43 protein-coding genes and 1 pseudogene (1 of these 44 running past the window's edge) are annotated in these 49765 nt (G+C 70.4%); 24 read left to right on the top strand and 20 right to left on the bottom strand.

Going from position 1 to position 49765, the window contains the following annotated elements; genetic code table 11:
- Both ACIPWY_RS08570 and glnA read right to left on the bottom strand, forming a co-directional pair.
- Window positions 1-233, bottom strand: a pseudogene (locus ACIPWY_RS08570) (hypothetical protein); the annotation flags it as partial.
- A gap of 540 nt (window positions 234-773) precedes the next feature.
- The gene (gene glnA / locus ACIPWY_RS08565; protein ID WP_100592577.1) at window positions 774-2135 is read right to left on the bottom strand and encodes a type I glutamate--ammonia ligase; all 1362 of its coding nucleotides are present in this window, start codon (window positions 2133-2135) and stop codon (window positions 774-776) included.
- 320 nt (window positions 2136-2455) lie between these two features.
- Here glnA and ACIPWY_RS08560 point away from each other — a divergent pair, with 320 nt between their 5' ends.
- From ACIPWY_RS08560 to ACIPWY_RS08550, 3 genes are all read left to right on the top strand, one after another.
- The gene (locus tag ACIPWY_RS08560) at window positions 2456-3118 is read left to right on the top strand and encodes a DUF3105 domain-containing protein (RefSeq protein WP_362899799.1); all 663 of its coding nucleotides are present in this window, start codon (window positions 2456-2458) and stop codon (window positions 3116-3118) included.
- Complete coding sequence (locus ACIPWY_RS08555; protein WP_383888976.1) at window positions 3115-3732, top strand: DUF305 domain-containing protein; 618 nt, start codon at window positions 3115-3117, stop codon at window positions 3730-3732. The genes ACIPWY_RS08560 and ACIPWY_RS08555 overlap by 4 nt, the downstream gene beginning before the upstream one ends.
- A gap of 193 nt (window positions 3733-3925) precedes the next feature.
- Window positions 3926-5872, top strand: a complete 1947-nt coding sequence (locus ACIPWY_RS08550; protein WP_362899795.1) for a S53 family peptidase — start codon at window positions 3926-3928, stop codon at window positions 5870-5872.
- A gap of 69 nt (window positions 5873-5941) precedes the next feature.
- On the opposite strand, the gene ACIPWY_RS08545 is transcribed toward ACIPWY_RS08550, so the two are convergent.
- Both ACIPWY_RS08545 and ACIPWY_RS08540 read right to left on the bottom strand, forming a co-directional pair.
- Window positions 5942-7939: a carbohydrate binding domain-containing protein gene (locus ACIPWY_RS08545; protein ID WP_401532502.1), complete on the bottom strand. Its 1998-nt coding sequence runs from the start codon at window positions 7937-7939 to the stop codon at window positions 5942-5944.
- Window positions 7940-8046: 107 nt separating this feature from the next.
- The gene (locus ACIPWY_RS08540; RefSeq protein WP_362900090.1) at window positions 8047-9021 is read right to left on the bottom strand and encodes a hydroxyacid dehydrogenase; all 975 of its coding nucleotides are present in this window, start codon (window positions 9019-9021) and stop codon (window positions 8047-8049) included.
- Window positions 9022-9366: 345 nt separating this feature from the next.
- On the opposite strand from ACIPWY_RS08540, the gene ACIPWY_RS08535 reads away from it, so the two are divergent.
- The 5 genes from ACIPWY_RS08535 (at window position 9367) to ACIPWY_RS08515 (ending at window position 16012) form a co-directional block, all read left to right on the top strand.
- Window positions 9367-10221, top strand: a complete 855-nt coding sequence (locus ACIPWY_RS08535) for an ABC transporter permease subunit (protein WP_362899791.1) — start codon at window positions 9367-9369, stop codon at window positions 10219-10221.
- Window positions 10218-11120 (top strand): carbohydrate ABC transporter permease, encoded by a 903-nt coding sequence (locus tag ACIPWY_RS08530; protein ID WP_362899789.1) that lies wholly within the window; start codon window positions 10218-10220, stop codon window positions 11118-11120. Before ACIPWY_RS08535 ends, ACIPWY_RS08530 begins: the two co-directional genes overlap by 4 nt.
- A gap of 48 nt (window positions 11121-11168) precedes the next feature.
- Window positions 11169-12806, top strand: coding sequence for a sugar ABC transporter substrate-binding protein (locus ACIPWY_RS08525; protein ID WP_362899787.1), 1638 nt, complete (start codon window positions 11169-11171; stop codon window positions 12804-12806).
- Window positions 12807-12879: 73 nt separating this feature from the next.
- Complete coding sequence (locus ACIPWY_RS08520) at window positions 12880-13926, top strand: LacI family DNA-binding transcriptional regulator (protein WP_362899786.1); 1047 nt, start codon at window positions 12880-12882, stop codon at window positions 13924-13926.
- 328 nt (window positions 13927-14254) lie between these two features.
- Entirely contained in the window at window positions 14255-16012 is a 1758-nt protein-coding gene (locus tag ACIPWY_RS08515) for an NAD+ synthase (RefSeq protein WP_393698322.1), read from the top strand.
- Between the two features lie 50 nt (window positions 16013-16062).
- Here the strand turns inward: ACIPWY_RS08515 and ACIPWY_RS08510 are convergent, their stop codons facing one another.
- The 4 genes from ACIPWY_RS08510 to ACIPWY_RS08495 form a co-directional block, all read right to left on the bottom strand.
- Window positions 16063-17340 carry an MFS transporter gene (locus tag ACIPWY_RS08510; RefSeq protein ID WP_362899782.1) on the bottom strand — a complete coding sequence of 426 codons (1278 nt, stop codon included), beginning with the start codon at window positions 17338-17340 and terminating at the stop codon, window positions 16063-16065.
- Between the two features lie 239 nt (window positions 17341-17579).
- Window positions 17580-18611 carry an endonuclease/exonuclease/phosphatase family protein gene (locus ACIPWY_RS08505; RefSeq protein WP_362899780.1) on the bottom strand — a complete coding sequence of 344 codons (1032 nt, stop codon included), beginning with the start codon at window positions 18609-18611 and terminating at the stop codon, window positions 17580-17582.
- A gap of 198 nt (window positions 18612-18809) precedes the next feature.
- A complete protein-coding gene (locus ACIPWY_RS08500) occupies window positions 18810-19418 on the bottom strand; it encodes a TetR/AcrR family transcriptional regulator (RefSeq protein ID WP_362899779.1) in 609 nt (202 codons plus the stop codon).
- An 87-nt stretch (window positions 19419-19505) separates the two neighbouring features.
- Window positions 19506-21098, bottom strand: coding sequence for an MFS transporter (locus ACIPWY_RS08495; protein WP_401532501.1), 1593 nt, complete (start codon window positions 21096-21098; stop codon window positions 19506-19508).
- Between the two features lie 206 nt (window positions 21099-21304).
- On the opposite strand from ACIPWY_RS08495, the gene panB reads away from it, so the two are divergent.
- The 3 genes from panB to ACIPWY_RS08480 all read left to right on the top strand — a co-directional run bounded on the left by panB (window position 21305) and on the right by ACIPWY_RS08480 (window position 24249).
- Complete coding sequence (panB, locus tag ACIPWY_RS08490; protein ID WP_362899776.1) at window positions 21305-22180, top strand: 3-methyl-2-oxobutanoate hydroxymethyltransferase; 876 nt, start codon at window positions 21305-21307, stop codon at window positions 22178-22180.
- Window positions 22181-22387: 207 nt separating this feature from the next.
- Window positions 22388-23428 carry an ATP-binding cassette domain-containing protein gene (locus ACIPWY_RS08485; RefSeq protein ID WP_362899774.1) on the top strand — a complete coding sequence of 347 codons (1041 nt, stop codon included), beginning with the start codon at window positions 22388-22390 and terminating at the stop codon, window positions 23426-23428.
- On the top strand, window positions 23425-24249 hold the full coding sequence (locus ACIPWY_RS08480; protein WP_362899772.1) for an ABC transporter permease: 825 nt from the start codon (window positions 23425-23427) through the stop codon (window positions 24247-24249). Before ACIPWY_RS08485 ends, ACIPWY_RS08480 begins: the two co-directional genes overlap by 4 nt.
- Before the next feature lie 20 nt (window positions 24250-24269).
- Here the strand turns inward: ACIPWY_RS08480 and ACIPWY_RS08475 are convergent, their stop codons facing one another.
- On the bottom strand, window positions 24270-27653 hold the full coding sequence (locus ACIPWY_RS08475; RefSeq protein WP_401532499.1) for a BTAD domain-containing putative transcriptional regulator: 3384 nt from the start codon (window positions 27651-27653) through the stop codon (window positions 24270-24272).
- A 262-nt stretch (window positions 27654-27915) separates the two neighbouring features.
- Here ACIPWY_RS08475 and ACIPWY_RS08470 point away from each other — a divergent pair, with 262 nt between their 5' ends.
- Complete coding sequence (locus tag ACIPWY_RS08470; RefSeq protein WP_401532498.1) at window positions 27916-28725, top strand: site-2 protease family protein; 810 nt, start codon at window positions 27916-27918, stop codon at window positions 28723-28725.
- Here the strand turns inward: ACIPWY_RS08470 and ACIPWY_RS08465 are convergent.
- From ACIPWY_RS08465 to ACIPWY_RS08455, 3 genes are all read right to left on the bottom strand, one after another.
- The gene (locus tag ACIPWY_RS08465; protein WP_362899766.1) at window positions 28715-28918 is read right to left on the bottom strand and encodes a hypothetical protein; all 204 of its coding nucleotides are present in this window, start codon (window positions 28916-28918) and stop codon (window positions 28715-28717) included. The two genes, ACIPWY_RS08470 and ACIPWY_RS08465, sit on opposite strands and share 11 nt — an antisense overlap.
- Window positions 28919-29081: 163 nt before the next feature.
- A complete protein-coding gene (gene npdG, locus ACIPWY_RS08460) occupies window positions 29082-29798 on the bottom strand; it encodes an NADPH-dependent F420 reductase (protein WP_362899764.1) in 717 nt (238 codons plus the stop codon).
- Window positions 29799-29807: 9 nt separating this feature from the next.
- Complete coding sequence (locus ACIPWY_RS08455; protein ID WP_401532673.1) at window positions 29808-30890, bottom strand: exo-alpha-sialidase; 1083 nt, start codon at window positions 30888-30890, stop codon at window positions 29808-29810.
- Between the two features lie 82 nt (window positions 30891-30972).
- Here ACIPWY_RS08455 and ACIPWY_RS08450 point away from each other — a divergent pair, with 82 nt between their 5' ends.
- Window positions 30973-31575: a hypothetical protein gene (locus ACIPWY_RS08450; RefSeq protein WP_383889016.1), complete on the top strand. Its 603-nt coding sequence runs from the start codon at window positions 30973-30975 to the stop codon at window positions 31573-31575.
- 146 nt (window positions 31576-31721) lie between these two features.
- On the opposite strand, the gene ACIPWY_RS08445 is transcribed toward ACIPWY_RS08450, so the two are convergent.
- Window positions 31722-31949, bottom strand: a complete 228-nt coding sequence (locus tag ACIPWY_RS08445) for a hypothetical protein (RefSeq protein ID WP_401532495.1) — start codon at window positions 31947-31949, stop codon at window positions 31722-31724.
- A gap of 58 nt (window positions 31950-32007) precedes the next feature.
- Between ACIPWY_RS08445 and map the strand changes: the two genes are divergently transcribed.
- Both map and ACIPWY_RS08435 read left to right on the top strand, forming a co-directional pair.
- A complete protein-coding gene (gene map / locus ACIPWY_RS08440) occupies window positions 32008-32865 on the top strand; it encodes a type I methionyl aminopeptidase (protein ID WP_362899758.1) in 858 nt (285 codons plus the stop codon).
- Window positions 32866-33008: 143 nt separating this feature from the next.
- A complete protein-coding gene (locus ACIPWY_RS08435) occupies window positions 33009-33659 on the top strand; it encodes a heme oxygenase (biliverdin-producing) (protein ID WP_393698311.1) in 651 nt (216 codons plus the stop codon).
- Here the strand turns inward: ACIPWY_RS08435 and ACIPWY_RS08430 are convergent, their stop codons facing one another.
- Window positions 33660-34301, bottom strand: coding sequence for a PhzF family phenazine biosynthesis protein (locus ACIPWY_RS08430; protein ID WP_393698309.1), 642 nt, complete (start codon window positions 34299-34301; stop codon window positions 33660-33662).
- 206 nt (window positions 34302-34507) lie between these two features.
- Between ACIPWY_RS08430 and efeO the strand changes: the two genes are divergently transcribed.
- From efeO to ACIPWY_RS08410, 4 genes are all read left to right on the top strand, one after another.
- Window positions 34508-35665 (top strand): iron uptake system protein EfeO, encoded by a 1158-nt coding sequence (gene efeO / locus ACIPWY_RS08425; protein ID WP_383889028.1) that lies wholly within the window; start codon window positions 34508-34510, stop codon window positions 35663-35665.
- A 30-nt stretch (window positions 35666-35695) separates the two neighbouring features.
- Complete coding sequence (gene efeB / locus ACIPWY_RS08420) at window positions 35696-36979, top strand: iron uptake transporter deferrochelatase/peroxidase subunit (RefSeq protein WP_362899750.1); 1284 nt, start codon at window positions 35696-35698, stop codon at window positions 36977-36979.
- Window positions 36980-36986: 7 nt separating this feature from the next.
- Complete coding sequence (efeU, locus tag ACIPWY_RS08415) at window positions 36987-37844, top strand: iron uptake transporter permease EfeU (RefSeq protein WP_393698306.1); 858 nt, start codon at window positions 36987-36989, stop codon at window positions 37842-37844.
- 69 nt (window positions 37845-37913) lie between these two features.
- Window positions 37914-38900 (top strand): hypothetical protein, encoded by a 987-nt coding sequence (locus ACIPWY_RS08410; protein WP_362899746.1) that lies wholly within the window; start codon window positions 37914-37916, stop codon window positions 38898-38900.
- Between the two features lie 87 nt (window positions 38901-38987).
- Here the strand turns inward: ACIPWY_RS08410 and ACIPWY_RS08405 are convergent, their stop codons facing one another.
- A complete protein-coding gene (locus ACIPWY_RS08405) occupies window positions 38988-39713 on the bottom strand; it encodes a bifunctional DNA primase/polymerase (protein WP_362900088.1) in 726 nt (241 codons plus the stop codon).
- A 180-nt stretch (window positions 39714-39893) separates the two neighbouring features.
- On the opposite strand from ACIPWY_RS08405, the gene ACIPWY_RS08400 reads away from it, so the two are divergent.
- Window positions 39894-40748 carry a glycerophosphodiester phosphodiesterase gene (locus ACIPWY_RS08400; RefSeq protein ID WP_393698303.1) on the top strand — a complete coding sequence of 285 codons (855 nt, stop codon included), beginning with the start codon at window positions 39894-39896 and terminating at the stop codon, window positions 40746-40748.
- Here the strand turns inward: ACIPWY_RS08400 and ACIPWY_RS08395 are convergent.
- The gene (locus ACIPWY_RS08395) at window positions 40727-41353 is read right to left on the bottom strand and encodes a TetR/AcrR family transcriptional regulator (protein ID WP_401532493.1); all 627 of its coding nucleotides are present in this window, start codon (window positions 41351-41353) and stop codon (window positions 40727-40729) included. The genes ACIPWY_RS08400 and ACIPWY_RS08395 overlap by 22 nt on opposite strands.
- A 165-nt stretch (window positions 41354-41518) precedes the next feature.
- Between ACIPWY_RS08395 and ACIPWY_RS08390 the strand changes: the two genes are divergently transcribed.
- Together ACIPWY_RS08390 and ddaH are read left to right on the top strand one after the other, a co-directional pair.
- The gene (locus tag ACIPWY_RS08390; RefSeq protein WP_362899741.1) at window positions 41519-41701 is read left to right on the top strand and encodes a DUF6243 family protein; all 183 of its coding nucleotides are present in this window, start codon (window positions 41519-41521) and stop codon (window positions 41699-41701) included.
- Between the two features lie 108 nt (window positions 41702-41809).
- Window positions 41810-42643 carry a dimethylargininase gene (gene ddaH, locus ACIPWY_RS08385; RefSeq protein WP_393698301.1) on the top strand — a complete coding sequence of 278 codons (834 nt, stop codon included), beginning with the start codon at window positions 41810-41812 and terminating at the stop codon, window positions 42641-42643.
- Between the two features lie 124 nt (window positions 42644-42767).
- On the opposite strand, the gene ACIPWY_RS08380 is transcribed toward ddaH, so the two are convergent.
- Genes ACIPWY_RS08380 through ACIPWY_RS08370 form a run of 3 tightly spaced genes read right to left on the bottom strand, consistent with a single transcriptional unit; the run spans window position 42768 to window position 46250 of the window.
- Entirely contained in the window at window positions 42768-43784 is a 1017-nt protein-coding gene (locus ACIPWY_RS08380; RefSeq protein ID WP_362899737.1) for a small ribosomal subunit Rsm22 family protein, read from the bottom strand.
- Window positions 43785-43815: 31 nt separating this feature from the next.
- The gene (locus tag ACIPWY_RS08375; protein WP_393698299.1) at window positions 43816-45003 is read right to left on the bottom strand and encodes a serine hydrolase domain-containing protein; all 1188 of its coding nucleotides are present in this window, start codon (window positions 45001-45003) and stop codon (window positions 43816-43818) included.
- Window positions 44937-46250 (bottom strand): multidrug effflux MFS transporter, encoded by a 1314-nt coding sequence (locus ACIPWY_RS08370; protein ID WP_393698986.1) that lies wholly within the window; start codon window positions 46248-46250, stop codon window positions 44937-44939. The genes ACIPWY_RS08375 and ACIPWY_RS08370 overlap by 67 nt, the downstream gene beginning before the upstream one ends.
- A 126-nt stretch (window positions 46251-46376) precedes the next feature.
- Here ACIPWY_RS08370 and ACIPWY_RS08365 point away from each other — a divergent pair, with 126 nt between their 5' ends.
- Entirely contained in the window at window positions 46377-47375 is a 999-nt protein-coding gene (locus ACIPWY_RS08365) for a Gfo/Idh/MocA family oxidoreductase (RefSeq protein ID WP_362899731.1), read from the top strand.
- Between the two features lie 116 nt (window positions 47376-47491).
- Here ACIPWY_RS08365 and ACIPWY_RS08360 read toward each other — a convergent pair whose 3' ends face one another.
- Window positions 47492-49141, bottom strand: a complete 1650-nt coding sequence (locus ACIPWY_RS08360; protein WP_401532492.1) for an alkaline phosphatase D family protein — start codon at window positions 49139-49141, stop codon at window positions 47492-47494.
- Window positions 49142-49275: 134 nt separating this feature from the next.
- Here ACIPWY_RS08360 and ACIPWY_RS08355 point away from each other — a divergent pair, with 134 nt between their 5' ends.
- Window positions 49276-49765, top strand: the 5' portion of a protein-coding gene (locus tag ACIPWY_RS08355) for an SDR family oxidoreductase (RefSeq protein ID WP_393698295.1). Its footprint extends 290 nt past the window's final position; 490 of the gene's 780 nt are visible here — the first part of the coding sequence; the start codon lies at window positions 49276-49278; its stop codon lies beyond the right edge, outside the window.

The raw sequence follows: 49765 nt of genomic DNA, 5'->3' as shown, positions 1-49765 counted from the left end.
ACGTAGGCGCGACCACGGACGCTGTCCACAGCCACCCCGGCAGGGCCTTTACCGACATGGATCGGGGGGCCGACGAACGCGTTGGTCCTGGTGTCGATCACCGATACGGTGCCCGAGCCGGAGTTGACGACATAGAGGCGATCACTGCGCAGGTCTTTGTGCATCGCGGCAAAGGCGTGAGGAGCCGAGGCGGACAGGAGGGCGATGGAGAATGCCGCCAGGATGACGCTCAACCGGTCGAGCCGCCGACGCCGTGCGCTACGGCGTGAGAATGCGGGCACGTCGCCTGGCAGAAGCTCAGGGAGAGTTCGGGACATTCTTCCTCCAGGCCGGTCGACTCGTGGGGGCCGTCGTGATGGGTGCGACGGCTGAGCAGCAAAGAGCGTCCACGACCGTCACAGCACATCCTTGGGTCCGCTGCGGCGCTCTGCCAGCCGGACTGCGCTGAACGTGACCGCTTGCCGAGACTTCCCCCCATGAGTTCAGGAACCGAGGCCGCGACCGAAGGCAGCGGGCCGATCCCAGCCGAGCCCCTCGAAAGCCACTCCGACACCTCCCGATGGGCGTCCCCGGCCAAGCCGCGGAGCACGCAGCTGAGGCCCTGGTCCGGTTACCCCTGTGCCCTCAAGTGATCCAGGAGGCCTGTCCGGTGGGCCGGTCCGACGGCCCACGGCCCACAGACGGCCCAGCCCCCGACGCACGCGAAGGGGCCGCCGGTCACAGACCGACGGCCCCAGAGGCTCGACGCGGCTCGAAACCGCTCTGACCTGCCCTTACAGCACCGGCAGGTTCTTCCGCAGTTCGAAGGCCGTCACCTCGGAGCGGTACTCCTCCCACTCCTGCTTCTTGTTGCGGAGGAAGAAGTCGTAGACGTGCTCGCCCAGCGTCTCGGCGACGAGTTCGCTGCGCTCCATGAGGGCGATGGCCTCGCCGAGGTTCTGCGGGAGCGGCTCGATGCCCATGGCGCGGCGCTCGGCGTCGGACAGGGCCCACACGTCGTCGTCGGCGCCCGGCGGGAGCTCGTAGCCCTCCTCGATGCCCTTGAGTCCGGCGGCGAGCAGTACGGCGTACGTCAGGTACGGGTTCGCGCCCGAGTCGATGGAGCGGACCTCGACGCGTGCGGAGCCGGTCTTGCCGGGCTTGTACATCGGGACGCGGATCAGGGCCGAGCGGTTGTTGTGGCCCCAGCAGATGTACGAGGGGGCCTCGCCGCCGGCGCCCGCGGTGCGGCCGCCGCCGCCCCAGATGCGCTTGTAGGAGTTGACCCACTGGTTGGTGACGGCGGAGATCTCGGCGGCGTGCTTGAGCAGGCCCGCGATGAAGGAGCGCCCGACCTTGGACAGCTGGTACTCGGAGCCGGACTCGTAGAACGCGTTGCGGTCGCCCTCGAAGAGGGACAGGTGCGTGTGCATGCCGGAGCCGGGGTGGTCCGAGAACGGCTTCGGCATGAAGGTCGCCTGCACGCCCTGCTCCAGCGCCACCTGCTTCATGACGAGGCGGAACGTCATGATGTTGTCGGCCGTGGACAGCGCGTCCGCGTACCGCAGGTCGATCTCCTGCTGGCCGGGGGCGCCCTCGTGGTGGCTGAACTCGACGGAGATGCCCATGGATTCGAGCATGGTGATCGCCTGGCGGCGGAAGTCCATGCCGACGTTCTGCGGGGTGTGGTCGAAGTAGCCGGAGTTGTCGGCCGGGGTGGGGCGGGAGCCGTCGAGCGGCTTGTTCTTGAGGAGGAAGAACTCGATCTCCGGGTGCGTGTAGAAGGTGAAGCCCAGGTCCGAGGTCTTCGCGAGGGCCCGCTTCAGCACGTAGCGCGGGTCCGCGAACGACGGGGAGCCGTCGGGCATCAGGATGTCGCAGAACATCCGCGCGGTGCCGGGGGCCTCGGCGCGCCAGGGCAGCACCTGGAAGGTCGACGGATCAGGCTTGGCGATCATGTCCGACTCGTAGACGCGGGCGAAGCCCTCGATCGCGGAGCCGTCGAAGCCGATGCCTTCGTCGAAGGCCTGCTCCAGCTCCGCCGGGGCCACGGCCACCGACTTCAGGAAGCCGAGGACATCCGTGAACCACAGGCGGACGAACCGGATATCCCGCTCCTCGAGCGTCCGGAGCACGAATTCCTGCTGCTTGTCCATCTTCCGATTCCACCCATCCTTGCTGGTCAGGCCGCCTGCGTCCGCGCCCTGCGGGACACCGTCGGCAGGCTCCTGAGCATCCCACCACATCACCGTTTCGTGCGCGTTGCCGACCTTGATCGACCGGCCGGCCCGGGCCCGAACATCGTGCGAACAGCAGATGTATACGACTCCGTGCCCATAGTGCCTGCCGAGGCCCCTGGTCCCATAGTCCCTGCCGCCCGGAGCGCCTGCTACACGGCATGGCAACGGCCCCGTTCTCCCCACTACGATCAGCGGACCCGTAGCTCCGTCCCGTCCCTTTCCCAGAAGGACTCACCATGGGTTCCGCCAAGAACACCGGCTCCGCGACGCGCAAGGCCCGGATAGAGGAGATGCGCCGCGCCGAGCGCTCCCGCGAGCGCCTGCGCCGCGTCCTCGTCGTCGTAGTCAGCGCCGTCGTCGTCGTGTGCCTCGCCGGTTTCGGGGCGTGGGCCCTCATGAAGGGCGACGACGCGAAGGACACGGCGGACGCGAAGTCGTCGGCCGGGTCGTTCAAGACCGGCTCGGACGGTGTGAAGACCTGGACCGGGAAGCTGGACCGCAACCACGTCGCGAAGAAGGTGACGTACCCGATGACGCCGCCGGTGGGCGGGGACCACAACCAGGTCTGGATGAACTGCAACGGCGACGTCTACAAGAAGCCGATCCCGAACGAGAACGCGGTGCACGCCCTGGAGCACGGCGCGGTCTGGGTGACGTACACGGACAAGGCCGACCCGGGCGACGTGCAGAAGCTCGCGGCGAAGGTCCGCCAGACGCCGTACTCGCTGATGAGCCCGGACCAGGACCAGAAGGACCCGATCATGCTGAGCGCCTGGGGTCACCAGCGGACCGTGAAGAGCGCCACCGACCCGGACGTGGCCTCGTTCTTCTCGACGTTCGTCCAGGGCAAGCAGACGCCCGAGCCGGGTGCCGCCTGCACCAACGGTCTGTCCCAGTGAGGCGCGCGGCCTGGATCGCGCCGGCCGTGGCGGCGGTGCTCGTCGCGGCCGGGGCGGTCACGTACGCGGTCGCCGACGGGGACGACGGCGGTTCGTCGGCCGTGCGGGTGCCGGGCACCGAGTCCGCCGACGCGGGGTTCGCGCGGGACATGGCGGTCCACCATCAGCAGGCCGTCGAGATGTCGTACATCGTGCGCGACCGCACCGATGACGAGGAGGTGCGCCGCCTCGCCTACGACATCGCGCAGACCCAGGCCAACCAGCGCGGCATGCTGCTCGGCTGGCTCGACCTGTGGGGGCTGCCGAAGGTGTCCGCGAAGCCGCCGATGTCCTGGATGGGCATGGGTGACATGCCGCCGGGACAGGACGGCGCGCTGATGCCGGGCATGGCCACGAACTCGCAGCTCGACGAGCTCCGCAAGGCGAAAGGCAAGCGGGCCGAGGTGCTGTACCTCCAGCTGATGACCGCGCACCACAAGGGCGGCGTCCACATGGCCGAGGGGTGCGTGGAGCGCTGCGGGGTCGGGGTGGAGAAGCGGCTCGCGGCGGGCATGGTCGCCTCGCAGAAGTCGGAACTCGACCTGATGGCGGGAATGTTGAAGGACCGGTCATAGGACCGGGAAGCCTCACCCCGATCACGTACCGCCCCAAATCGCCCTCGTATGGCGTTCCTTGGGCTCTTCTTGGCGCTTCCATTCCCCTTGCATGAACGGTTCGGCGCAACAGTGATCAGTTGCGTGCGCAGGTCGATCCAGTGCACGCGCGTCACCGTCGCCACACGCGACGAACCACATCGCAGGGGGTTGTATGAGATCCACCCGTGCCGCGGCCCGCGCCGGGCTCAGCCTGGCAGCGACACTGCCACTGCTCGCCGGCGCGCTCGCCATCGCAGCACCCGTCGCCCAGGCCGACCCGAACCCGGGCGCCCGCGACGCACTGACCGGTACCAAGCCGCTGTGGGCCACGGCCAAGGCCGACCAGGGTGCCGCGTCGAACAGCTCCACCGTGCACGCCCGCGTCTACCTCGCGGGGCGCGACGCGGCGGGCCTCGCGGCGTACGCGAAGGCCGTGTCCGACCCGCAGTCGGCGTCGTACGGCAAGTACCTCAGCGCCAAGCAGGCGCAGGCCCGCTTCGGCGCGACCGAGGCCCAGATAGCCGAGGTCACGAAGTGGCTCGAGTCCTCGGGCCTCACCGTGACCGACGTCAGCAAGCACTACATCTCCGTGTCGGGCGAAGTCGCCGCCGCCGAGAAGGCGTTCGGCGCCCAGCTGCACAACTACGCCAAGGGCAAGCACACCTACCGCGCGCCCACGGCCGCCGCCACGGTGCCCGCGTCCCTGAACGGCGCGGTCCTCACCGTGACCGGCCTGGACAGCGCGCCGCACAAGGCGAACCACGACGAGACGCTGCCGCCGCCGGACGCCGTGTTCCACAACGCCGGCCCCTTCTCGTCGTACTACGGCTCGAAGACGGCGAGCACCCTGCCGTCCGCGTACGGCCAGAAGGCCCCGTACGCCGTGAAGGGCTACACCGGCAAGCAGCTGCGTGCCGCCTACGGCGCCGGCAAGAAGACCGGCAAGGGAGTCCGCGTCGCCATCACCGACGCGTACGCCTCGCCGACCATCGCGAAGGACGCGGCCACCTACGCCAAGCGCAACGGTGACGCGCCCTACCGCAGTGGCCAGCTGAAGCAGGTCCTGCCCGCGGACTACACCAAGACCGAGGAGTGCGGAGCGTCCGGCTGGTACGGCGAGGAGACCCTCGACGTCGAGGCCGTGCACGCCGTGGCTCCCGCGGCCGACATCACCTACGTCGGCGCCGCGTCCTGCTACGACGACGCGCTGCTCGACTCGCTCGGCAAGATCGTCGACGGCCACCTCGCCGACATCGTGTCGAACTCGTGGGGCGACATCGAGGCCAACCAGACCCCCGACCTCGCCGCCGCGTACGACCAGATCTTCCAGTACGGCGCGATCGAGGGCATCGGCTTCTACTTCTCGTCCGGCGACAACGGCGACGAGGTGGCGCACACCGGCACGAAGCAGGTCGACGTGCCCGCCAACTCGGCGTGGGTGACGTCGGTCGGCGGCACGTCGCTGGCCGTCGGCAAGGGCGACAAGTACCAGTTCGAGACCGGCTGGGGCACGCTCAAGGCCAACCTGTCGGCCAACGGCAAGAGCTGGGACGCCTTCCCCGGGGCGTACACCTCGGGCGCGGGCGGCGGCACCAGCAAGACGGTGAAGCAGCCGTTCTACCAGAGCGGTGTCGTCCCGAACTCGTTGGCGCGCGCCAACGGCGGCTCGCAGAAGATGCGTACCGTTCCGGACATCTCCGCGGTGGCCGACCCGAACACCGGCTTCCTCGTCGGCCAGTCACAGACGTTCCCCGACGGCTCGCTCAAGTACGACGAGTACCGCATCGGCGGCACGTCGCTCGCGGCGCCCGTCATCGCGGGTGTGCAGGCGCTGGTCCAGGAGGCCCGCGGCGGGCACGCGCTCGGCTTCGCCAACCCGGCGATCTACGACCGCTCCGGTTCGAAGATCTACCACGACGTGACGGACAAGCCGAACGGCCATGACCTCGCGGTCGTCCGTGTCGACTACGCGAACGGGTTCGACGCGGCCGACGGCCTGCTGACCTCCCTGCGCAGCCTCGGCAAGGACAGCTCGCTCAAGGCCGTCCGCGGCTACGACGACGTGACGGGTGTCGGCTCGCCGGCGCCGGGCTACGTGACGTCCTTCGGCCGTCGCTGACCCACGATGAGCGGCGCCCGCCCCCGGGGATGACCGGGGGCGGGCGCCGCTTCAACTCCCCACCGCCTACTACTGCTTGACGACCCTCAGGTCGTCGCACCAGCCGCTGCCCTTGCCGGTGCGGGTGTAGCAGTAGAGGGTCGCCGAGGTGTTGGTGGCGCCCGTGGTGAAGGTGATGCTGCCCGTACGCCACCCGAAGGCGCTGAAGGCGGGAATCCGGGTCTCGGTCCCGCCGAAGTTCTTCACTCCCACGGCGAGTTGGGTGTCGTACGCGTCGACGCGCCCCCAGCCGGAGAGCATGTACGTCGTGTTCGGCGCGACGGTGATCTTCTGCTCGGCCGTGCTCGGGGTCCCAGAGACGCGCAGGCTGGAGCCGCCTCCGTGCGGATTCGCGGTGTCGGCCGCGACGGCCCCCGAGGGCGCCCAGGGCGAGACGCCCGTCTCGAATCCGGGGTTGGCGACCAGATTGGTCCCGCCCGAACAGGCGGCGTCATCGAACGCGGAGACCTGCTGGGCGCCGATGTCGGGACGACAGGCGACGGGCGCGGGCGAGCCGAAGTAGTCCTTGCCGCCGGAGCCGGTGGTGACCTGCCCGGCACCGCGCGCGGGCGAACCGGCCTTGAGCTTGTATCCCGCGGGATCGGCGGAGCCCGGGTCGGCGAGGAGCGGGTCGGCGGTCACCTTGCCGGGGTCGGCGGGCTCGGACGCCGGATGGTTGCCGTACATGACGTTGTTGCGCCAGGTGTGCTCTGCGGGCTTGCCGCCGTAACCGCCGGTGCCGAGGTTGTAGAAGATGTTGTTGCTCCACAGCGTGGTGGACGCACCACCACTGCTCTCCACGACGGACGTGGTGGAACCGGCCCCCATGTAGAAGGTGTTGTCGAGGATCTGGGCGGCCGCGTCGCCGACGGCGTACAGGATGCGCGAGCCGTCGTTGACGGAGAGGTTGTAGCGCGCGACGGTCCCGGCCGTGTCGGCGCCGCTGCCGCAGGCCCCGCACAGCAGCAGGAAGCCGCCCTCGTTGTCGTGGCTGTAGTTGTACTGGAAGACGGCGCCGCGGGTGCCGAAGTCGGCGTCGAAGGCCATGCCGTCGTTCATGCCCGCCTTACGGCGCACATGGTGGACCTCGTTGTACTGGAAGACGGTCCCGTCGCTGTTGATGGTCCACAGCCCCGCGTTGTTGCCCGCCGAACGCATCCAGATGTCGTACGCCTCGTTGTGCTCGGCCAGGGCGTCGCGGGTCACGCGGACGACCATGCCGTCGCCGCCGATGTCGTGGATCTTGTTGCCGCGGAACACGACGCGCGTGCTCGCCGTCCACGCGGGACCACTGGTACAGCCGTAGACGGCTCGGCAGGCCCAGGTGGACTGGGTGGTCAGGCCCTCGCGGTCGACCTTGTAGATCTCGCTGTTCTGGACGAGTACGTCGTCGAAGCGGGTCGGTGTCACAGTCCCGGACACGCGGAACTGGATGCCGTTGCTGTTCTTGGTGTCGCCGCCGTTGACGTCGTGGACGTAGACGTCGTCGAGGACGTAGTGGGTACCGGTGCCGTGGTCGGCGAGTTCGACGAGGATGCCGTTGCGCTCGGCGTCCGTGGCGCCCTTGTTGGTGACCTCAAGACCCTGGATCTCCCACTGCTCGACATTGAGCAGATGGACGGCGGCGTAGACGGTGCCGCCTCCCTCGATCACGGGGCGCGCGCCGCCGGAGCCGTAGGGGGCGACCCTGACGGGTGCGGCGGCGGAGCCCGATCCGGTGGGCTTGAGCTGGCCGCGGCAGGTGGCTCCGCGCTTGAAGTAGAGCCGGTCGCCGGGCCCGTAGGTGACGGCGTTGGCGGCGGCGAGGCTGTTGTAGGGCGCGGCGAGGCTGCCGTCACCGTTCGCGGCGGCGGAACAGTCCACGTAGTAGGGGGTGCTCGCGGACTGCGAGGGGTGGGACGGACGGCCGGGGTGCGCGGGGCCGGCGGCCTGGGCGCCGGGCGGGGACACAAGGGCGGAGGCGGTGAGGGCGAGACCGGCCGCGAGCGGGGTGCAGGCTCTTCGGAGCGCGGATGTAACCGGTGCCATTCTTACTCCTGAAGGTAGGAGAGGCGGTCGGCAAGTACCGTGTCCAGCACGGAGGTTGACGTCAAGAGCCCGCCGGGAAACGGTTACATCAACCGACCCTCACTCTCTCAGGCGAGCCGCCCGAGCTCCTCCCTGACGAGCCGCCCGAGAAGCTCCTCACCCCGCGCGTACCGCTCGGCCTCCTCCACCGCGTACAGCCCCAGCCGACGCACCTCTCCGCCCTGCGCGCCCGCCACGTGCGGGGTGACGAGGACGTTGGGCAGGGCGAGCAGCGGGTGTTCCGGGGGCAGCGGTTCGGGGTCGGTGACATCGAGGAACGCGTCGAGCCGCCCGGCGACACACTCGCGAGTCAGCGCCTCGGTATCGACGAGCGAACCCCGGGCGGTGTTCACGACAACACCCCCGTCCGGCATGAGCTTCAGCATCGCCTCCCCCAACAGCCCACGGGTCTCCGGAAGTTGAGGAGCGTGCACGCTGACGACGGAACTGCGCCGGCACAGCTCGGGCAGCTCGACGAGTTCGGCGCCGAGCCCGGCGGCATCGGCCTCGGTGACGTACGGATCGGTGAGCAGGATCCGGTACCCCGCGTCCGAGGCGCGCAGCCCGGCGATGACGCGCCGGCCGATGCGGGAGGCGCCGATGATCCCGACGACGCGGCCGTCGGCGCCCTCGCGTTCGGTGAAGCCGGGCCAGCCGCCGGAGTAGCGGGCGGCGACGGGCAGCACCTTCTTGGCCGCGAAGGTGATCGCGGCGAGCGTGAAGGCGACGACGGGGCCCGCGTTGGCGTCGGCTGCGGAGGAGACGGTGATGCCGGGCCGGTCCCACAGGGCGTCCGAGACGACGGGCTTGACCGATCCGGCGGCGTGCACGACGGCGCGGAGCCGGGGCGCCTGGGCCAGGACGTCCTCGGTGAGCCGCGGGCAGCCCCAGCCGGTGATCAGCACCTCGACGCCGGAGAGGACCGTGCGGGCCTCGGGCGTGCCGAGCGGTCCGGTCAGCGCAACGGGCGCGAGGTCGGCGCACCGGCCCAACCGTTGCCGCAGGTCGGTCGGGATGACCCGGTCGAGCACCTCGGCATCCATGGCCAGTGCCGCGATCGGTCGGTGTGCTGCCACGCGCTACCACCCTCCAGCTGCAGATCTTTAGTAACCGGTTACCTCAAGATGTCAGGAGGCTAGGCCCAACCCTGAAGGATGGTCAATAGATCGCTGGGACAAGGGGGTTGACCTGGCGTAGTAACCGTTTTAGATTCCCGCTCACCTTGTTCCAACGACGGAGGGGTTTCCGTGCCCACGGTGGCGAAGGACAGGCCCGAGACCGAGGCGGTGAAGCCCCCCGGCACTGAGAGCAGCGGGTCAAACACGCACAAACCCAGGCAGGACAGCTTCCGGAAACGGTTTCGGAGCAGCCGCACGTTCCTGCTGCTCATGGTCCCGGGCCTGGCCTACTTCCTGGTGTTCCACTACGGCGCCTTCGTCGGCAACGTCGTGGCGTTCAAGGAGTACGTCCCGTTCGACGGCCTCTGGGCGAGCCCCTGGGTGGGCTTCGAGAACTTCACGAGGATGTTCGGCGACGCGGACTTCTGGCACGCGACGTGGAACACCTTCTACATAGCCGTGCTGCAGCTGACCTTCTTCTTCCCCGTCCCCCTGTCGATCGCCCTGCTCCTCCACAGCCTGACGTCGGACCTCCTGCGCCGCTTCGTGCAGTCGGTGGTCTACCTGCCGCACTTCCTGTCCTGGGTGATCGTGGTCGCACTGTTCCAGCAAGTCCTGTCCGACACAGGACTGTTGAACTCGTTCCTGGGCGACTCGGGGATCCATACGGTCGACATCATCGGCAACCCGGACGCGTACCGCCCCCTCGTCGTCGCCGAGGTGGTCTGGAAGGACGCCGGCTGGGGCACGATCATCTTCCTCGCGGCGCTGATGCAGGTCGACGAGCAGCAGTACGAGGCGGCGGCGATCGACGGTGCGGGCCCCTGGCGCCGCTTCTGGCACGTCACGCTGCCGTCCATCCGCCCGATCATCGTGCTCCTCCTGATCATGCGGCTCGGCGACATCCTGTCCGTCGGCTTCGAACAGATGCTGCTCCAGCGCCAGTCCGTGGGCCCGGAGGTGGGCGAGGTCCTGGACACGTTCGTGTTCTGGCAGGGAATTGTCGGCGGGGACACCGGATACGCGGCAGCGGCAGGGCTGTTCAAGGGCCTGGTGGGCGCGGTCCTCGTCTTCACGGCCAACCGGGTGGCGCACAAGCTGGGCGAACAGGGGATCTACAAGTGACCACGACGACGAGAAACCCCACACGCCCGGCGTGGAAGGAGAGGCCAGGGCCCGCCACCCAGGCAGCCAAGGCGGTCGCGATAGCCGTCGTCCTGGCCCTGGTCCTGATCCCGTTCCTGGTGATCATCTCCACGTCACTCGCCTCGAACAAAGAGGTGGTGGACAACGGCGGCTGGGTCCTGTGGCCCACGGACCCGACCCTGAGGGCGTACCGGAACATTCTCAGCGGCGGCATCGTCACCAAGGCCTTGGGCGTAAGCATCGGCGTAACCCTCACAGGCACCCTGGCATCCCTGGCCTGCACATCGTTCCTCGCCTACGCCCTGAGCCGCCCAGGGGTACTCGGCGGCAAACCGATCCTCCTCGTCATCCTCTTCACCTTCCTCTTCCCCCCGGGCATGATCCCGGCGTTCCTCCTGGTCAAGGGCCTCGGCCTGCAGAACATGTACGCGGCCCTGATAGCCCCCGTGCTGATCAACGTCTTCAACCTGGTGGTCCTGCGAGGCTTCTTCCAGGGGATACCGGAGGAGCTGTACGAGGCGGCGCGCCTGGACGGGGCGGGCGACTGGGCGGTGTTCTGGCGGATCGTGCTCCCGCTGTCCAAGGCAGCCCTCGCCGTAGTGGGCCTGTTCTACGCGGTGAGCTACTGGAACGCCTGGTTCAACGCCTCGATCTACCTGGAATCCGACCACTGGCCGCTCTCGCAGGTCCTGCGCACCTACGTGATCGGCGGAGCGCAGATCTCCGACACGGGCCTCAGTGAGGCCGGCATGGTCTCGGCCCCGCAGACGACCCAGATGGCGGTCCTGGTGATCGCCACCGTCCCGATCCTGCTCGTCTACCCGTTCCTCCAGAAGTACTTCACCAAGGGCGTGCTCACCGGCGCCGTCAAAAGCTAGCCAGCTGCCCACTTTCCCGAAGGGTCCACTCACGTGTCCGGTTCCTCGATGTCGCGTCGCACCCTGCTGCGTTCCATAGCCGTCGGCGGCGCCGCCCTGGCCGCCCCGTCCTTCCTGACCGCCTGTTCCACCGACTCGGGTGGCGGCGGCTCGGTCTCCAACGCGGGCAAGAAGGCGGCCGCGTGGCCGACGTACACCCCCGCCACCGGCGCGAAGCCGGACCTGGCGGCCACCGCGGAGGGCGTCCAGGCGGGCTACACCACGTACCCCGGCAAGCTGGTCAAGGCCGTCGCGGAGAAGCCCGGCACGGGCAAGGAGAAGATCAAGGTCCTCTCCATCACCTACGGCACACCCCCGAAGCCGGCGGCACAGAACAAGCTGTGGGCGGCGATCAACGAAGCTCTGGGCGTGGACGTCGAGTTCACCGTGGTCCCGGACGCGGACTTCCGCACGAAGATGGCGACGCTGTTCGCGGGCGACGACCTGCCGGACATCATCAACATCGGCGGCGGCTACGTCCTGCCGCGCGAGGCGCAGTTCGTGAAGTCCCGCTGCGCGGACCTCACCGAGTACCTGTCGGGCGACGCGGTGAAGGACTACCCGAACCTGGCGGGCATCCCGACGTACGCCTGGCAGGGCATGGGCCGGATCTCGGGCCGGATCTTCGGTGTCCCCGTGGAGCGCCCGAAGCCGCAGGACACGATGTACTTCAACGGCCAGGCGTTCACGAAGGCGGGCTACAAGCCAGGCATGTCCGCCGACGACTTCACGGCCATGGCAAAGGAAACGACAACACGCAGAACCTGGTCCCTGGGAGCGTCCTCCACCGCGTACTTCGGCTACAAAACACACGCCACATGGCACGGGGCGCCGAACCAGTGGCGCATCAAGGACGACAAGGCGACGTTCTTCGCGAGCACGGACGAGTTCAAGACCACGCTCGAGTTCATGTCGAACCTGCGCAAGGCCGGCGCGTACTACCCCGAAGCAACATCGGTCTCGCAGGTGGACCTCAAGACGCAGTTCTGGAACGGCACGGTCCTCTCCATGACGGACGGCTTCCTCTCCTACCCCGGCTCGGCACAGGGCATCAAGGACGCCTTCGACCTGGACGCGCTGGTCCCCTACACCCCCAAAGACACCACACCGGGCTACCAGCAGTCGCAGGGCATCTTCGGCTACACGGTGATCAAGAAGGCATCGAAGGACCGCGTGAAGCTGATGCTGCGGATCCTCGACTACCTGGCCTCGCCGTTCGGGACCGAGGAGTACGAGCTGGTGCACTTCGGCCTGGAGGGGACGCACTTCAAGCGGGACAAGGACAACAACCCGATAGCGACACCGCTCGGCCTGGTCGAGTCGAAGGTGAACCTGCCGTTCGTCTACCTGAGCGACGCGCCGCAGGTCCTGTACGCGCCGGGCTACGGAGACATCGTCGAACGCCTCCACGCCTGGCAGCAGAAGGTGATCCCGATGATGGTGCCGAACGACCGCTGGGGCCTGCAGTCGGACACGTACAACAAGCAGGGCGCGACGCTCGACCAGATCATCAGCGACGGCGTGACGGCCACGGTCACCGGCCGCCAGAAGGTCTCCGACTGGGACAAGGTCTACAAAAAGTGGCTGAACCAGGGTGGGCAGCAGGCGCTGGAGGAATTCGCCAAGGAGTACGAGGCGGCGCACTGAACGTACGGCATCGTCCATGATGGTCCGGGGCGGCATCGCCCGCCCCGGACAGGCAAGTTGAGGAGACACAACAGTGGGTGAGCGGGTCACCATCCGCGATGTGGCCGCACGCGCGGGCGTCTCGGTCGCGACTGTTTCGCGCGTCCTGGCGGGCAACTACCCGACATCGGCGGCCTCGCGCGCCAAGGTCCAAAGAGCGGTGAAGGACCTGGACTACGTGGTCAACGCGCATGCCCGAGCCCTCGCCGGCGCCGGCCGCAAGACGATCGCGGTCCTGATGTTCGACGTGGTCAGCTCGTTCTACGCGGCCGTGGCGCAGGGCGTGGAGATGGAAGCGGCCCAGCACAACAGACTCACCCTGGTCTGCTCGACGGGCGGCGACCCGGCCCGCGAACTGGCACTGGTCCAGATGATGCGCGAACAAGCGGCGGAGGCCGTGGTCCTGGTCGGCGGGGTCATCGAGGACGACGAGTACCGCGAGCGGATGGCGCACTACGCCCAGGCACTCGCCGCGGCCGGCTCGCGCCTGGTCCTGTGCGGCAGACCGGCACCGGCACCCGACGTCCCCGCACTCGTGGTCGAGTACGACAACGGAGCGGGCGCGCACGCGATAACAAGCCATCTCCTGGGCGCCGGTCACCGAAAGATCGCGATGATCGGCTACCAGCCGGGCAACACGACGGGCGAGGCCCGCGTAACGGGCTACCTGCGCGCACTGGACGACCACGGAGTCCCGCGCTCGGACGCGATCCTGCACGGCATCGGCTTCGGCCAGCACCACGGTTACGAGGCGATGCGGGACCTGCTCGACAAGTGCAACGGCAAGCCGGACTTCACGGCGGTCTTCGCGGGCGACGACCGCGTGGCGGCAGCGGCGATCCGCGCACTGGCGGAGGTGAACCTACGGGTCCCCGAGGACATCTCGGTGGTCGGCTACAACGACGACCCGGTGGCGGCAGACATCACGCCCGGCCTCACCACGGTCCACATCCCGGCCGCGGAACTGGGCCGCACGGCCGTAAGACTGGCCCTGACAGGCATGACCCGCCCAGGCCAGCAACGCCACCTCCTGGGCACGCACATAGTGATCAGAAACAGCGTCAGCCCACACCACGCCTGACCCGAGAAGCGGAAGACCCACCGGGCGGACAGCCGCGTACGAGACGCGGACCGCCGGCAGACAGCCCCACCGGACAGCCAGGCGCCGACGAATCGGGAGGGGCCGTGGGGGCATGTGCGCGCGGAGCCACCAGCACCACGTACGGGCGATTCGGCTGAGCAGCGGAAACCCGTAGAACAGCGAGCACGTACTGCCCCGCGGCCCCGCACCCAAGAAGCGCACCTGAGCAGCCCACACCGAGCCCGCACCCAAAAACGCACCCGAGCCCACCCCCACCGAACCCCCGGACCAAGACGACATCGCGTCAGACAGACGATAAACTGACCCCGTGCCTCAACTACGTCTCGCCCTGAATCAGATCGACTCGACCGTCGGAGATCTCGCCGGGAACGCCGAGGCGATCATCCGCTGGACCAAGCACGCCGCCGAACAGGGAGCGCACCTGGTCGCGTTCCCCGAGATGATCCTGACCGGCTACCCGGTGGAGGACCTCGCGCTGCGCGAGTCCTTCGTCGAGGCGTCCCGCCAGGCACTGACGGCCCTGGCCGAGCGCCTGGCCGCCGAGGGCCACGGCGACCTCCCCGTGATCGTCGGCTATCTGGACCGCTCGGAGAAGGCCCAGCCCAGGTACGGCCAGCCCGCAGGCGCCCCCCAGAACGCCGCCGCCGTCCTCCACAACGGCCGCGTAGCCCTGACGTTCGCCAAGCACCACCTCCCGAACTACGGCGTCTTCGACGAGTTCCGCTACTTCGTGCCGGGCGACACGATGCCCGTGATCCGCGTACGCGGAATCGACGTGGCGCTGGCCATCTGCGAGGACCTCTGGCAGGACGGCGGCCGCGTCCCGGCCACCCGAAGCGCCGGCGCCGGCCTCCTGATCTCGATCAACGCGTCGCCGTACGAGCAGAACAAGAACGACACGCGCCTGGACCTGGTGCGCAAGCGCGCCCAGGAGGCGGGCTGCACGCTGGCGTACGTCGCCACGATCGGCGGCCAGGACGAGCTCGTCTTCGACGGCGACTCGATCGTGGTGGACGCGGCGGGCGAAGTGGTGGCCAGGGCGCCCCAGTTCGCCGAGGGCTGCGTGGTCCTGGACCTGGACCTCCCGGCCGCCGAGCCGGAGGCCCCGTCGGGCACGGTCGACGACGGCCTGCGCATCGACCGCGTGACGCTCTCCGAGGACCAAGTCCCGGCGTACGACCCGGAGTTGACCGGCGGCTACGCCGACCGCCTGGACGGCGACGAGGAGGTCTACTCGGCGCTGGTCGTGGGCCTGCGCGCATACGCCGCGAAGAACGGCTTCCGCTCGGTGCTGATCGGCCTGTCGGGCGGCATCGACTCGGCGCTGACGGCGGCGATCGCGTGCGACGCGCTCGGCGCGCAGAACGTGTACGGCATCGCGATGCCGTCGAAATACTCCTCGGACCACTCCAAGGACGACGCGGCGGAGCTGGCCCGCCGGACGGGCCTCAACTTCCGTACGGTCCCGATCGAGCCGATGTTCGACGCGTACATGGGGTCGCTGGGCCTGACGGACCTCGCGGAGGAGAACCTCCAGTCGAGGCTGCGCGGCACGATGCTGATGGCGCTCTCCAACCAGGAGGGCCACATCGTGCTCGCGCCGGGCAACAAGTCCGAGCTGGCGGTGGGCTACTCGACGCTGTACGGCGACTCGGCAGGCGCGTACGGCCCGATCAAGGACGTGTACAAGACGACGGTCTTCCGGCTGGCCGAGTGGCGCAACCGGGCGGCGGCCGAGCGCGGCCAGACTCCCCCGATCCCGGAGAACTCGATCACGAAGCCGCCGAGCGCGGAGCTGCGCCCGGACCAGGTGGACACGGACTCGCTGCCGGACTACCCGGTGCTGGACGCGATCCTGGCGATGTACGTGGACCGGGACAGGGGCGCGGACGCGATCGTGGCGGCCGGGTTCGACGCGGACCTGGTGACGAAGACGCTGCGGATGGTGGACACGGCGGAGTACAAGCGCCGCCAGTACCCGCCGGGCACGAAGATCTCGGCGAAGGGCTTCGGCAAGGACCGCCGCCTGCCGATCACGAACAGGTGGCGGGAGACGGCGCAGTAGTCACCGCCCCCAGCCCTCCGAACCCCAAGCCCCGGAGCCCACCCGTCATATCACCGACGACGGGTGGGCTCCCCCGCGTCGTCCGGAGCCGAAGAAACGGCATCGGGCACATGCGAGGCCACGAGAAGCCCATGCCCAGCGGCACGCCCCGCCGTGGCGGAAGGGTCGACAACACGGGACGACCGACGAAGGTCGACCCCATAGGCAACCCCGGCCACCCCGATCCCGAGAACGGCGAGCCCGGCCCCGGCGACCGCAGGGGACGTGAGCCCGAACCCGGCGGCGAGTGCGAGCCCGCCGATCCAGGCCCCACCGGCGTTCGCGAGGTTGAAGGCGGCCTGGTTGGCGGAGGAGGCGAGGGAGGGCGCGGCGGAGGCCTTCTCCATGACCATGAGCTGGAGCGGGGACCCGGTGGTGAAGGCAGCCATACCGAGCAGCACGACGGCGACCCCGGCACTCCACTCGGCCCGCATCAGCACAGGGAACAGCGCCAGCACCACGACAAGCGAGACGAGCCCCCCGAACAGGGTCCCGCGCAGCGACCGGTCGGCAAGCCGCCCGCCGAGCAGGTTCCCGGCGGTGGCGCCGACGCCGAACAGGGCGAGGAGCAGCGTGACACTGGCCTCGGCGAACCCGGCGGTGCCGGTGAGCATCGGGGTGACATAGCTGTAGGCGGCGAAGAGGGCGCCGAACCCGGCGACGGTGGTGCCGAGGGAGAGCCACACGGGCAGGGAGCCGAGCGCCTTGAGCTCGCCGCGCAGCCCGCCGGTCTCGCCGTGGCCGTGGTCGGCGGGGACGAGGAGCAGGAGTGCGGCTATGGCGGCGAGCCCGATGGCGCTGACGGCGAGGAACGTGGCGCGCCAGCCGAGCTGCTGGCCCATGAGCGTGGCGATGGGGACGCCGATGACGTTGGCGACGGTGAGCCCGAGGAACATCAGGGACACCGAGCGAGCCTTGCGCTCGGGCGCGACGAGCGAGGTGGCGACGACGGCGCCGACGCCGAAGAAGGCGCCGTGCGGGAGCCCGCTGACGAAGCGCGCGGCCATGAGCAGGTGATAGTCGGGCGCGGCGGCGGAGATGGCGTTGCCGGCGACGAAGAGCACCATGAGCCCGACGAGGACGCGGCGGCGCGGCATGCGCGCGGTGAGGGCGGCGAGGAGCGGCGCGCCGATGACCACGCCGAGGGCGTACGCGGAGACGAGGTGGCCGGCGGAGGGGATGGAGATGTGCAGATCGTCCGCGACGTTGGGCAGGAGGCCCATCATCACGAACTCGGTGGTGCCGATGCCGAAGGCGCCCACGGCGAGGGCGAGCAGGGCCAGGGGCATGAAAACGGGACCTTCCACGGGAAGACGGGCGGGGGGACGCGGGAATCCGAATCCGTAAGTTTACGTGCGGAACAAACTGTCCCGCGCCAAGTATTCCGTGAGGTGAGGCCCCGGTTTCCACCGAGTCAACAACGGATGTGGGGAGCGGACGCGCACGTCAGGACCAGGTGAGGCGGACGCCAGAACCGGGTGACGCGGACGTCAGGACGAGGTGACGCAGACGTCGAGTGAGGCCAACGTCACGACCGGGTGAGATCGACCTTCGCCGCGATCGGCAGATGATCGCTGCCGGTCTCGGGCAGAGTCCACGACGTCACCGGCTCGACACCCTTGACCATGATCTGGTCGATACGGGCCATGGGGAACGAGGCGGGCCAGCTGAACCCGAAGCCACTGCCGGCGGCACCCTGCGTGGAGCGCATCTGGGACGTGACGCCGTTCAGCGCGCGGTCGTTCATCGTGCCGTTGAGGTCACCGAGCAGGATGACCTTGCCGAGCGTCTCGTCGGCGATGGCCTCCCCCAGCGCGTCGGCGGAGGTGTCGCGCTGGCTGGCGGTGAACCCGGCGTGGATCTTGACCCGGACCGACGGCAGGTGCGCGACGAACACGGCGACATCGCCCTGGGGCGTGGCGACCGTGGTGCGCATGGCGCGCGTCCAGCCGAGCTTGATGTCGACGGGCCGCGTCCCGCTCAGCGGGTACTTGCTCCACAGCCCGACCGTGCCGGCGACGGAGTGGTACGGATACGTCTTCGCGAGGGCCTGCGCGTAGACGGGCACGGCCTCGGCCGTCAGCTCCTCCAGGGCGACGACCTGCGCCCCGGAGGCGGCGATGGCGTCGGCGGTGCCGGTCGGGTCGGGGTTCTCCGCGTTGACGTTGTGCGTGGCGACGGTCAGGTCGCCGCCGCTCGCGGTCTTGTCGGTGAGGAGCCCGCCGAAGAGGTTGAGCCAGACGACGGCCGGGACCAGGACCGCGATCAGAGCCGTCGCGGACTTCCGTACGACGGCCAGGACCAGCAGGACGGGCACGAACACGCCGAGCCAGGGAAGGAACGTCTCGGTGAGGGAGCCCAGGTTTCCGAGGGTGTTGGGGATCTGCGCGTGGAAGAGCATCACGAGCGCGACCAGCACGGCCAGCACCGCGAGGATCGCTCCCCGGCGCCAGATCCCCCGGTCACCGCGCCATCCGCCGGTCAGGCGGCGCAGCGGGTCTCTGGAAGGCTGGTGCCCCGCGCCGCCGCCACCCGTTTCCGTCCTGAACCCCTGCGCCATACCGTCGTCGCCTCACTGCCCTGCCGTGCACACCGACCTCGCCCTGAAACCCTAGGCGATGATCGGCGCCCTCCTCGCCGTCCACGACGGCCGTACGGGCACCAGGACGAGCGCAGCGGCGCCCGGGGTTCCGGATCGGCGGCACGCATGGGGCCTCTGTGACGAAACGCGCACATTCAGTCCACTGGCCCCGCAGCTTCAGTCCGGTGGCCGCAGCCCGTTGAGCGCGCAGTCGACGATCGTCTCGGAGAGGTCGTCGGCGAGCGGCGCGTCGGGCCGGATCATCGTGCGCAGCAGCATCGGCCCGACGATGAGGTCGTTGATGAGCTCTATGTCGACGCCGGCGCGCAGCTCACCGTTCTCGACGCCGCGCCGCAGCACGTCGAACATGACGCGGCGGCGCGGCTCGATCACGGTGTCGTGGTACGCGTCCCAGAGCTTCGGCAGGCTCTTCATCTGCGCGAAGACGTTGTGCAGCAGGGCCGAGGAGCGCAGGGAGACGCCGCGCCTGCGCTGGTGCTCCAGCAGGCTGATCAGGTCGTCGCGCATGGAGGTGCCCGGCAGCTCGGGCTCGGGCTCCTCCATGATGCGCAGGACCTCGACGAAGAGTTCCTCCTTGCCGGACCAGCGCCGGTAGATGGTCGCCTTGCCGACGCCGGCGGTGCGGGCGATCCGCTCGATGGAAAGGTCGGTGAGCGGGACGCCGTCCTCGATCAGCTTGAGGACGCCCTCGACGATGGCCCGCTCGACGGCCTCGCTGCGCGGGCGTCCCCGCACCGCGCGTCCCGCATCCACGTCCACGTCCACGTCCGCTCCGCCTCTCCGCCTGCCCGCCGCCTTGCGCAGCGACGATTGTCTCAGCAGGCCACTGTGGCCCGCCCGGACCGGCGCGGGTCAGCGACCCGCCCCGACCGCCTCCTCCCTGCTCTCCTCGGCCGTCGTCCGCGGCGGGCGGCCCGGCAGGAAAATGAGCGTGACGACGGCGCTGAGCAGCGCGATACCGGCCCCGCACAGGGCGGTCACGTGCATGGCGTGCAGGAAGGAGTCGTTGGCCGCGCCGACCAGCGCGTCGCCGCGCGGGCCGAGCTTCGCCGCCACGCCGAGGGTGGCCTCGATGGACTCGCCCGCCGTGTGCCGCAGTCCGGCGGGCAGCAGGCCGAGCTTGTCCTCGATGCCGTTGCGGTACGCGGTGGACAGGACGGAACCGAGTACGGCGATGCCCAGGGCGCCGCCGACCTGGCGGAACGTGTTGCTGAGCGCGGACGCGGAGCCCGCCTTCTCGCGGGGCAGGGCCTGCATGATGACGACGCTGGTGGGGGTCATGACGTGCGCCATGCCCGTACCCATGAGGAAGAAGATGACTTCCAGGATCCAGATGGGCGTGTCCGCGTCGAGGACCACGAACGCGGCGAGCATCGCGCCGAGGATCACCAGGCCGCCGGTCGTCGTGGCGCGCACTCCGAAGCGGTCGACGACGAGCCGGGCGCGCGGCGCGAAGATCAGCTGGGCGGCGGCGAGCGGCAGCATCAGGAGGCCGGTCTGCAGCGGCGAGTAGCCGCGCACGCTCTGGGTGTAGAAGACCGAGAAGAAGGTGACGCCCATCAGCGCGAAGAAGACGAGCGCGATGGCGGCTATGGCCGCGGAGAACACCTTGTTCTTGAAGTACGTGATGTCGATGGACGGGTGGTCGCTGCGCTTCTCGTACAGGACGAAGCCGACGAGGACGACGAGTCCGGCCGCGATGGTCAGCAGGACCGCCGGGTCCGTGAAGTCGGCGAGCTGGCCGCCCTTGATGATGCCGTAGACGAGCAGGACGAGGCCGACGACGGAGAGTGCGACGCCCACCAGGTCGACACGGCCGGGCTTGGGGTCGCGAGAGTCCGGCACGAGGGCCAGCATCAGGACGACCGCGATGATCACGATCGGCACGTTGACCAGGAAGACCGAGCCCCACCAGAAGTGGTCGAGGAGCACGCCTCCGGTGATGGGGCCGATGGCGATGGCGATGCCGACGCCGCCCGCCCAGATGCCGATGGCCTTGGGCTGCTCGTCCCGCTCGAAGACGTTCATGAGGATGGCCAGCGTCGCCGGCATCACGAAGGCGGCGCCGATGCCCATGACCGCCCGGAAGATGATGAGCTGGACCGGCGAGCCGGACTCGGCGGCGAGGGCGGAGCCGAGGCCGAAGACGACGAGGCCGAAGACGAGCACCTTCTTGCGCCCGAGCCGGTCACCGAGCAGACCCGCGGTGAAGAGCAGTCCGGCGAAGACCAGTGTGTAGGCGTTGATCGCCCACTCCAGCTCGCCCTGCGTGGCGCCGAGGCCCGCGGGGGCCGGGGTCGAGATCGTCTTGATCGCGACGTTCAGGATGGAGTTGTCCAGCACAACGATCAGCAGGCTGAGCATCAGGACGCCGAGGATCGCCCATCGGCGGCGGTGCACAGCCTCGGGTATGCGCGGCGGTGCGGGAACGGCAGGAGTGGTCATGCCGGTCAGACTAGGGCAGTTTCGATACGAGACCGTCTCGTATTGGAATCCCTTAGGAAGACTTTACGAATCCGACGGGCGACCCCCTCGCGGGGTGACCCGACCGGCCCCCACCCCCCTAGCCATTCCTCGGCACGCGGTGCCACCATGGAGGGGATCCGGGGACGCCGTGAGGGCGCCTCGAGACAACAGAAGGAGCCGTTGCGATGACGCAGCTTTCGGCTGCCCAGAACAACCCCGACAGCAGCAACAGCGGCAGCAAGGCGCTGTACGGGGGCAAGAGCAACCGGCGCATCACGGTGCGCGACATCACGCTCGCCAAGGAACGCGGCGAGAAGTGGCCCATGCTCACGGCGTACGACGCGATGACCGCGTCCGTCTTCGACGAGGCCGGCATCCCGGTCATGCTCGTCGGCGACTCCGCGGGCAACTGTCACCTCGGGTACGAGACCACCGTGCCCGTCACCCTCGACGAGATGACGATGCTCTCGGCCGCCGTCGTACGGGGCACCAAGCGTGCCCTCATCGTCGGCGACCTCCCCTTCGGCTCGTACCAGGAGGGCCCCGTACAGGCCCTGCGGTCCGCGACGCGCCTGGTCAAGGAGGCCGGGGTCGGCGCCGTGAAGCTGGAGGGCGGCGAGCGGTCGCTGGCCCAGACCGAGCTGCTCGTGCAGTCCGGCATCCCGGTCATGTCCCACCTGGGTCTCACCCCGCAGTCCGTGAACACGATGGGGTACCGCGTCCAGGGCCGCGGCGACGAGGACGCGCACCGGCTGCTGCGTGACGCCAAGGCCGCGCAGGACGCCGGCGCGTTCGCCGTCGTCCTCGAACTGGTCCCGGCCGAGCTGGCCGCCGAGGTCACCCGGTCCCTGAACATCCCGACCGTCGGCATCGGCGCGGGCCCCGAGTGCGACGCCCAGGTCCTCGTGTGGACCGACATGCTCGGCCTCACCGGCGGCAAGATGCCGCGCTTCGTGAAGCAGTACGCGGATCTGCGCGGCGTCATGGGCGAGGCGGCGAAGGCCTTCGCGCAGGACGTGGTCGGCGGAACGTTCCCCGCGGAGGAGCACTCGGTCCACTGACGGGACCACCACCTGAACCACAGCGGCACCACAGCAGCTCGCCGATCTTCCCCCGTCGGCGGGCTGCTGCCGTCTCCGCCGCCCTTCCGTACCGCCACTGCCCGCACTGCCCCCGCTGCCCGTCTGTCGCCGTTCTGTAGGTGCCGTACACGGGGCTGTCGGCCGCCTGTCGGTGGATTGTCGGTGGCACCTGGCACCTTGTACCCCATGACGCGAATCGACAAGAAGACCTCACACAGTGACGTCGGCGGCCGGACGGCCTCCGTCACCGTGCGGGGGCTGGTCAAGCACTACGGCGAGACCAAGGCGCTGGACGGCGTGGACCTGGACGTGCACGAAGGCACGGTCATGGGTGTGCTCGGTCCGAACGGCGCGGGCAAGACCACGCTCGTCCGCTGCCTGTCCACCCTCATCACCCCCGACTCCGGCTCGGCGTTCGTCGCCGGGTACGACGTGACGAAGCAGCCCCGGCAGCTGCGCCGCGTGATAGGGCTCACCGGCCAGTACGCCTCGGTCGACGAGAAGCTCTCCGGCCGCGAGAACCTGTACATGATCGGCCGCCTCCTCGACCTGTCCCGCAAGGAGTCCCGCTCCCGCGCCGACGCGCTCCTGGAGCGGTTCTCCCTCACGGACGCCGCCACGCGCCCGGCGAAGACGTACTCCGGCGGCATGCGCCGCAGGCTCGACCTCGCCGCGTCGATGATCGGCAGCCCGGCCGTCCTCTACCTGGACGAGCCGACGACCGGCCTCGACCCCCGCACGCGCAACGAGGTGTGGGCGGAGGTCAGGCGCATGGTCGACGACGGTGTCACCGTGCTCCTCACCACCCAGTACATGGAGGAGGCCGAGCAGCTCGCCAACGAGCTGACGGTCATCGACCGCGGCAAGGTCATCGCGGGCGGCGCCATCGACGAGCTCAAGGCGAAGGTCGGCGGCCGCACCCTGCGCATCCGCCCGGCCGACCCGCTGGAGCTGCGCCCGCTGGCCGCCGCCCTCGACGACATGGGCCTCACCGGCCTCGCCACGTCGACGGTGGACGCCGAGGCCGGCGCCGTCCTGGTCCCGATCCTCAGCGACGAGCAGCTCACCGCCGTGGTCGGCGCGGTCACCGCGCGCGGCATCACGATCGGCTCGATCGCCACCGAACTGCCCAGTCTGGACGAGGTGTTCCTGTCCATCACCGGCCAGAAGGCCAGTGCCCCGCAGGACGACACCCGTACCTCCGAGCTCGAAGGGGCCGCCGTATGAGCGCCACCACGCTGACGCCTCCCCTCGACCTCGAGGCCGACTCGCGCATCTCCCTTCGCTCCCACATCCGTCACACCGGCGCGCTCGTCCGCCGCAATCTGCTGTGGATCCGCCAGGACCCGGAGTCGATGTTCGACGCGGTCCTGATGCCGATCGTCTTCACGCTCCTGTTCGTGTACGTCTTCGGCGGCTCCATCGGTCAGGCGCTCGGCGGCGGTCAGGACCAGTACGTGCAGTACGTGGTCCCCGGCATGATGGCGATGATGAGCATGAACATCGCCATGGCCGTGGGCACGGGGTTCAACCAGGACTTCCAGAACGGCATCATGGACCGCTTCCGGACCCTGCCGATCGGCCAGGGCTCGGTTCTCTTCGCCAAGATCGTGGTGGAGCTGATGCGGCTCCTCATCGCGACGACGATCATGATGATCGTCGGCCTCCTGGTGGGCTTCGACATCACGAACTGGCCCGGTCTGTTCGCCGCCGTGGGCCTCACCGCCCTCTTCGGCACGTCCATCATGTGGATCTTCCTGGTCCTCGGCGTCGTGATGAAGAGCGCCCAGGCCGTGCAGGGCATGGGCTTCCTGGTCCTCATGCCGCTGCAGTTCGGTTCGTCGATCTTCGCGCCGACGCAGTCGATGCCGGGCTGGCTCCAGGCCTTCACCGACTACAACCCGCTCTCCTCGCTCGCGGACTCCGCCCGCGGCCTGATGGTGGGCGGCCCGGTCGCGCACGACGTGTGGGTGACGGTGATCTGGTCCGCGGTCCTCACGCTCGCGATGGCTCCGATCGCGATCCACAAGTTCCGCACGAAGAACTGACGTTCAGCACGACAGCCACTTCAACCGCGTTCGCGTCCCAGCAGGGCGGCGGCCTCGTCGAGAGACAGGCCGCCGCCCTCGGCGTACGCGGCGTCGTACTCCCGGTCGCCGATGGTCTCCCGGATCGCGGACTCAGCGGACGCGTAGGCTGCGCGCTCCAGGTAGGACCGCACATGCCGGGACGGAAGCTGCCCGTCGGATGCGCCCATCAGCCGGGCGGCGTCGAGGGCTTCGCCACCCAGGCTCAGGGCGCGGGCACCGGTGACCAGATGCATGGCGGGCATGTGCGGGGCGATCACCAGGGACAGCGGGTCGGTCGCCATCTCCAGGGCCTCGGTGACGCCGGCGAGGGCTTCCTCCGCGCGGCCGTCCTCCGAGTCGAGCCAGGCCTCCATCCCGACGACGAAGCCCCGGAAGACGACGAAGTTCATCGCCTTGAACTCCTCCTGGAGGAGCCGCAGTTGCTCACGCGCCTCGGCGACACGGCCGGTGGCACCGTAGCGCCCGGCCAGGAACATGCGGGCGGCGGGCCAGGCCTCGTTGGTATGGCGCTTTCCTGGGTCGAGGATGCCGAGAAGCAGCTCCTCGCCGCGCTCGCCTTCATCGCCCTCGATGAGGGCCTGCCCGAGCCGCGCGTTCAGGAGCGCCACCTGCGCCTGCGCGCCGAGGCGTTCCGCGCCCTCGATGGCGGCCGCGTAGTCGTCGGCCGCGGCGGCGTACGCGCCGCTGCGCTCATGGGCCTCGCCGCGCGCGGACAGCGCCTCGGCGACGCCCCACCGGTCGCCGAGCCGGGTGAACAGTTCGAGGGACTCGTCGGCGTCCCGGACGGCGTCACCCGCCCAGTCGCTGCGGTTGGCGAGGATGTTGGCCCGCAGCTGGAGCGTGAGGGCGAGCTCCCAGGTGTAGCCGAGTTCGCGGCAGGTCCGCACGGTGACGTCGGCTAGGTTCCACAGCGCCTCCATGTCGCCGCTCATCATCACCGCGTAGAACCAGAGGTTGCCCGGCGGGCGGCAGGTCTGCGGAAGGCCCGGACGGTACGCCTGCGCGATCTCGCGCAGCTTCGCGCTGCCCTCCTCGCTCTGCCAGGTCTCCATCTCCATGTCCATGTAGGCGAGACGCAGCAGATGCACCCCGCGCCGTGCCTCCACCAGCAGGTCCGGGCCGAACGGCGGCGGGGCGTCGGTGCAGCGCTCGTAGAGCGGGGGCGCTGGGTCCGCGGACGGGGTGAACGGGTCGGGGCCCAGCTCGGTGGCCTCGTGCGACCAGTTGCGGGCGTCGACGCGCAGGTCGCGCATCTGCCAGAACCAGGCCAGCGAGAGCACCAGGGAGAGGGTCTCCTGCTCGTCCCGGGCGGCGACGGCGTGCCGCAGGGCGGTGCGCAGGTTCTCGTATTCACGTTCCAGGCGGGCGACGGCGGCACGCTGGCCGCGGCCGCGCAGCTGCGGGTCGGTGGTGCGGGCCAGTTCGCGGTAGTACGTGAGGTGGGCGCGCTCGGCGTCCGTCCGGTCACCGGCCTCGTCGAGCCGGTCACCGGCGTACTCGGCGACGGTCTCCAGGAGGCGGTAGCGCATGGCACCGGCCCGGTCGCGGCCCTCGCCGTCCCCGTAGCCCCCGGTATCTCCGTAGTCCTCGGTATCTCCACAGTCCTCGCGCTCAGACTCGTCGCCACCCCAAGGGGCCGCCACCACAAGGGACTTGTCCACGAGCGAGCCGATCGCGTCGAGGGCGCCGGGGCCGCACACCGCCTCGGCGGCGGCCAGGTCGCAGCCGCCGCTGAAGACCGACAGCCGGCGCAGGACGGTCCGCTCCTCCTCGTCGAGGAGGTCCCAGGACCAGTCGACGACGGCGCGCAGCGTCTGCTGGCGGGGCAGGACGGTGCGGGCGCCCGAGGTGAGCAGGCGGAAGCGGTCGTCGAGGCGGTCGGCGATCTGGCGCGGCGTGAGCATCCGCAGCCGGGCGGCGGCGAGTTCGATGGCGAGCGGCAGTCCGTCGAGGCGCCGGCAGATCTCGGCCGCGGCCCGCTCGTCGTCCTCGACCCGGAACCCGGACCGCACGGCGGCGCCCCGCTCCCCGAACAGGCGCAGAGCGAACGGCTCCGGCAGCGGCTCCACCGGGTGCAGCAACTCGCCCGGGACGCCCAGGGGTTCGCGGCTGGTCGCGAGGACCGTCACACCGGGGCACCGGCTGAGCAGCTGCTCGGCGAGGCGCGCGGCGGCCTCGATCACGTGCTCGCAGTTGTCGAGGATCAGCAGCATGCGGCGGTGCTCGCAGTGCTCGGTGAGGCGTACGAGCGGATCCTCGCCGTGCCGGTCGGACGCGGCCCGCAGCTCCTCGGCGCCGGCGCCGCGCAGCACCGTCTCGCGCGCCCTGAGCGCCGTGACGACGGCCTCCGGGACGGCGTCCGGGTCCTCCACTGGCGCGAGCTCGGCCAGCCACACGCCGTCCGGTACGTCCATGCCCTCGGCGGCCTCCTGGGACAGCCGGGTCTTCCCGGCGCCACCCGGACCGAGCAAGGTCACGAGCCGCACACGTCCGAGGTCCTCACGAATCGCCCCGATGTCGCCGGCCCGGCCCACGAAGGAGGTGAGCCGGGCGCGGAGGTTGCCGGTGGGGGCGGGTCCTCTTACGGGGGTGGTGGGAGAGGTAGCGGGGATGGGGGTGGTGGGCGGAGCGGGGGTGGTGGGGCGCGGCGCCAGGAGGTCGGCGTGCAGTGCGCGCAGTTCCGGGCCCGGGTCGGCTCCGAGCCGCTCCGCGAGCTCGACGCGTACCCCCTCGTAGGCCGCCAGCGCCTCGGCGGTGCGGCCTGCGTCGCGCAGGGCTCGCAACCGCAGGGCCTGAAGCGGCTCGTCGAGCGGATGCGCGTCGCACAGCGCGGTCAGTTCGGGCAGGGCGGTCTCTGCCCTGCCCAGGGCGAGCGACGCGGCGAGCCGCGTGCGCCGGGCGCCGAGGTGGAGCGCCTCCCAGCGGGCGGCGTCCGCCGAGCGGTCCGGCAGGTCGGCCAGCGCGGGGCCGCGCCACAGCGCGAGCGCGTCGTCGAGGACGACCGCCGCCTTGCCCGCGTCGCCGTCGGCCAGCGCCCGTGCCCCGTCCCCCACGAGCCGCTCGAAGCGGAACAGGTCGATGTCCTCGGAGGCGGCCGCCAGCCGGTAGCCGCCGTCGAGGGACTGCACCGCGTCGGCGCCGATCGCCCTGCGCAGCCGCCCGACGAGCGCCTGGAGCGCGCCGCTCGCGTCCGCGGGCGGATCGGCGCCCCACACCTCGTCGGCGAGCACCTGCGGCGGGACGGTACGGCCGGGGCGCAGCGCGAGCACGGTCAGGAGGGCACGCAGCCGCGCCCCGCCGACGGGGACGGCCGTGCCGTCGTCGCGGAGTGCCTGTGTGGAGCCGAGGATGCGGTAGCGCACTGGCCCATTGTCTCCAAACCGGCGGCCTTGCCGCGCCCGGGTTTCCGCGGGAGGGCAGTCCCGGGCGTCGGACATGTGTTCCGGCGGCGCCCGGATACCTGTCAGGTACCCGGGCCAGGACGGGGGCCGTGGTGGCGTTTGCGTCGGTCTCGCGGAACCCGCGGCCTGCCCCGGGACGTTCCCCACAGACGGCACCACCGATACGGTCAGCCCGTCGACCCCGCACCCCAACAGGCCGCACGCACTCCGGGAGCCCTCCTCCATGACCACCGCCGCCACCCGTCGCACCGATCGCAGCGATCGCAGGATCAGCCCTGTCTTCCTCGGTATCGCCGCCGTCACCGGCGTCTCAGGCTGGGCCGTGTGGACGGACTTCGCCGCGCAGCCAGGCCTCGCCGTCTTCCTGTTCGTGACGGGCGCCTGGATCGTCTCGCTCTGTCTGCACGAGTACGCCCACGCGCGCACGGCGCTGCACAGCGGTGACATCTCCATCGGCGCGAAGGGTTATCTGACGCTGAACCCGCTGAAGTACACGCACGCCCTGCTGAGCATCGTGCTGCCGGTCATCTTCGTGATCATGGGCGGGATCGGTCTGCCCGGCGGCGCCGTCTTCATCGAGCGAAGCCGGATCCGGGGCCGCTGGCGGCACAGCCTCATCTCCGCGGCGGGTCCGCTGACCAACGTCCTGTTCGCCGTCGTGTGCACGGCGCCGTTCTGGCTGGACGCGCTCGACGGGGTGCCGGACACGTTCCGCTACGCGCTCGGCTTCCTGGCCCTGCTCCAGGTGACCGCGGCGATCCTGAATTTCCTGCCGGTCCCGGGGCTCGACGGCTACGGCGTCATCGAGCCCTGGCTGTCCCAGGGGGTCCGGCGGCAGGTGGAGCCGTTCGCTCCGTTCGGGCTGCTCGCCGTCTTCGGCATCCTGTGGATCCCGGGGGTGAACGAGGTGTTCTTCGACGCCATCCACGCGATTCTGCGCTCGCTCGGTGTCACCGACTGGGACACCTACTGGGGTCAGGAGTTCTACCGATTCTGGCAGGGCACCCCTGAGATCCCCGTCGTCACGCAGTAGGCGCGGTGGCGGCTGCCGCCTTCGCCTGCTTCTCCGCCTTGGCCCGGCGCGCGTAGTACCAGGTCATGTTCGAGGTGAGGCCCGCGAGCAGGACCCAGACGATGCCGAGCAGGCTGCCCTGCGCGAAGGCGACCACGGCCGCGGCAGCCGAGAGGACGCAGACGACTAGGGCGTACAGAGCGAGGCGGGGCATGGGGGTCGGCTCCTGTCGGACGGAGAGGTCGTACGCCGACCAGTGTCCCTCATGCCCCTCTTCCGGCTGCACGTCGGCTCCGCGTCAGCCACACGTCGGCTGTACGTCTGCGGCTTCGCGGCTGTACGTCTGCGGTTTCGCGGCTTCGGCGGTGCCCTGCCGGTTACACGTCGGTGACCCTCAGGCCCGCGTGCGCCTTGTAGCGGCGGTTCACCGAGATCAGGTTCGCGACCAGCGACTCCACCTGGTGCGCGTTGCGCAGCCGGCCCGCGAAGACTCCCCGCATGCCCGGGATGCGGCCCGCCAGCGCCTGGACGATCTCCGTGTCCGCCCGCTCCTCGCCCAGCACCATCACGTCCGTGTCGATCTCCTCGATCGCCTCGTCCTGGAGGAGAACGGCCGACAGGTGGTGGAACGCCGCCGTCACCCGTGAGTCCGGCAGCAACGCCGCGGCCTGCTCCGCCGCGCTGCCCTCCTCCGGCTTCAGCGCGTACGCGCCCTTCTTGTCGAAGCCCAGCGGATTGACGCAGTCGACCACGAGCTTGCCCGCGAGGGCCTCGCGCAGCGATTCGAGCGTCTTGCCGTGGCCCTCCCACGGCACCGCCACGATCACGATGTCACTGCGGCGCGCACACTCCGCGTTGTCCGCGCCCTCCACGCCCAGGCCCAGCTCGTCCGCTGCCGCCGCGGCGCGCTCCGCCGCGCGGGATCCGATGATCACCTTCTGGCCGGCCCTGGCCAGCCGGTACGCGAGCCCGCGTCCCTGGTCGCCCGTGCCGCCCAGCACGCCGACCACCAGGCCCGATACGTCGGGGAGGTCCCAGGGGTCCTTCGCGGGAGCCTTCGCCGGATCCTTCTGCACACTGTCGGTAGAGGTCATACGGTGACCTTACTCAGACCTGTCCGCCAGGAGCGCGTCGGCCGGGATCCGCCTGAACGTGATCGTCTCGTACGCGCTGAAGTCCCCTGTCTCGTAGAGGAGTCCGACCGTCGAGCCGTCGATCCGTACGAGGTCGGAGTAGGCCGCGGGCAGGCCGTCGACCGTGTGGGCGACCCGCCATGTCACGCCCTCGTCCTCACTCGCACGCACCGTCATCAGCGCCCTGAACCCGGGGTCCGCCGGGCCCGCGAACAGCAGCACCTCCCCCAGCCTCAGCAGGCTCCCCTCCACCACCGGGCCCACCAGGCCCGCCTGCGGGCGGAATGCCTTGACCAGGCTCTCGCCGCCGTCCCGCGACGTCGCATCCGCCCTTGTGCCCGGCGCGGGCGAGTCGTTGCGGGCGTTGAAGTACAGGCGCCCGTCGGCCAGTTCGACCGCGGTCGTCTCGTTCACGTTCACGTAGCCGTCCGGGTGGTCGTCCACGTAACCGAGCCGCCAGGTCCTGCCCCTGTCGTCGCTCAGCAGGCAGTGACCACCGTCGTACTTTCCCTCCGTGCCGGTGTCGCCTCCGGCGGGCGGGAGGGAGTGGTTGGCCGGTACCACCACTCGTCCGGTCTGTGTCTGGAGCGCGTGGCCCGGGCCTGTGGCGTACCAGCGCCAGTCCTTGTTCTTTGCCTGTGCCGTGATCTCCTTGGGTGCCGACCACGTCAGGCCCTCGTCGTCGCTGTGCTGCACCCAGACGCGGCGCCCGTCCTCGGGCTCGACCTCGCCTCGTCTGATCGCCGTTTCCGTGGCGCTTGCCGCGTTCCGTACGTGGACGATCAGGACCCTTCCCGTGTCCAGAACCACCGGCGCCGGGTTTCCCGCCAGGTCGTCGCCGTTCGCCGCCACGACCTGGAGCGGGTCCCAGGTGCGGCCGCCGTCCGTGGATCTCTTCAGGACCACGTCGATGTTCCCGTAGTCCTCCCTCGATCCCACTCGCCCCTCGCAGAAGGCGAGCAGCACGCCGGAGCGTGTCGTGACAGCTGCGGGGATCCGGAAGCTCGCGTAGCCCTCGCGCCCCGCGCGGAAGGGAACAGACGTCTCAGTCAGCACCCCCCATCTCTCCCCACCCAGAGGGAATTCCCGGTGAACTCGACCTGACGAGTGGACTGTTGCGGCAGTATGCGCTGGCATGGACGCCGTACGGGTCGCACTGCTGCGGGAAGTGCTCGCCGGGACCGAGTGGCTGGGCGCCGCGCGCCGCTTCGCCGGGGCGCTGCGGACCTCCGTGGTGCCGCATGGGGGTGGGCTGCTCCTCGTCGGCACGCCCGAGTACGAGCCGTGGCATCTCGCGGCGCATCTCGTGGACGAGGCCGCCTGGTCCGGCATGCCCGAGCTGTCGCCCACGCTCGTGCGGCACCGGGCGGGGGTCGGGGATCCGGCCCATCTCGCGGTGGGGCTCGGGCGCATCGAGGCGGCCCGGCGGGGCGAGACGCTGCTCGTTGTGGCTCCTGGGGCTCCGGGTGAGGAGTTGCTGGAGCGGGTGCATGACGCCCGTCGGGCGGGGGCCACGGTTCTGGCCATCGACTCGGGCGACCGTGATCTGCACGCCATGGCCCATGAGGCGCTCACCCCCGGGCCCGATCTCGACCTCGATACGGCGCAGCACCTCGTCAGCGCTGCCGCGGGTGAGAATCCCGTCGGTGGTGGGGTCCGGGGGCCACGGCGTCGCTTCCGCGATCGGCTGTCCCGTCTCGCGGATCATCTGACTTCGCCGCCGCCCGCGGGGTGGTAGCGGGCGTCGCTTGAAGGGGGCTGGTGGGCTCGGGTGCGCTTTTGGGTGCCGGTTCGGGGGCGGTGCGCTCAGGTGCGTTTCTGGGTGCGGGGCCGTGGGGGCGGCCAGCCTGTACGTGGGTCAGTGCTGGGCGCCCCCTGGCGGTGTCAGGTTTTGTCGTCCTCGCCCTTGGCGTCGTGCCACTTGGGGTCGGTCTCCCACTCGAGGTTTCGTTCACGCGCCGTCTCCATCGCCTGCTCCGCCTCGGTGCGCGACGCGTAAGGGCCGAAACGGTCCTTGTTGGGGCACTCCGGCCCCTCTTCGACCTTCTGGTGCTCAAGGCAGTAGTACCACTCGCCGGGCTTCCCGACGGTCCGCCTCTTGAACAGGGCCATCTGTGGCTCCTCTCGCCATGACCATGGTCCCCCACAGCCGCTCGATACACTCGCTGGCATGTCTGGTCAGTCGCTGCTCGTACCAGGGGAGCTCTCTCCCATTCGTTCCGTACCCGGAAACATCCGGCGTCCCGAGTACGTGGGCAAGCCCGCGCCGACGCCGTACAAGGGTCCGGAGACCCAGATGCCCGAGACGGTCGAGGCCATGCGTCTCGCCGGCCGGATCGCGGCGCGGGCGATGGCGGAGGCCGCCAAGGCCATCGCGCCCGGCGTGACCACGGACGAGCTCGACCGCATCGCGCACGACTATATGTGCGACCACGGCGCGTACCCCTCGACCCTCGGCTACCGCAACTTCCCGAAGTCGCTGTGCACCTCCGTCAACGAGGTCATCTGCCACGGGATCCCCGATTCCACCGTTCTGAACGACGGCGACATCATCAACCTCGATGTCACTGCGTACATCGGCGGTGTGCACGGTGACAACAACGCCACGTATTTGGTCGGTGACGTCGACGAGGAGTCCCGGCTTCTCGTCGAGCGGACCCGTGAGTCCCTCGACCGCGCCATCAAGGCCGTCCGGCCCGGGCGTCAGATCAACATCATCGGGCGCGTCATCGAGTCGTACGCGAAGCGCTTCGGGTACGGGGTCGTGCGGGACTTCACCGGGCACGGGATCAACTCGTCGTTCCACTCCGGCCTGATCGTTCCGCACTACGACAGCCCGCACGCCACCACCGTCATCCAGCCCGGGATGACCTTCACCATCGAGCCGATGCTCACGCTCGGCACCCATGAGTACGACATGTGGGACGACGGGTGGACCGTGGTGACCAAGGACCGCAAGCGGACCGCTCAGTTCGAGCACACCCTTGTCGTGACCGAATCCGGCACGGAGATTCTCACTCTGCCCTGATCCGGTTCCGTCTCCTGGCCCGTCCCTGTGTGGGGCGGGCCTTTTGTGTTGCCCCGGCGGGTGATCGGGGTAGCGTTTTTACCGACAGGGTGTCGGGAAGGTGTTAGGTTAGGTAAGCCTAAGTTTAGTCGCCAGGAGGCTTCATGGATACGCCGTTCTCCATCCTGATCCGCACCGCCTCTCACGAGCAGCACACCGAGGCCGAGAGCACCACGTTCATGAGCGACCTTCTCGGCGGAGCCCTCGGCGTCGAGGCCTACGCCCGGTACACCGAGCAACTCTGGTTCGTCTACCGGGCGCTGGAGGGGGTGGCGGGGCAGCTGGAGGGGTCCGCTGTTGCCGGGCCGTTCATACAGCCCGAGTTGCTTCGGGTCCCTGCCATCGAGCGGGATCTGGCGCATCTGCGGGGGGCCGGCTGGCGCGACGGCGTTTCCGCCCTGCCGGCCACTCAGGCCTACGCCTCCCGCGTCGCCGAGTGCGCCCGCGACTGGCCAGGGGGCTACATCGCCCATCACTACACCCGGTACCTGGGGGACCTGTCCGGTGGGCAGATCATCCGCGACAAGGCCGAGAAGAACTGGGGCTTCGCCCGCAAGGGCGACGGCGTGCGGTTCTATGTTTTTGAGGGGATCGCGAATCCCGCCAGTTTCAAGCGCAGTTATCGCGCCCTGCTTGATGACGTTCTCGCCGATGATCTGGAGAAGCAGCGCATCGTGGCCGAGTGCAAGCGGGCGTTCGCTCTCAACACCGCCGTTTTCAAGGCTCTTGGCGAGGAGTTCAGCAGCGCTGCCTGATCAGGTGAGGCGGACCCTGCCGCCCACTTCGATCCATCCGTCGGGCTGGGGTGCCGTGAGGATTTGGGAGCCTTTGCCCTGGCTGATGTTCAGGGCCCTGTTCAGTTGCGCCGTGAGCAGTAGTGCCGCCGCTCCCGTCGCCTCGTCCTCGTCGATTCCGTCGTTCCTGCCCGGGAACGCTCGGGCCCGTACCTTTCCCGCCGCCGCGTCCTCCCACGCCCAGGCATAGATCCACTCTCCCGGTGGGGGGAATGGGAGTTCCGCCACTTCCGCTGCCGAGTCGTACCGGCGCAGCGTTCGAGGCGGTGCCCACTCCGGTCGCGCCTCGATCCAGGTGAACTCGCCGTCCAGCCGCGTTCCCACCACGCCCGCGGGCGTGACCAGTTCGGGTACGTCGAGGAGCCAGGCCGTGCCTACGCAGGGGTGTCCGGCGAAGGGCAGGCGCGTGGTCGGCGTGTAGATGTCGATGACGCCGCGCTCGGGGTCGTCCACGAACACCGTCTCGCTGAAGCCCAGCTTCGCTGCCAGGGCCTGCCGGTCGCCCCTGTCGGGGACGTCGCTTCCTTCGCGTACGACTCCGAGCTCATTGCCGTGGTCGCCGTGAGGGCCGCAGAAGACTCGGAGCATGTCGTAGTCCGTCACCGGGACAGTCAATCATTCGGTGGGGAGAGGCGGGACTTTGCCTTTCGTTTGCCTGTTTTGGGGTCGTCCATGGGTCGCTTGTATCCGCGGCGCGACCGGCGCTTTTTCGTGAGAGGTGAATCACTGGACCCATGGGTAGCACTGAGGTAAGCCTCGGTTAAGTTAGGTCCGCCTCACTCACTGTGCCTCACCGTCTTGGAGCCCGCATGCGAGCCGTCCGACTCACTGTTGTCACCGCCGCCGCCACCGCGGCGACCCTGGCCGCCGTCACGGGCTGCACCCAGAAGAGCGACGCCAAATCCGGTGGCGACCACGTCGTCGAGGTCACGGCCACGGACGACAAGTGCGACGTCTCCAAGACCGAGCTCCCGGCCGGCCATGTCGAGCTGTCGATCGAGAACAAGGGGTCCAAGGTCACCGAGGTCTACGTCCTGTTCCCGGACGACCGGATCGTCAGTGAGCGCGAGAACATCGGCCCCGGCACCAAGCAGAAGCTCACCGCCGAGGTGAAGGCCGGCTCGTACGAGATCGCCTGCAAGCCCGGCATGAAGGGCGACGGCATCCGGCAGAAGGTGACCGTCACCGGCGGCAAGGCCGTCAAGCGTGACCCCCGCCTGGACAAGGCCGTCGCCGCCTACCGGACGTACGCGCAGGAGCAGGCCGACGAGACGCTGCCCAAGGTCACGACGTTCACGGACGCCGTGCGCAAGGGTGATCTGAAGGCCGCGCAGGCCGCGTACGCGCCGTCCCGTATCGGCTGGGAGCGCACCGAGCCCGTCGCCGAGTCCTTCGGTGACATCGACCCGAAGGTCGACGTCCGCGCGGACGGCCTGGAGGAGGGGCAGGACCCGAAGACGGACTGGACCGGCTGGCACCGCCTGGAGAAGGCGCTGTGGCAGGACAAGAAGATCGGCTCGCGGGAGAAGGAGCTGGCGACGCAGCTCGACAAGGACCTGAAGGACTGGCAGACCCGCGTCGGCAAGGCGGACATCACGCCGACCTCCATGGCCAACGGCGCCAAGGAGCTCCTCGACGAGGTCGCCACCGGCAAGGTCACCGGCGAGGAGGAGCGCTACTCGCACACCGACCTCGTCGACTTCAAGGCCAACGTCGAGGGTGCCGAGAAGGCGTACGACCTGCTCAAGCCCGTCGCCGCGGAGAACGACGCCGCGCTGACGAAGGAGCTCGACAAGCAGTTCGCCGCCCTGGACACGCTGCTCGACAAGTACCGCAAGGACAAGACCTCCTACGAGTTCACCTCCTACGACAAGGTCGGCAAGGCGGACCGCAAGGAGCTCTCGGACGCGGTGAACGCGCTCGCGGAGCCGCTGTCCAAGCTCGCCGCCGCCGTCGTCGTCAAGTAGCCCTCCGGATTCGCAGGTAAGGGGTCAGGGATGACGGACACCACGGCCGACGCCTCGGTCGGCTCGGACAACTCCCGTACGCCGTCGCGGCGTTCGGTGCTCGCGGTCGGCGGGGCCGGGATCGCGCTCGGGGCCGCCGCCGCGGGAGGCGCCGTCGCCGTCACGCGGACGGGCGACGATCCGCAGCCGGTCGCCGACTCGGGCGGCGCCGTTTCCTTCCACGGCGCGCACCAGGCCGGTATCGCCACCGCCGTCCAGGACCGTCTGCACTTCGCGTCGTTCGACGTGAAGACCGACGACCGCGACGAGTTCGTGCAGCTCCTGAAGGACTGGACGAAGGCCGCGTCCCGTATGACGGAGGGGCACGCGGTCGGCGAGGGCGCTTACGGCGGGCTGCCCGAGGCACCGCCGGACGACACCGGCGAGGCGCTCGGCCTCAAGCCGTCCCGGCTCACCCTCACCATCGGCTTCGGTCCGTCCCTGTTCGAGAAGTTCGGGCTCGGGGACCGGCGGCCGGAGGCCCTCGTCGACCTGCCGAAGTTCCCCGGCGACAATCTCGACAAGGCCCGCAGCGACGGCGATCTGTGCATCCAGGCCTGCGCCGACGATCCGCAGATCGCCGTGCACGCGATCCGCAACCTCGCCAGGATCGGCTTCGGCAAGGTCGCCATCCGCTGGTCCCAGCTCGGCTTCGGCAAGACGTCCTCGACGACTCCGGACGCGCAGACCCCGCGCAACCTGATGGGCTTCAAGGACGGCACCCGCAACATCGCCGGCACCGAGACCGCCCGCCTGGACGAGCACGTGTGGGTCGGCACCAAGGACACGGACGCCGACTCGGCCTGGATGGCCGGGGGTTCGTACCTCGTCGCGCGGCGCATCCGGATGAACATCGAGACATGGGACCGTACGTCGCTCCAGGAGCAGGAGGACGTCTTCGGCCGCGACAAGGGCGAGGGCGCCCCGGTCGGCAAGGCCAAGGAGCGCGACGAGCCGTTCCTGAAGGCGATGAAGCCGGACGCGCACGTGCGGCTCGCGCACCCCGACGCCAACGCGGGGGCGACCATCCTGCGCCGCGGCTACTCCTTCACCGACGGCACGGACGGTCTCGGCCGTCTGGAGGCCGGCCTGTTCTTCCTGGCCTACCAGAAGGACGTGCGCAAGGGGTTCATCCGCGTCCAGCGGAACCTGTCGCGCAGTGACGCGCTCAACGAGTACATCCAGCACGTGGGTTCGGCCGTCTTCGCCGTCCCGCCGGGCGTCCGGGACTCGGGCGACTGGTGGGGCCGGGCGCTGTTCTCCAAGGAGGCATGAGGACACGATGTTCGGCAACTATCTGATCGGTCTGCGCGAGGGCCTCGAGGCCAGTCTCGTCGTCTGCATTCTCATTGCCTATCTGGTGAAGACGGAGCGGCGCGACGCGCTGCGTCCCATCTGGATCGGCATCGCCATCGCCGTCGCCGTGGCCCTCGGCTTCGGCTTCGCGCTGACCTTCGGCTCGCAGGAGCTGACGTTCGAGGCACAGGAGGCGCTCGGCGGTTCGCTGTCGATCGTCGCCGTGGGCCTGGTGACGTGGATGGTCTTCTGGATGCGGCGCACCGCCCGGCATCTGAAGGCCGAGCTGCACGGCAAGCTGGACGCCGCGCTCCAGATGGGTACGGCCGCGCTGGTGGCGACGGCGTTCCTCGCGGTCGGCCGTGAGGGGCTCGAGACCGCCCTGTTCGTGTGGGCTTCGGTGCGCGCGTCGAACGACGGCACGCACGGGCCGCTGATCGGGGTGCTGTTGGGGCTTCTGACGGCGGTCGTCCTCGGCTGGCTGTTCTACCGGGGCGCGTTGAAGATCAACCTGGCGAAGTTCTTCACGTGGACCGGCGGCATGCTGGTGATCGTGGCGGCGGGCGTCCTCGCGTACGGCGTGCACGACCTTCAGGAGGCGCAGTTCCTGGGCGGTCTGTCCAGCAAGGCCTTCGACATCAGCGGCACGATCCCGCCGGACAGCTGGTACGGAACGCTCCTGAAGGGCGTGTTCAACTTCCAGCCCGATCCGACGGTCCTCCAAGTCGTCGTCTGGCTGCTGTACTTGGCCGTGACGCTCACGGTGTTCTTCGCGCCGTCCGGTTTCCTGTCCAGGAAGCCGAAGTCCGAGGCGCCTGCGTCCCGCGAGTCCGCCAAAGCCTGATCCGGACGCTCACGCCGCTCCCCTCCCCGATAGGGTTCGGGCCCGGGAAGGGGAAGGTGAAGACAACCGATGAGCAAGCTCCTCCGCAGGCCTCGTGGTCTCAGGAAGCCGGTGACGGCGGTGGCCCTCGCGACTGCCGTGGCGGTCACGGCGAGCGGGTGTGTGACGGTGCACGGGGAGCGGGAGGTCCTCCCGGCGGCCACCAAGGCCGAGGCCGCCCGCGCCCTGAAGGATTTCACCGCCGCGTACAACAAGGCCGACAAGGCGTACGACGCGTCACTCGACGAGGACCATGTGACGGGCGCGCTCGGCGCGATCGACGCGGCCAAGCTGAAGGCCGGGCACGTCAATCACCCCGACGGCAACCCGAACCACTCGGACCTGGAGCTGTCGGACGCCGAGTTCACCATTCCCAAGAAGGCTGGCTGGCCGCGCTGGTTCGTCGCGGACACCAAGGCCAACCGGGGCGGTGACTTCCGGTGGATGCTGGTCTTCACCCGCGGCGATGTGAACCGGCCGTGGCAGGTGTCGTATCTGACGCTCATGGCGCCCGGCGACGTCCCCGAGTTCAAGAAGGACAAGGACGGCTGGGCGCAGCCGGTGTCGGCGGACGCCGCGGGGCTCGCGGTGGCGCCCGGGGACATGAGCCGGAAGTACGCGACATATCTGAAGGACGGCGGGGACGGTTTCGCGCCGGGCCGGCACACGTCGCAGTGGCGGACCACGCGGGAGAAGAACGCGAGCCGTCCGGGTCTCGCCCGGCAGTACGTCGACGAGCCGATGGCGTCGGGCGACTACGCGCCGTTGGGTCTGCGGACCGCGGACGGCGGGGCGCTGGTGTTCTTCGCCACGCACCACTACGAGAAGCAGACGGCGTCCAAGGGCCTGAGCATCACGGTCGACAACGAGAACGTGAAGGCCCTGATGACCGGCGACGTGAAGCAGTCGCTGACGCTGGAGCGGGTCTCGAACCAGATCGGCCTCGAGCCGGCCGGCGGAGGCGACGTCGAGATACTGACCCGGCTCGAGGGCCTCACGGGCGCGAAGGGCAGCTAGGCCGAAGGGCAAGCCAGGCGCCCAAGGGCAGCCAGGCCTTGTCGGCGTAGGAGCGGCTGTGCGCCGGCCGCCCTGCGCGCGGGTGGGTCAGCCGCGTGAGGGCCAGGCCGCGGTGAAGTCCTTCTCCTCGCCCACGTAGCGCGCGCAGGCGTCGGTGAGGGCTTCGAGCAGGGTGAGCGGGTCGGGGAGCGGGTGTTCGAGGCCGCGCAGCCAGTCGACGGTCAGGTCACCGGGGAGCCGGGCGGGCGGCACGGGGACGTAACTGCCGCGGCAGTGCCAGCGCAGGCCGGGGTGCTCCTCCAGGGTCTCGGGGTGGCAGTCCAGCTCGCAGGGCCACCACTCGTCCTCGTCCTCGGGGGTGCCGCGGGTGGCGGTGAAGAAGAGCATGCGGTCGCCGCCGGACTCCGCGACGGGGCCGACGTCGATGCCTTCCGCCAGCAGGCGCTCCAGGGCCTCGCGGCCGGCCTCCAGGGGGACGTCGAGGACGTCGTGGACCATGCCGGTCGCGGTGATGAAGTTGGCCTGCGGCTGGTGCCTGGCCCAGCGCTCGATCTGACCGCGGTCCGTCGTGGACTGCGTCTGCCAGGCGAACGAGACGGGGTGTCTGCCGGGCGTGGGACAGCCGATGCGGCTGCACGAACACCGGTAGTCGGTGGGGTACGCGGCGGGTGCGAGCGGCAGTCCCGCGTCGGCCGCGGCCAGGAGCAGCGCCTCGCGGCCGTCGTCGCCCTCGGCCTCCTTGGGACGCCTGGCACGCAGCCACTGGGAGATCCTGCCCTGTCCGCCGGACCGGCGGCCGTACTCCGCGCCCATCAATCCCCTCACCTCGCCGTAGTACCGAGAAGCATGTCCCATGGTCGCACCATCCTGCGCCGCGGGTGGCCACAGTCCACATCCGGGGTACCCGGGACGATGCCGAGCGATACGAAGCGCGGAAGATAATCGGGTGTCATTAGCGGCTTTATGGGGATTTGCCCGCCTACCGTGGTCGGCATGGTCACACGGACTGCGCTGACGAGCCTCGGCGGGCTCCTGGCTCTCGCCCCGCTGGCCCTCTCCCCTCTCGAGTGGGGCGCCGCTCCCCTGACCGTCGACAGCCTCCGCGGCATCGTCTACACGGCACACCGCGGCGGTGCCCTGGAGGTCCCGGAGAACAGCATGTCGGGCCTGACGGCCGCCTACCGGCGCGGCACCGCGCAGGTCCTCGACTTCGACACCCGGATGCTGCGCGACGGCACGATCGTGGTCCTGCACGACCCGACCCTGGACCGCACGACGGACACGACGGGCCCGGTGAACAGGATCGACGCGCGGCAGTGGGCCCGTGTGCGGATGCGCCCGAGGGCCTCGCTGCCGGGCCGCTGGCGCGCCGAGCCGCTGCCGACGGCGGCCGAGGTGCTCGACCGGCTCGGCGGGCGCTCCGTGCTGATGGTGGAGGCGAAGGACCCGCGGAGCCTGGACGGGCTCTCCGCGATGATCCACCGCCGGGGCCTGACCCGGTCGGTCTTCGTGAACTCCAACGACCCGGACGTCGCCCTGCGCGCCCACCGCCTGGGCCTCACCGCGCAGCTGTGGCGCTCGAAGGTGCAGATGCGCACGGACCGCCCGGCACGCTGGGCCGGTTTCGTCGACCTGCTCGACGTGGACTACGAGGCGCGGGACGCCGATCTCGTCCGGGCCGTGCGGTCCGGGATCCCGCGGGTGTGGGCGCACACGGTGGACTCGCCGCGGCAGCGGGACCGGGTGCTGCGGCTCGGCTGCAACGGTGTGATCTCGGACGCGCCGGGCCTGCTGGCCCGCACCCCCGTCGTACGTGTGGGCGCGGGTCAGCGCGGGCCGATCCCGTAGAGGGCGTATTCGACGAGGGTGTCGGCGTAGGCGTGGTTCAGGGGGCCCGTACCCTGGAGCCAGCGCTGGGCGAGTGGGGCGGAGAACAGGTCGCGGGCGATGTACGGATCGACGTCGGCGCGGATCTGGCCGGCCTCCTGGGCGGCGCGCAGGCGGCGTACGTACAGCTCCAGCGAGGGCAGCAGGAGGCGGCCGACGAACTCCTCGCCGAAGGCCGGGTTGGCGACGCCCTCGGCGGCGAGGGCGCGGGCCGGGGCGTCGTAGCGGGGGTCGAGCAGCTCGTCGACCGTGGCGCGCAGGACCATCTTGAGGTCGGTCTCGATGTCGCCGGTGTCCGGGATGCCGTCCGCCTCCGCCCAGTCGCCCGCTCCGGCCGCCTCGGCCGCCTGGACGCCGAGGTCGATGAAGGCCTCCATGAGGACCTCCGCCTTGGAGGACCACCAGCGGTAGATCGTCTGCTTGCCCACACCAGCGCGGGCGGCGATGCCCTCGATGGTGGTCTTGGGGTAGCCGATCTCGCCGACGAGGGCGAGGGCGGCGTCGTAGATCGCGCGGCGTGAGCGCTCGCTGCGGCGGTTGGAGTCAGGGACGGTCTTCTGGGCCATGGCTCGAATGTAGCAGCGAACGAGGCGAGACGTACCGTCTCAACTCTCTTGACAAGACGCTCCGTCTCGCCGAGAGTAGACCTCGTTGACGAGACGACCCGTCTCGCTCCGGGTGGTTCAACTCCCGCCCGGGACAGCACCATTCGCATTCGAAGGGAGACCACGATGAGCCGAGGTGGATCCGGCAACATGCTGGGCGTCGGCGGCACGCGGAGCAATCTCTCCCGCAAGACCCTGCGCGGCGGCGGCCGCGGCGGCCGGGTCGGCGGCGGGCTCGACCCGCAGGCGCAGAAGCGGGAGCTGCTGCGCAGGCTCCGGGAGGAACGCGCGACGGGCGAGGCTTCGTGACCCGGTGAGAGCCGGGCCGGGGGCAACCACCCGTTCGGTGCACAGCGGTACGGGCTCCTCACACCGCACCATGGGCGCATCTGCCACTGCGGTCGTGAGGAGCCCTCATTGCCTGGTCGAAGCGCCACACCCCGGCGTTACCTGATGTGCCCACCGGCACACTTCGAAGTCACCTACTGCATCAACCCCTGGATGGACCCCGCAAAGCCGGTCGACGTCCCGCTCGCGCTGACGCAGTGGGAGGACCTGCGGGACCGCTACCGCTCGCTCGGCCACCACGTCGACGAGCTCGACCCCCTCCCCGGCCTGCCCGACATGGTCTTCGCGGCGAACGGCGCGACCGTCGTCGACGGACGGGTGCTCGGGGCCCGCTTCGCCCACCCCCAGCGCACCGCCGAGGCCGCGGCGCACCTGTACTGGTTCAGGGAGCGCGGCTACGCGGCGGTCCGCGAGCCCGTCCACATCAACGAGGGCGAGGGCGACTTCGCCGTCACCGCCTCGTACGTCCTGGCCGGGCGGGGCTTCCGCTCCAGTCCGCTCTCGCACGCCGAGGCCCAGGAGTTCTTCGGCCGCCCGGTCGTCGGCCTCGACCTGATCGACCCGCGCTACTACCACCTGGACACCGCGCTCGCCGTCCTCGACGACACGGCGGACGAGGTCATGTACTACCCGGACGCGTTCTCGCCGGGGAGCCGGGCCGTCCTCGAACGGCTCTTCCCCGACGCGCTGATCGCCACGGAGCGGGACGCCGCGGTGCTCGGCCTGAACGCCGTCTCGGACGGCCTGCACGTGCTGCTTCCGCAGGCGGCCGTCGGCCTGTTCGAGCCGCTGCGCGCCCGCGGGTTCGAGCCCCTCGGGATGGATCTCTCGGAGCTGCTCAAGGGCGGTGGCAGCGTGAAGTGCTGCACGTCTGAGCTTCGCGACCAGAAGATCCGGGCCTGACCCGGTTCGTGGGGTGCGGAGGGGGATCTGCAGGCGCTCGCGCCCACGCTCCCCAGGGGCGGGGAAGAACTGCGCGACAAGCCGACGACTACGCGCAGATCCCGGCCCACAGCACGCGGCACCCCTAAAGGGCCGGAGGCCAAGCGTCTCCCCAGTCCGCGTCACGGGCCGCCCGGTACAGCGGCCCGTGCCGCTTCGTCACCGTCTCGCGGCCCAGCGCGCCCTCCGCCTCGCACAGCTCCAGAAGCACCTGGCCCTTGCGGATCTGGGGGCGGCGGGTGATCCGTGCGGCCGGGCGCTCGGGGGCGAACCGGGTCGCGGCCACGTAGCTGAACTTCTCGTCCTCGTACGCGAGCGATCCGCCCTTGACCTGGCGGTGCAGCGACGACCGGCTGACCCGGGCCGAGAAGTGGCACCAGTCGGTGCCGGGCACGATGGGGCAGGCCTCGCTGTGCGGGCAGGGCGCGGCCACGTGGAATCCGGCGTCGATCAGGCTCCGGCGTGCCTCGATGATCCGCTCGTAGCCGTCGGGGGTGCCGGGCTCGACGACGACCACGGCCCCGTCGGGGCTCGCGGCGGCGGCCGCGGCGTCGACCACGGCGCGGCGGTCGTCGGCGGTCAGCTCCTTGAGGACGTACGACACCGTCACGAGGTCGGTGCTCTCGATGGTGAGTGCCGATCCGATACGGGAACGCTGCCACCGTGCGGAGGCCAACTGAGCGCAGGAACCGGCCAGTTCACGCCCGAGGGCGAGGGCGGGCTCGGCCCAGTCGAGGACGGTGACCGGGCGCTCGCCCGCCCAGGTGTCGGCGACGGCCCAGACCGCGGCGCCCGTCCCGCCGCCCACGTCGACCTGGCTCCCGGGCGCCCAGCCCTCGGGCGCCGCGTCGGCGAGCGCGCCGAGCGCCGAGCGGACCGCCTCGAAGGTGGCCGGCATCCGGTACGCGGCGTAGGCGGCGACGTCGGCGCGGTCCCGCAGGATCGGCGCGTCCGTCGGGGTGCTCCCCCGGTAACTCGCGATCAGCCGGTCGACGGCGCGCGCCGCCTGCGTGGGCGGCAGCCCGTCGAGCAGTCCCGCGAGGGCCGCGCGCAGGGTGTCGGCCGGAGAGGCCGGCGAGTAAGGGGTCAGGGGGGCGTTCACCCCGTGATTCTACGGTCGCGCCGGGGGTCGCCTACGCGCCCACGGCCCGCGCGAGACGCGTCGCCGCCGCGGCGCGCGGCCCGTTCTGCGGGGGCCTGCGGCGCGGGTGGACCGTGTTCGCGAGGAGGATCAGGAACGTGTCCGTGGCGCGGTCGAGGACGAGCGACGTACCGGTGAAGCCGCAGTGTCCTGCCGCGCCGCGGCCCGCGAGCTCGCCCATGAACCGGGGCTGGTCGACCTGGAAGCCGAGGCCGGGCGCCGTCAGCATCAGCTCGACGTGGTCGGGGCCGAGGATGCGGGCCGTGCCGTACGAGCCGCCGTTGAGCAGGGTGCGGCACAGGACCGCGAGGTCGTACGCCGTCGAGAAGAGGCCCGCGTGGCCCGCGACTCCGCCGAGCGCCCAGGCGTTCTCGTCGTGGACGGTGCCGCGCAGGAGGCCTCGGTCGGCCTTGGCCCAGGGACGGCGCTGGTCCTCGGTGGCGGCGGCGCCGGGGTGCTGGCCGAAGCCCGTCGCGGTCATGCCGAGGGGCCGGGTGATGCCGTCGCGCACCAGGACGTCGAGAGGGCGGTTGGTGAGGCGCTCCAGGACGTGCTGGAGCAGCAGCATGTTGAGGTCGGAGTAGAGGTACGCGCCGGGTGGGGACGACGGGGCCTCGGTGCGCAGGGCCGTCAGGCGGGCCGCTTCGTCCGGGCAGTCGTAGAGCGGGAGTTCGGGGCGCAGGCCCGACGTGTGGGTGAGGAGCTGGCGGATCGTGATGTCGTGCTCGGCGGCGGTGCACTCGGGGACGTAGGCGCCCACCCGCGCGTCGATGCCGAGGGTGCCGCGCTCCAGCTGCTGCACGGCGGCGACGGTGGTGAAGAGCTTGGTGATCGAGGCGAGGTCGAAGGACGTGTCGGGGCGCATGGGGACGCGGGACGCGGGCGGCAGCTCGACGCCCCGGTCGGCCGTCTCGTCGTAGGCGAGGTACCGCATCGCCCAGCCCGCCGCCTCGTGCGCGGCGATGACCGGGCCGCGGCCCGCGAGGACGACGGCGCCCGCGCACCAGGGGCGCGCCCCGCGGGGCAGTTCGCGCACGTCCTGGACGAGGCGGCGCAGCTCGTCGGCGTCGAGCCCGGCGCGTTCGGGGGTGCCGGGGCGCAGTCGTGGGCTACTCAGTGCTCCACCTCCCGCGTCGGTCCGGTCCCGCGCTGCCAGGGGCGGCACAGTCCCAAGAAGCATGCGACGGCTGCCAGGGCGCAGGCCAGCTGGACGACGGCCATCGGGACGGCGGTGTCCTCGCCCGCGATGCCGACGAGCGGTGAGGCGATGGCGCCGACCAGGAAGGAGGAGGTGCCGAGGAGCGCGGAGGCGGAGCCCGCGGCGTGCGGGGTGCGCATCAGGGCGAGGGCGTTGGTGTTGGGCATGGCGAGGCCCATCGCGGACATGAGGACGAACAGTCCGGCCGCGATCGGTACGAGTCCCACGTCGCCGAAGACGCCGGTCGCCATGAGCAGGAGCGCGGCGGAGGCGAGCACGATGACGCAGAGGCCGACGGCGAGGGCCTTGTCGAGGCTGACGCGGCCGACGAGGAGCTTGCCGTTGATCTGGCCCACGGCGATCAGGCCGACGGAGTTGATGCCGAACAGGAGGCTGAAGGTCTGGGGCGAGGCGCCGTAGATCTCCTGGACCACGAACGGCGATGCGCTGATGTAGGCGAAGAGGGCGGCGAAGGCGAAGCCGCCCGCGATCATGTAGCCGGTGAAGACGCGGTCGGCGAGGAGGCCGCGCATGATGCGCAGTGCCTCGGCGGTGCCGCCGCCGTGCCGCCGTTCGGGGGCGAGCGTCTCGGGCAGGCCCTTCCATACGAGGGTGGTCAGCGCGATGCCGACGGCGGTGAGGACGACGAAGATGCCGCGCCAGTCCGTGATGCGCAGGACCTGGCCGCCGATGAGGGGCGCGACGATCGGAGCGACGCCGGAGATCAGCATGAGGGTGGAGAAGAAGCGGGCCATCTCGACGCCGTCGTACAGGTCGCGCACGACCGCTCGGGCGATCACGATGCCGGCGGCCCCGGCGAGGCCCTGCATCAGGCGGAAGCCGATGAGGAGCGGGGCCGTGGGGGCGAGGGCGCAGACGGCGGTGGCGACGATGTAGACGATCAGGCCGATGAGGAGGGGGCGCCTGCGGCCCCACTTGTCGCTCATCGGGCCCACGGCGAGCTGCCCGAGCGCCATGCCGGTGAGGCAGGCGGTGAGGGTGAGCTGGGCGGTGGCGGCCGAGGTGTGCAGGGCGCCGGTGACCTCCGGGAGTGCCGGGAGGTACATGTCCATGGACAGCGGCGGTACGGCGGTGAGTCCGCCGAGTACGAGGGTGACCAGGAAGCCGGTGCGCCGGCGGGCGGTGAGCGTGGGGCCCGCGACGGGTGGTGCCTCGGGTATGCGCTGCGCTTCGCGCGCGGGCGCGTGCTGGCGGCCGTGGTCCGGCATGCGGTTCCCCTCCCGGTCGTTCATTCGATTACCTATGCTCTCAGCTCAGGTGCATTGGTTGAGACCACATTTCGTGACGTGCCGGCGCCGGGGCGGTGGCCGGAACCGGGCAGGGGGCCTTCAGTGGTGGAACGTGAGCGTGTGCGGTGGGGCGTCCTGGCGACCGGGGGCATCGCCGCGTCCTTCACGGCGAACCTTCTCGACATGCCGGACGCGGAGGTCGTCGCCGTGGCGTCCCGCTCCGACGCCTCGGCGAAGGCGTTCGCGGAGCGCTTCGGGATCCCGCGGGCGTACGGGGACTGGTCCTCGCTCGCCGAGGACGAGGATGTCGACGTCGTGTACGTCGCGACCCCGCATGCCGCGCACCGCGCAGCCGCCGGGCTGTGTCTGGAGGCGGGGCGGGCGGTCCTGTGCGAGAAGGCGTTCACGCTGAACTCGCGCGAGGCGGAGGAGCTGGTGACGCTCGCCCGCAGCCGCGGCCTCTTCCTGATGGAGGCCATGTGGATGTACTGCCATCCGCTGATCAGGAAGCTGAAGGCGCTGGTCGACGACGGCGCTGTCGGTGAAGTCCGCACGGTGCAGGCCGACTTCGGGCTCGCCGGACCCTTCCCTCCCGCGCACCGGCTGCGCGACCCGGAGCAGGGCGGCGGCGCGCTGCTCGATCTGGGCGTGTACCCGGTGTCGTTCGCGCACCTGATCCTCGGCGAGCCGTCGGAGGTCACCGCGAGGGCGGCGCTCTCGGACGAGGGCGTCGATCTCCGTACGGCGATGCTGCTCTCGTGGGAGAGCGGTGCTCACGCGCTGCTCAACTGCTCCATCGACGCGGGCACCGGGGTGACCGCGTCGGTCACCGGCTCCCAGGGACGTATCGACATCCCGCACGGTTTCTTCTACCCCGACCGGTTCGTGCTGCACCGGGACGGGCGGGAGCCGCAGGAGTTCACGGCGGAGCCGGGGGACGGGCCGCGCGACAGCCTCCGGCATGAGGCGGGAGAGGTGATGCACCGGCTGCGGGCCGGTGACACGGAGTCGCCGATTGTTCCGTTGGACGGGTCCTTGGCCGTGATGCGCACGCTGGACTCCGTCAGGGAGCGGGTCGGGGTGCGGTATCCGTCGGAGCGGTAGCGGTTTCGTTGCCGGGCGCGGGCCGGTGGGGGCTTGTCGCGCAGTTCCCCGCGCCCCTGAAAAGCAGCTGCCCGCGCCCCTGAGCTGACTCGGGGGCGCGGGCCTGCCGGTGTCGGTCAGGCCGGGCGCAGGCCCTGGTCGCCCACCTTCGTCACGAACGACGCCGCCGTGCTGATCCCGGCCCCCGGGACGGTCACCGCCGGGACCGTCTTGAAGTCGGCGCGGGCCTCGTGCTCGCCGAGCGCGACCGTCACGTAGCCGCGCCGTCCGTTGTAGAACTTCAGGTGCGGGTTGGCCTGGGTGTAGGTGCCCCAGTTCGCCGGCTTGTCGGCGCCGTCCTTGCCGCTGCTGACGGACGTGGCGACGATCTCCGTGCCGAGAGTCTTCGACGACGGGTCGTCGAAGTTGTCCTTGATGTCGAAGGCGTAGCCGACGTGCACATCACCCGTGAGCACCATCAGGTTCTCGACGCGGGCCGCCTTCGCCCCGGCGAGGACGCGCTGACGCGAGGCGCGGTAGCCGTCCCACGCGTCCATGGACACCTTCGCGGCCGCGTTCAGGTCGAGCTTGCGCTGCGAGAAGGTGACCTGCTGCGGGACGACGTTCCACAGGGCGTCCGAGCGGCGCCAGCCGTCGATGAGCCACCGCTCCTGCGTGGCGCCGGTGATGGTGCGCGCCGGGTCGTCCGACTCGGGCCCGGGGACGTGGGAGCCGTCTCCGTACGCCTGGTTGGAGCGGTACTGGCGGGTGTCGAGGATGTCGAACTGGGCCAGCTTGCCCCAGATCAGGCGCCGGTACATCTGGGCGTCGGGGCCCTGCGGGAGCTGCGGGCGGCGCAGGGGCTGGTTCTCCCAGTAGGCGCGGTACGCGGAGGCGCGGCGGAGCAGGAACTCGGCGGGCGGGCCGTCCTGTTCGTCGATGTCGTCCGCGTAGTTGTTCTCGGTCTCGTGGTCGTCCCAGGTGACGACGAAGGGGTGCGCGGCGTGCGCGGCCTTCAGGTCGGGGTCGGACTTGTAGAGGGCGTACCGCAGCCGGTAGTCCTCCAGGGTCACGGTCTCGTGGTTGAAGTGGGCGGGCAGTGTGGCGCCGCCCGTGTAGGCGCGGACGCCGCCCGCGGGGGTCACGGCGTACTCGTAGAGGTAGTCGCCGAGGTGGAAGACGACGTCGACGGAGGAGTCGGCGGCGAGGTGCTTGTAGGCCGTGAAGTAGCCGTCGTGGTACGCCTGGCAGGAGACCGCGGCGAGGGTGAGGGCCGAGGTGCGGGCGTGGGCGGAGGGCGCCGTGCGCGTCCGGCCCGTCCCGCTGACCCACTTGCCGGTGCGGAAGCGGTAGTAGTAGACGCCGCCCGGCGCGAGGTGGTCGACCTCGACGTGGACGGAGTGGTTGAACTCGGGGTGGGCGGTTGCCGTGCCGCGCCGCACGATGCGCCGGAAGCGTTCGTCGTGCGCGAGCTCCCACTCGACGGCTATGCGCTGGGCGGGCAGTCCGCCGGCCGCCTCGTACGGGGCCGGGGCCAGGCGCGTCCACAGCAGGACGGAGCCGGGCAGCGGGTCGCCGGAGGCCACGCCGAGTGTGAACGGGTCGGCGGTGATCTTCCGCGCGTCGAACTCGGCGGCGCTCGCGGCACCCGCGGCCGGCAAGTTCGTGGCGAAGGCGAGCGCGGCGGCGGCGCCCGTGCCGGTGAGGAAGCGGCGGCGGCCCAAGTGGCGGGCTGCGGTGCGCAGTTCGGGCGAGTGCTGGCTCGGGTGGCGTCCTTCGGCTGTCATGTGGCCCTCCCCTGACGGTTGTTGTCAGGGGAAATTGGAGTGGTGCGGGACGACCGTCGACTGTCATGCACACGGCCTCCATATGGCGGATGGGTGATCTCCGCGTGACCCCTCCTCCCGTACGCTCCGGGGCCATGAACGATCAGCACAGCGCATCCGCCACCAGCACCCCGACCGCCGTCGTGACCGGCGCGGGCTCCGGCATCGGCCGGGCCGTCGCCGTCGAACTGCTCCGCGCGGGCTGGCAGGTGGCACTCGCGGGCCGCCGCACCGAGACCCTCGACGCGACGGCGGCCCTCGCCCCCGAGGCCACGGCCAGGTCGCTGTCCGCACGGACCGACGTCTCCAGCCCCGACGACGTGGCGGCGCTCTTCGCCGCCGTACGCAACCGGTTCGGCCGCCTCGACCTGCTCTTCAACAACGCGGGCACGTTCGGGCCCTCGGCCCCGGTCGAGGACCTGGAGTACGAGGCCTGGCGCCACGTCGTCGACACGAACCTCAACGGCGCGTTCCTGTGCGCGCAGGCGGCGTTCCGGCAGATGAAGGAGCAGGACCCGCAGGGCGGCCGGATCATCAACAACGGCTCCATCTCGGCGCACACGCCCCGGCCGCGCTCGACCGCGT

Origin of the sequence: Streptomyces sp. NPDC090032, from assembly GCF_044748025.1 — a bacterium.
In the GTDB taxonomy this organism is placed as follows: Bacteria; Actinomycetota; Actinomycetes; order Streptomycetales; family Streptomycetaceae; genus Streptomyces.
The sequence above is the reverse complement of the archived record's forward strand: the minus strand, read 5'-3'. Positions and strand labels throughout refer to the sequence as shown.

What these genes read in the sequence shown, in the direction of transcription:
- glnA (WP_100592577.1), bottom strand. Translation starts at nt 2,135, where the DNA reads ATGGACAAGCAGCAGGAATTCGTGCTCCGGACGCTCGAGGAGCGGGAT.
- ACIPWY_RS08560 (WP_362899799.1), top strand. Translation starts at nt 2,456, where the DNA reads ATGGGTTCCGCCAAGAACACCGGCTCCGCGACGCGCAAGGCCCGGATA.
- ACIPWY_RS08550 (WP_362899795.1), top strand. Translation starts at nt 3,926, where the DNA reads ATGAGATCCACCCGTGCCGCGGCCCGCGCCGGGCTCAGCCTGGCAGCG.
- ACIPWY_RS08545 (WP_401532502.1), bottom strand. Translation starts at nt 7,939, where the DNA reads ATGGCACCGGTTACATCCGCGCTCCGAAGAGCCTGCACCCCGCTCGCG.
- ACIPWY_RS08540 (WP_362900090.1), bottom strand. Translation starts at nt 9,021, where the DNA reads ATGGATGCCGAGGTGCTCGACCGGGTCATCCCGACCGACCTGCGGCAA.
- ACIPWY_RS08535 (WP_362899791.1), top strand. Translation starts at nt 9,367, where the DNA reads ATGGTCCCGGGCCTGGCCTACTTCCTGGTGTTCCACTACGGCGCCTTC.
- ACIPWY_RS08525 (WP_362899787.1), top strand. Translation starts at nt 11,169, where the DNA reads ATGTCGCGTCGCACCCTGCTGCGTTCCATAGCCGTCGGCGGCGCCGCC.
- ACIPWY_RS08510 (WP_362899782.1), bottom strand. Translation starts at nt 17,340, where the DNA reads ATGCCCCTGGCCCTGCTCGCCCTCGCCGTGGGCGCCTTCGGCATCGGC.
- ACIPWY_RS08505 (WP_362899780.1), bottom strand. Translation starts at nt 18,611, where the DNA reads ATGGCGCAGGGGTTCAGGACGGAAACGGGTGGCGGCGGCGCGGGGCAC.
- ACIPWY_RS08495 (WP_401532501.1), bottom strand. Translation starts at nt 21,098, where the DNA reads ATGACCACTCCTGCCGTTCCCGCACCGCCGCGCATACCCGAGGCTGTG.
- panB (WP_362899776.1), top strand. Translation starts at nt 21,305, where the DNA reads ATGACGCAGCTTTCGGCTGCCCAGAACAACCCCGACAGCAGCAACAGC.
- ACIPWY_RS08485 (WP_362899774.1), top strand. Translation starts at nt 22,388, where the DNA reads ATGACGCGAATCGACAAGAAGACCTCACACAGTGACGTCGGCGGCCGG.
- ACIPWY_RS08480 (WP_362899772.1), top strand. Translation starts at nt 23,425, where the DNA reads ATGAGCGCCACCACGCTGACGCCTCCCCTCGACCTCGAGGCCGACTCG.
- ACIPWY_RS08470 (WP_401532498.1), top strand. Translation starts at nt 27,916, where the DNA reads ATGACCACCGCCGCCACCCGTCGCACCGATCGCAGCGATCGCAGGATC.
- ACIPWY_RS08465 (WP_362899766.1), bottom strand. Translation starts at nt 28,918, where the DNA reads ATGCCCCGCCTCGCTCTGTACGCCCTAGTCGTCTGCGTCCTCTCGGCT.
- npdG (WP_362899764.1), bottom strand. Translation starts at nt 29,798, where the DNA reads ATGACCTCTACCGACAGTGTGCAGAAGGATCCGGCGAAGGCTCCCGCG.
- ACIPWY_RS08450 (WP_383889016.1), top strand. Translation starts at nt 30,973, where the DNA reads ATGGACGCCGTACGGGTCGCACTGCTGCGGGAAGTGCTCGCCGGGACC.
- ACIPWY_RS08445 (WP_401532495.1), bottom strand. Translation starts at nt 31,949, where the DNA reads ATGGCCCTGTTCAAGAGGCGGACCGTCGGGAAGCCCGGCGAGTGGTAC.
- map (WP_362899758.1), top strand. Translation starts at nt 32,008, where the DNA reads ATGTCTGGTCAGTCGCTGCTCGTACCAGGGGAGCTCTCTCCCATTCGT.
- ACIPWY_RS08435 (WP_393698311.1), top strand. Translation starts at nt 33,009, where the DNA reads ATGGATACGCCGTTCTCCATCCTGATCCGCACCGCCTCTCACGAGCAG.
- efeO (WP_383889028.1), top strand. Translation starts at nt 34,508, where the DNA reads ATGCGAGCCGTCCGACTCACTGTTGTCACCGCCGCCGCCACCGCGGCG.
- efeB (WP_362899750.1), top strand. Translation starts at nt 35,696, where the DNA reads ATGACGGACACCACGGCCGACGCCTCGGTCGGCTCGGACAACTCCCGT.
- efeU (WP_393698306.1), top strand. Translation starts at nt 36,987, where the DNA reads ATGTTCGGCAACTATCTGATCGGTCTGCGCGAGGGCCTCGAGGCCAGT.
- ACIPWY_RS08410 (WP_362899746.1), top strand. Translation starts at nt 37,914, where the DNA reads ATGAGCAAGCTCCTCCGCAGGCCTCGTGGTCTCAGGAAGCCGGTGACG.
- ACIPWY_RS08405 (WP_362900088.1), bottom strand. Translation starts at nt 39,713, where the DNA reads ATGGGCGCGGAGTACGGCCGCCGGTCCGGCGGACAGGGCAGGATCTCC.
- ACIPWY_RS08400 (WP_393698303.1), top strand. Translation starts at nt 39,894, where the DNA reads ATGGTCACACGGACTGCGCTGACGAGCCTCGGCGGGCTCCTGGCTCTC.
- ACIPWY_RS08395 (WP_401532493.1), bottom strand. Translation starts at nt 41,353, where the DNA reads ATGGCCCAGAAGACCGTCCCTGACTCCAACCGCCGCAGCGAGCGCTCA.
- ACIPWY_RS08390 (WP_362899741.1), top strand. Translation starts at nt 41,519, where the DNA reads ATGAGCCGAGGTGGATCCGGCAACATGCTGGGCGTCGGCGGCACGCGG.
- ACIPWY_RS08375 (WP_393698299.1), bottom strand. Translation starts at nt 45,003, where the DNA reads ATGCTTCTTGGGACTGTGCCGCCCCTGGCAGCGCGGGACCGGACCGAC.
- ACIPWY_RS08370 (WP_393698986.1), bottom strand. Translation starts at nt 46,250, where the DNA reads ATGCCGGACCACGGCCGCCAGCACGCGCCCGCGCGCGAAGCGCAGCGC.
- ACIPWY_RS08360 (WP_401532492.1), bottom strand. Translation starts at nt 49,141, where the DNA reads ATGACAGCCGAAGGACGCCACCCGAGCCAGCACTCGCCCGAACTGCGC.